Source organism: Paenibacillus tundrae, assembly GCF_030812775.1.
In the GTDB taxonomy this organism is placed as follows: domain Bacteria; phylum Bacillota; class Bacilli; order Paenibacillales; family Paenibacillaceae; genus Paenibacillus; species Paenibacillus tundrae_A.
On record NZ_JAUSTI010000003.1, the window covers coordinates 115,344 to 173,014 of the forward strand.

The following is a 57,671-nucleotide window of genomic DNA, read 5'->3' on the forward strand; positions in this document are numbered from 1 at the left end:
ATGACTGATCAAATTAAAATTGCTGTGCTTGCTGATACTGAACATGTAAGTGAGTTATTTAATCAATATCGTATGTTCTATAATCAACCTTCAGATCTAGAAGGGGCGGGGCAATATATAAAGAATCGGATCCGGCATAATGAATCGATTATCCTAGTAGCTGAAAGGGTCATTGAATCGGAAGAGCTTGGCCAAAATACAGAAGTAGACAATAGAAACAATCGGGGATTAATGGGGTTTGTGCAGTTGTATCCAAGCTTCAGTTCGGTATCGATGGGCTGCATCTGGGTGCTGAATGATCTATATGTTCTGCCTGAGTATCGTCAGCAAGGGATTGCCCGCAAGTTGCTACAGGCTTCCAGAGCACTCGCGAAGGAAAGGGGCATTATTCGGTTGTCTCTGTCCACTGCGATCAGCAATAAGCAGGCTCAAGCGTTATATGAGTCTGAAGGATATGCAGTAGACACCAATTTCCTGTATTATGATCTTAATGTATAAGAGATAAAGGATGTGCTTGTGCGTCACAAGGAACAAGGGAGGACTACATAACCATGATGCAGTGGATCGCCATGATAACAATGCTGATTGATCACATAGGTGCCGTTTTTTATCCACAAGTGGAGGAACTGCGAGTGATCGGACGCATCGCATTTCCAATCTATGCTTTTGCCGTGTATGTTGGCTATAAGCACACACGAAATATGAAGAAATACATAATGCGATTATTCTGGATCGCGGTCATTTCACAGATTCCTTTTATGGCAGCATTTAACCACCTCTCACTAAATGTCGTATGGACGTTATTGTCTGGATTGTTGGTATTGCTGGCGCTGGATCGTTTACCCGTCCGCTTGTTGAGTATCCCGATTGTTATAGGTGCAGGATGGATTATGGAGATTACGCATATGGACTATGGGATGTACGGGCTGATTCTCGTTCTATTATTCCGGTACTTCCAAGGTGCAATTTTGGTTGTTGGACATTTCTTGTTAACGGCAGTCTATATCACGCTCTATAGCAGTTCAGTGCAGATGTACAGTGTTATTGCTACCGTTGGTATTGCTATTGCCCAATATTATGGCGCAGGCTTTCGCTTAAAGGGGCCGAGATGGATATGGCGTTATTTCTATCCGGCTCATCTAGCCATCATTGCCCTTATTCGCTGGATATAACATGTTGGAATAATATAAGAGGCCCCTGTTCCGTTAGTGGAACAGGGGCCTCTTATGAAAGGATAAAATACGGAATAGATCTACTCCAATGTTGGAGAAGTGCCAAAAGTTGGCTTGATTGCTGCAGGGAAGTATCCAATCGCAACTGCATGCTCAAGCATGTTCAAAATAAAACGATCATCGGCTTTAGGGCAAGAAATGCCTGCAGATTCTACATAAGCCGTTGTAACAGGAGAGGCATATACGTACGCTGAATCCTTGGCACCGTCCCCTTCAAGCTGAGCGATAGCCAGTTGAAGCGCCTCAGCATCTTTACTAATGCTAGCATCAAACAACCATTGTGTATATTCGGCAAAAGGAACCGTCTCAACTTCATAACCAGCGCGATTGATTGAATGGATCAATTCATCATAACGAATTGACTCTGGATTACAGATGTGGAACACACGGCCAGCAGTGTCTTCGCGTAATGCCAGATGTACAATCGCTTCGCTTGCGTAATCAATTGGAGTGAAGTCCACCATCCAATCCGCAGCAGGAGCTTTGCCAAGCAACAACATCGCTTTAATCATGCGGTAGAAGGCATTGCTGTCAATATTGGACTGGAAACGTCCTGTTTCCGAATGGCATGTCAGGTTTCCAGCTCGATAGATACTTACGGGTACGCCTTCCTCTGCTGCCATCATAAGCACTTTTTCAGCTTCAAGTTTACTGTCAGAGTACACGTTCTCCACATGCAAATCGGCTGGGAAATGATCATATTGTAATGAAGATTCCCATTGTCCGCTAAGTGCTAGATCTTCTGGGATTCCCATCGTGGACACATGATGGAAGGAGGCACCTGGTTTGCTGCGAATTAGATCCAACAGTGCTACAGTTCCTTCTACATTCGTTTTCGCGAATTGAGCTGCATCCCCGAAGTGTCGCACATCTGCCGCACAGTGTATCACGCGATCAATTGTAGCTTGTACATAAGTCTTTTGTTCACCAGTCAACCCAAGGTTCGGCTGCTCTAGATCTCCTTCAATGATCTCAACGCGAGATTGCAATTGAAGCGCCACTTCATTTCCGAAATACCCCTGCATCACATTGCTCAATCGTTGCATAGCTGTAGTTCCATCCGATGGACGACGAACCAATGTGTAAATTTTCGTATCAGAGTGCAGGATTAATTGCTGAAGCACATGAGAGCCTAAGTAACCTGTAGCACCTGTTAGGAGAACATGTTCTGGCTTGAGAATTTCCGGGTATCCGATCTGTGTAGCAAGCTCAACAGGATGCTCGGATAGTTGGGTGATCAGACCACTTGTACCGGATGAAGCCGAGTCTGACTGTTCTGTCGCTAGCGCTAATTTCTCCACTCGACGTGCCAATGCGCGAATCGTTTTCTCCGAAAAAAAGTCTGCAATCTTCAATAGTGGATAGTGAGGCTTCAGTAGAACAAGCACATGAATGACCCGTAGAGAGTCTCCACCGATGGTGAAGAAACTATCTTCGACACCGAAGTCGTCGTGTTGAAGGATCTCTTTCCAGGCGTTCAGAATAATGGTTTCAGTTTCAGTTGCAGGCAGTACACGTTCCGCACGATTCTCATGACGTTCTTCATGAGGGAGAGCAACCATCGCTTTGCGATTGATTTTACCTGTTGGCGCAATCGGCATCTCATCCAATTGGCAGATCCATTTTGGCACAAAATACGAAGGGAGTTTCACAGCAAGCTGCGCTTTGAGCTCTTCAACGGACAATGTGCTGCCATCCACGGAGGTAAAGTAACCGACGAGCATATTTTGTCCATCTGATTCTTTTTTTGGGATTACAGCGACATCTTGTATCTGCTCTAAACGTGCAAAATGATCCTCGATTTCGCCAATCTCAATCCGATGACCACGAATTTTCAACTGCGAATCACTACGTCCCACATATTCTATTAATCCATTGTCTAGCAATTTAGCAATATCACCAGATTTATAGATTTTCTCACCCATCGCAAACGGATTCTCAATAAAGGCTTGAGCAGTACGTTCTGGTTGATTCAGATATCCCTTCGCCAGAGCGGGCGTGGAGATGTAGACCTCACCAGGGACTCCAACCGGGCAGAGCTGCTGCTCTTCATTCACGATGTAAACTTTGTAGTTATGAATTGGCTTACCAATTGGCATATTAACGACATGGTCAGGAACTTGCTCGCTGATTCGATGAGTCGTCGTTGCTACTGTACATTCAGTAGGACCATATACATTGACGATGTCAATCTGGTTGCCAAATTTACGTTGGAATGCACGGACTTGTTCACCATATAGTGCTTCGCCCGCAACGGTAATTATTTTGACTTTAGCCAGCTTATGGAAACCTTCATCGGACAGATAGGAGGCAAGCTGGTTGAAGAAGATCGTAGGTAGAATCGTAATAATCGTTGTGCCTGTACGTTCGATTGCAGCTGCAAAATCCTCAACGGATACTCGTTCTTCCGCAGATAGAAGGTAAAGCTCAGCACCGTAGAACAGGGCACCAATCGTATCCCATACGGAGGCATCGAAGCTATATGTAGCAAACTGGGTCAGCACATCGCTAGGCATAATATCACAATCTCGCTGAACGACACTACCAAGGTTTGTCACACCGCGATGAGCCACGAGCGCACCTTTGGGTTTACCTGTAGAGCCCGAAGTATAGATGATATAGGCTAAGTCATCCGGCTGAACATCGAGATTAGGGTTGCTTGCTGCAAATCCCGCCAGACGACCATCTACTGATAAAATTTGACGCACGGTTGTGATGCCCGAGAATAGACGTGAAGCTTCAGTAAAGGAAGAATCTTTCGTTAGGACAAAGGATGATGCTGTATCTTCTACGATGTAGCTATTGCGTTCTTGTGGGTGCTCAGGATCAACAGGAACATACACACCCCCGGCTTTGAGAATACCCAGAATGGAGATGATCGTCTCTAAGCTTCTCTCCATGAAGATGCTGACAAATTCCCCTTTTTGTAAACCGTTCGATAGAAGAACTCGAGCCACCTGATTAGAACGCTCATTCAATTCTCGATACGTATATTTCCCTGAAAGTGACGTGATTGCAGGTGAGTTAGGATACTCGGCCGCAACAGCTTCGAACCAACCATGAATCGTTTGATGTTCAGGCTCTAGAACGGCAGTATCGTTCAGCTCACGGTACAACAGTCGATCAGAAGAGGATAAAATATCAACGGAGCCAATAGATTTGTCCGTATTGCGAATCATAGCGAGTAGCAGTGTCTCAAAATACTCCGCATATCTCATGATGGTTGCCTCATTTAGCAACGAAGCATCATAGAACGAATCAAGGATAAACTGGCCGCGATCATTGCGGATGTTCCAGTTTAATATTTGCGGAGCTTGAGGCAATTGCACACTGTTGTGCATAAAAATCGTTTCAGGGTATGCCCCAGGATGAGTGGTATTGTTGTTCAGAAGTTGCTCCGAAATTTGTTCAATCAATTCCCCGAAGGTCATCTTCCCATGGATCTGCATTATCACGTTAGCAGCCGCATGCTCAGGAGCCAGTGTACCTATGGCTAGCTCCTGTTCGCCTGAAAGTCGGAATAACAAGGCGGCGTACGTGGATAAGAGAGCAGGGTAAGTCGATGCTGAGCCGAATTTTTGTGTAAGTTCATGACTCAAGGCAGGCTGTAAAGGAATATGAGTTGATTCATAAACGAATGATTGCTGACGACGTCCGAAATCCAGCGGAATCTGAAGTACCGGCAATTCAGTTTCCATAATATGAGCTGATGAAGAATGATTATCAATCACTTCAGTTGTTCCTCCTTGTCCAATTCAAAAATATAAAGTTCCTGTATTCTTAGCCTTTGCTTACATTAAAGTGAGAAATTAATTCTTGCAGCTCCTCCGACATGCTGCTCAGTCGGTTGGAAGAATCTACAAGCGTAATCAGTGAACCTTTTTGTTCATCAACCGAAGAAGAGATCCGTTCACTGCTATCAGCAGTCTTACTTACGCTGGATGATAGATCATCAGCCGTTGCAGTCATTTCTTCAGTACCCGCAGATATCTCTTGCGTAGCGCTGGACACTTCCTGTATCTGGTTGGAAACTTTCTTAGCTGCTTCCAGGATGTCTTCGAACAATTGACCCGTTTGATCAGCTACATCAAGGCCTGTATCAACCTCGGCTGTACCTTGTTCCATTGCACGAACGGCTTGTTTGATTTCGGTTTGAATTTCTTCAATTAACACAGAGATCTGTCTAGTTGATTCTTCAGACTGTTCAGCAAGTTTACGAACTTCGCCCGCTACAACGGCGAAACCACGACCTTCCTCCCCGACACGTGCTGCCTCAATGGACGCATTCAGTGCGAGCAAGTTGGTTTGACTGGAAATACCAGAGATGATATTGAGGATATCTCCGATTTCTTGCGAACGACTTTCAAGTACATTAATAGCCGATGCTGTATTTTTAACGGATTCTGTAATCAGAGTCATTTGTTCAGAGACCTGACGAACGACTGTGTTACCTTGCTGGGAACGACGCTCCATCTCATAGGCTTCATCAGCTACATTAGCTGAACTACTAGCAATCGTTTGAATCACTGTAGCCATCTCTGCCATTGCACGTGCACTGTCAATCGTTGCTTGTTCTTGTGCACGAATATTAGATGCGATCTGAGATACATTGATGTTAATCGTATCGGCATGATCACTGTTTTTCTCCGAGACTTCATAGAGTTCTTTGGCAGACTGGTTTACCTCGTGAGAAGTCATCTGTACTTTGACGATTGTGTCATTAATTTTGCGAACCATGGTATTGAACTTCTCGTTAACAAGTCCGAGATCGTCTTTACCTGTCGGAATGTTGACATTCAAATTACCCCGGCTAACGTCATCAATTCCTTTGATTAAGTGACGAATAGGGGATAGTGTGTTTTTGACAACAAGATATTGAATGATTAGGAATAGAAGTAAAAAGGCCACCAAAATGATGATACCGTTTTTGAGCAGTGAGCTCAGTCCGGCAGGTACAGCAGATGCATCCGCATCAATCGCGAAATAGGAGAAGATTTTGCCGTTGCTATCCTTGATTGGATAAGCGATGGTAGTCCATGTTCCAAAGTCATCTTTATAAAATGTAGTAAAGGTTGGGCGATCTGTATTTAACATTTCTTTCAATGCATTTGCTACCACAACCGGTTGCTCATACATATCGCCAATATTTACGTTATCGCTTTGAAAAGCTTCTCTGAGATTAGTTGGCATCGCGACTAGGGATGTATTACGCTGATTTTCCCCATCAAGTTCAACGCCGAAAATATAGGCTTGGGCAATATTGGGATAGTACTCTTGCATTTCATCAAAGTAAGCTCGCAGTTTAGCTTGTACTGTTCCGTCATAGCTACCTTCCGCAATGGCTGCCTCGACCTCTGATGGATTAATTCCATCAGCCCATTTCTGTGTAATTACTGCAACTTGCCCATGCAATTGATCCACAAGCACTGTCTTTTGGAAGTAATAGCTGCTGGCAATTAATGCCACTCCAATAATGACGATGTTGGTGAATGAAAGTAATAGATTTTTCGAGAAAAAAGACATGCTTTTCCAACTAAATGATTTCACAAAACTCCACTCCTGATCTTTGTTTGATTAACAACCCTTGGTTTCTTGCATGATTTCAGCCGACTAGGCCATTGGTAGATCCCCTCCAACGTTATGTATGCGACCATGGTCTTGGGTTTTTTGGTCATAAATGCGAATTTTTAGTACCCATGATCCATAGGTGTCTAATTATTAAAACACATCTACCTATAATATGTCGTATAAAATGTCGTCAAATTGAATAGTTTTGTTAAAACTTTTTTAATATTCTACATATTTATGGACATGGCAATAGATACATAGGTATAAAGGACTAAAACCTCGGAATAATTCCCATTTTTTAGTTCCATTATGTATTCTATAACAATAATAGATAAAAAACATCATGTAAGTATGAAAAAACATGCTAAATATCTGATTTGGGAAGTCTACCTTGCATTGATCAGGTGGGAGGGATTGTACACGATCCGTTTTTGGTTTGCTTACAAGGATGGATATACATCGGAAGCGGTTTTATCTATAATAAATACAGTATGCATTTCTCAAATTCATAAACAGGCGGGGGTTTATTCTAGATGAATCTGAAACAAATTGCAGCAGAGCGGGCGGCAGAATACATTCAAGATGGAATGAAGGTGGGGCTAGGTACAGGCTCTACAGCTTACTATGCGATTTGCAAGTTAGGTGAGCGTGTACGTGATGGCTTGCAAATTCAAGCTGTAGCCACGTCTGAGGCATCGGACAAGCTCGCTAGAGAATGGGGCATTCCAATCATTCCCTTCGATCAGATCGGACGACTGGATATTACGATTGATGGCGCCGACGAGGTTGATCCAGATTTTAATCTCATTAAAGGGGGCGGCGGTGCACTCTTGCGTGAAAAGATTGTTGCAGCGAACAGCGATCAACTTATTGTTGTAGCTGATGGCAGTAAAGCAGTAGACAAGCTAGGCCGATTCCCATTGCCGGTAGAGGTTGTTCCTTTTGCTTCTGAATGGACGTTCAAGGCTTTAGAAAGTATGGGCTGTTCTCCAGAATGGCGTATGAATGGTGACGAGCGTTATCTGACAGACAATGGGAATCTGATTGCTGACTGTCGGATGGAAGCGATTGAACAGGCTCCCGAATTGAACATTCAGTTAAATATGCTTCCAGGTGTAGTGGATAACGGCTTATTCATTAATATGGCGAATATCGTCATTTTAGCGAAGGAAGATGGTAGTATTGATGAACTCCATCGTTCCAATTAAGGAATGAGTGAGGGGGGAATTCAAATGAAGGAAAATCCGATATTTGAAGGTGACCTTGTACTTCGGTGCATAGAAGAGGCAGATCTACCGGAGCTTTATCAACTTATATATAGTGAAGAAGTTCCGGAATGGAAGCAATGGGATGCTCCTTATTATCCGCTTGAGCATGAGAGCTATACTCAGTACAGTCAAGGTATAATGAAGTGGATCGAAGCATCAGAGTCCAGTTCTGATCCAATCTCCATGCGAATCGTTGAAGTAAATGGTCAGATTATTGGCACAATCTCATACTATTGGGAGCATCAACCATCGTTATGGCTTGAGATGGGAATTGTTCTGTATCGTTCTACGACGTGGAGTAAGGGTGTTGGTACCCGTGCACTTCAGCTCTGGTCAAGCCATTTGTTTAACCATTTGCCGATTGCAAGAGTCGGATTAACGACTTGGTCAGGTAATGAACGAATGATGCGAGCAGCGACCAAGGCGGGATTGCAGGTTGAAGGAAGAATGCGTAAATGCCGTATTGTGGAGGGGAAGCACTACGATTCTATTCGTATGGGAATGCTGCGTGAGGAGTGGGAACAGCTGTCTTCTCCCCGTCTATAGGACGAAATGAAATGTAAACAATTGATGGAGGATTATAGAAATGCCGAACATAGAGGACAATCGGGAACTTTCTTTACAACTATTTGTAGTTCTCGTCCGAGCATACAATTCCGTTACATCCAAATCCAATCGGGATATTCAGAGTCATGGGCTAAATACAACCGAATTTGGCGTTCTTGACCTGTTATATCACAAAGGCCCCCAGGCTCTGCAGAAAATTGGGGAGAAGGTTCTAATGTCTAGCGGTAATATCACATACGTTGTCGATAAATTGCAAAATAAAAATCTTCTGGTTCGCAGAGCTTCCAAAGAGGATCGACGTGTAATTTATGCAGAACTTACAGAAGAGGGACAGCAACTCTTCACACAAATTTTTCCTCAGCATCACCAAGTTATTATTGATACAGTAGACGGATTGGAGCCATCAGAGAAAGCGGCGGCCATTCGACTGCTGAAGAAGCTGGGACTTGCTGCAGAAGGTAAAACCGACTTGCGTTCATAAACGTAAGTCGGTTTTTTCGTGAGCGATATATGAGGCACACACTAGCTAAATGACTTGCAGTATTCTTCATAATATAGGAAAATTGTCACCAAGTGACGATCTAACACTAATTATTATCTATTGAATTCATGTACAATAGAGAACGTTCCCAATCAAGCGCTGATCGATATCAACCAATTATAGAGTCGTGTTCCACTTCAACTATTCCTAGTACGGATAACCCAATGTTGAACACTCTCTTAGGCGGTATTTTAGCAGTTGGATTGAGATGAAATCGCTGCAAGAAGGGGGATAAGCAATATGACACATCAAGAGGCTGGTGAGCAACTGTTACAGTCAGCGGGTGAACTAGCTGATAAAGTTACAGACAAGCAATATTTGCTGCAGCCGGATCTGATGCAACGCTTTGGCGAAAATGGGCGTATGCGAACGAAACAGGATTCACAGTATAGCTTAAATTATCTAGCGGAGAGTGTACTCGTTAAGAGTCCCAATCTATTTACTCATTACATCTCATGGTTAAAAACGTTGTTAGCTGGATACCATGTTTCCTCCGAAGATTTAGCAGTTAATCTGAAATTGATTAGAGAAACGCTGGAGGAAGAGTTCGATAACACGTCCAAGGATCTTGTGCTTGAATATTTGGAGATGGGTTTACATCAGATTCATCAGCGGGAATCTACACGGGGATATATTTATGATTCTCTCCCATATGGTAAGGCTGCGCAGGCGTATTTAAGTGCTTTGCTTGATGGCAAACGCAGAGAAGCTTATCACATCATTGAAACGGAGCTTGAGAACGGAGCAAGCATACGTGATATATATCAATACATTTTTCAACCTGTTCAGTATGAGATCGGACGATTATGGCAAATAAGCCAGATCAGTGTGGCTCAAGAACATTTCTGTACTGCTGCAACTCAAGCGTGTATATCCTTACTCTATCCACGTTGGTTAGTTGAAGCAGGTCATGGGAAGAGGTTAGTAGCAGCATGTGTAGGTAGTGAGCAACACGAGATTGGCTTACGCATGCTTACCGATGTTTTTGAAATGGAAGGCTGGGATACGTATTATCTCGGAGCAAACGTTCCGAATGGTAGTTTAGTAGAAGCGATTCAGCGGCACAAAGGTGACGTGGTTGCTATTTCAGTTACAATGACGTATCATCTCCATCTTGCCAAAGAGTTAATTCAGATGATTCGTAGTAACCCTGCCACTGCACATGTGAAGATTTTGGTCGGGGGATATCCATTTAATATTGATGAAGATCTTTGGAAAACAATTGGAGCCGACGGATATGCTCAGGGAGCAGATGAAGCCGTTGCGGTGGCGGAGACTCTACTAAAGAACGGGACGATTACGGATCACATAGAAATGATGAGTGATTAGGAGAGGGGTGATGTGATGTCCCATGAGAATGAGACGAATGAAAAGCTACGAAGAACGATTGAACAGCTATCGGATCAGATTATTCGTAGTAAGGAAGATGAGGAGCGTGTACTTGGCGAATTCTCACAGATGAACAATGAACTGGTTACCTTGCAGCGCAAGCTTGCAAAGAATAACGTCAGCTTGGAAGCGGCACGCGAAGAGGCTGTTGCAGCGGGGGAAGCTAAGAGTTCATTTATTGCCGTAATTAGTCACGATTTTCGAACTCCGTTAAATGGAATACTTGGTATGGCTGAGCTATTGCAATTATCTCCTTTGTCCGAGGAACAGCGTAATTCCGTAGATGTCATTCAGGAAGCTGCCAAACTGCTGCTTAAGCTAATTCAGGACCTACTGGACATGTCCAAGTTAGAAGCAAAACAGTTGAAACTTGAAATTGGAGAAGTTGACTTACAATCTATTCTTAAATATATCATGCGTTTACTCGAGCCGAAGATTCAAAAAAATGGAAATGAGTTAATCATTGATTGTGATCCAAGAATTTCTTCTATTTTACAAGGAGATTCGACACGAATTACGCAGGTGCTCATTAATCTAATTCAGAATGCGAATAAGTTCACACTACAGGGTTCGGTGTGTATTCGAGTGAAGCTGATTAATGATAATGAGCGTGCTCAGCGGATTCGATTTGAAGTGGAGGATACGGGGATCGGCATTGCCGAACAAGATCTGCAAAATCTGTTTAGACCCTACGCTCAGACAGAACGAGGACGGGCGAAAGAATACGAAGGCACAGGGCTGGGGCTGTCCATCTGTAAGTCTTTGGTTTTGCTAATGGATGGAGATATCGGTGTGCATAGTATTGAAGGGAAAGGGTCTACCTTTTGGTTTGAGCTATTGTTGGAGAAGGCAGCTGCCAATCAAGCAGACGCGCCTCTAGATAATACTTCCTCCGATAGTCAATCCTTAGAAACGGTACCTGAGCCATCGCTGCCTATTCTCTTAGCAGATGATAACGTCATTAACCGTCAAGTCGTGCTGATGCAACTCAAAAAACTGGGGATTACTGAGGTCGATTCTGTCACCAATGGTGAGGAAGCTGTGGCTGCCTACCTTAGCAAGAAATATAGTTTAATTCTGATGGATAATATGATGCCGATCATGGATGGCCTTGAAGCAACGCGCAAAATTCGATCTATGGAACAGGATGAAATGCGGCATGCAATTCCGATCATTGCAATGACAGGTAATGTGTTGGACGGAGAAAGGGACAAGTGTCTTGCTGCCGGAATGAACGACTTTATTGGTAAACCATTTACTCTTGAAGCATTAGGCAATGTTATTCAGAAATGGCAGAACACATCGGAGCATCATGAAATACTAAATATGAGTATTGTGAATGAGATCGCGGAATTAAATAGTGAAGGTGACCAGACACTGCTGGAGATGCTGCTAGACATGTATCGGTCGGAGACGCCAGGCAAAATTGAGGTGCTGCGTAGACATATCGTTTCGGGTGATCATCTGGCTGCCGCAGAGGTGGCTCATGATCTGAAATCTGGAAGTCTCAGCTTAGGAATTGAGTACTGTTCCACCCTCTTTGCACGTATTGAGCAATTAGCGAAGCAAGGTGAGACGATTCAGGCAGAACCGCTACTCGATCAATTAATGCCAGCATATCAAGAAGCGTGCTTTGCACTAGAAAAAGTCATCTAAAGGGTTTGTAGTCTTGGCGGAAGTCGGGACTGCAAACCTGTTTTTGCGCCTAACTTCGTGTATAGGTACGATGTAGGTCGCTATCGATGGAGAGAAGGAGAGGCCATGTTGACACTATATTTTGGAATAGCTATCTTAGTTATAATTCTGCTCTTGCTCATTGCAACCTGGGTAGGGGGACTATACTTCTTCAAAACAGCAATTAGGCGCACGCCCAAATCGTTCCTGGTGGATAATCCGAATTTAATGCCTGAACCTGACAATGAATTGATTAGTAGTGCGGCTGATCTAAAGTGGTTGGATCAACAGCATGGAGTAAAGGTACGTATACATTCTCATGATGGACTCCAGTTACATGGGACCTGGCTTCCTTCAGCCACCGGATCACGCCAAACGGTAATTTTGGCTCATGGATATTCAGGAAGAGGGAGAGAGATGGCTGGCTTTGCACGTTTTTATGCCGAGCAGCGAGGGTATAACGTACTTATGCCTGATGATCGAGCTCATGGTGAAAGTGAAGGGAATATGATTGGTTTTGGCTGGTTGGATCGGTTGGACTACATACAGTGGATAGATTGGGTTATTACGAAGATTGGGACCAAAGCAGAGATTGTATTACATGGCATATCAATGGGGGGAGCCACTGTGCTCATGACAGGCGGAGAGCAGCTCCCAGCACAAGTGAAATCCATTATATCAGACTGTGCTTATACTTCGGTTCAAGAAGAGCTTACCTTCCAGCTTAAGCAGCTTTACAAATTGCCGCCATTCCCCTTTATTCCTCTGACCAGTCTCATATCCAAATGGAAGGCCGGTTATTCCTTTACTGAAGCGTCTGCTCTAAAACAGCTTGCCCGAGTAAAGGTGCCGGTTTTATTTATACACGGAGAAGTAGATACGTTTGTGCCCACAGAGATGGTATACCGACTTCATGACGCATGTCCAACGGAGAAGCAGCTACTGACGATTCCGGGTGCAGGACACGGAACAGCCTTCCAGGTGGATCGTTCCAGCTATGTAGCTGCTCTTCATACGTTCTTAGATCAAACGATTGAACGCTCCGTTCCTGAAGGGAAGTAAACACATTGAAAGGAGGTGTGCGACATGTCGCGTATCAGTAGAGTTTGTTCTTATTGTGAGAAACCGATGGGAGCAGATGAATTCAAGTGTAAATCCTGCGGCAATCTGGTGGCTACCAAAACAGCGCAGCCTGAGCGAACACATATGGCGGAGGATTATAGCCCCATACTGGATCGTTTTGCTATCGTGCTACTCGTCGTCATAACGATTTTCTTTCCTCCAATCGCCATGATCATAGGTGGGGTTATGTTGTTTAATGACCATCCGTATAAGAAGGACACAGGTAAACTGCTTGTTACAAGTGCTATGGTTCTAATGATCGTTTTTATATTTATTTTTATTGGAACTGGAACACTGACTATCAGCTTATAACTTGAACTTTGCATGGGTAACGACTACAATACGATAACGGATACAAGCAAGATACAGGAGGAATGAACGTTGTTAATTAATCTGAAATCGCGAATTCAGGAGCCTGAGGTGCAAGAACTGTTGGCCTATTCGGTCTTTCCTGAACCTGAACATTTGAATCAAGCCATTCAACAATATACAGAGAGCGATGAATTGCATCTTGAAGGGTATGAAGGCGAGGGACAGCTCATTGGCTTACTTGGTTATATTCATACAGGAGCAGATGAAGTGACGATTAAGCATATTGCGGTATTGCCTGAAAATCGCTTCAAAAATTATGGACGTGGAATGATCGCACAGCTTCTGGAGAAACATAATCCGGATCGTTTGATTGCAGAAACGGATCAGGAGGCTGTCGAGTTCTATCGGAATTGTGGATTTGTCGTGTACAGCCTTGGCGAGTTATATCCAGGCGTTGAGCGCTACCGCTGCGTATTGGAGAAGGATGAAAACACGGAAGATTAATCGGTTAAGAATATGGAGTATGAATTTGAATACAAATAAATAAAACATGAAGCAGAACGTTTGGATTTAGTGAGAACTAAGCCAGATGTCCTGCTTCTTTTTTTGTTTAGATTGCAGCGGATAGGAAAAAAAGTATTGATTTAAAATATAGTTTCAGTATAGAATATTTTCGTGAATGAATAGTTTCATAAGTGAACTACTTTTTGAGAGAGGAGAATCATACAATATGAAATCACTAGACGCTAAAAGTCTGGTTAACCGATACTTGGATGCCTCGTTTTTGGTAACCAAACGTTTCGATACACGAATTCGTGAACGCGTGGGTCAGACGATGACGACGGATCAATTTATTGCATTACGACTGATTAATGAGAAGGAACAATGTACTCCTTCCGATCTAGCAGAGTTACTCTGCGTGGGCAAGAGTAGCATTACGGCACTGGTCAATAAACTGGTCGATCGAGATCTCGTAGATCGAGCTGGGGATGAGCGTGATCGTAGAGTAGTCTACCTGACGTTAACGGACAACGGGCGAAAGGCATACCGAGAGATGGAGCAGGAGATACAGCAGCTTCTTGAGCCTTACTTGATCCACTTCAAGCCGGAAGATGTTCATACTTTTATTGAATCATTTGAGAAGCTCGCAGCTTTGTTAACACATGAGGGAGGACCGGATCAGAAATGAGAACGATTTTGAAAGCAAGATGGTGGTTGATGGGGCTGTGGATCGTCATTGCCGCAGTATTGATGCTTACTGCTCCCAATATGGGAGAGTTAATTCGAGAAAAGGGTCAATTTTCCGTACCGGAAGGTTACTCTTCAACGAATGCAGCCGCCATTCTAAATGAAGCTGCCGCGCAAAAAGGCGAGCAGCAGGGTAGCCAGATAGCTCTTGTTTTTTATAACCCAGACGGCCTAGGTGAGTCGGGAAAACAAGAAGCAGAGAAGGCTATTCAGCAATTGAAGGCTAAGCAGGATCAACTGGGTATTCTGTCTATACTGGAACCTTTTTCGGAGCCTGAGTTAGCTGAACAAATGATCTCTGAAGATGGCAAGACGATCTTGACGTCTCTTTCGATCAACCAGGGAGAACGTACTACGAAAGAGATGCGTGATGACCTGAATGAAGTTTTAGATTCGGTCAACGTAGAGCATTACATAACCGGTAAAGGGTTAATTGATGAAGATACGATTGAAAGCTCCCAGGAGGGGCTTAAGAAGTCGGAATACATTACAGTTGTATTTATACTGTTAATCTTGTTCCTTGTATTCCGTTCATTTGTAGCACCATTCGTTCCACTGCTTACTGTGGGAATTAGTTATATTGTATCGCAGCAAATCGTTGCCTTCCTCGTGGACGCGGTGGATTTCCCAATTTCTACGTTTACACAGATCTTTATGGTGGCAGTCATGTTCGGTATTGGTACGGATTATTGTATCCTGCTGATTAGCCGCTTCAAGGAAGAGCTAGCGCATCACGAGAATACATGGGATGCAATCATCGCGACGTATCGCACAGCTGGGAAAACGGTATTTTTCTCCGCTTTAGCCGTTTTGGTTGGTTTTATTGCCATTGGTTTTGCGCAGTTTATGCTGTATCGCTCGGCTGTTGCAGTTGCTGTGGGTATAGCAGTGATGATGCTCGCCTTGGTCACGATTGTTCCATTTTTCATGGCTGTACTCGGCAAAAAGCTATTCTGGCCTTCTAAAGGTTCACTAGAGCATGCTGAGAGCCGGATCTATGGAGTGGCAGGTCGTTTCTCTCTGAAACGTCCGTGGGCAGCCTTGTTAATTGTAGCAGCCGTTTGTGTACCATTACTAAGCACATACGATGGTAAATTATCGTTTAATAGTTTAGATGAGATTGGTGAGAAATACGATTCAGTTAAAGCGTTCAATATTATATCCGACAGCTTTGGTCCAGGAGAATCTCTACCAGGTCAGGTCGTTATTCAGAACGATGAGACTATGGACAATGCCAAATATATGGCTGTTGCTGAGAAGATTAGCCGTGAGGTTGAGAAGGTTCCGGGCATCTCTGGCGTCCGTAGTATGACACGGCCAACAGGTGAAGAGATCAAAGATTTTGAAGTGACTGAGCAAGTGGGTACTCTCTCCGATGGATTAGGTGAGGGCAAGACAGGTTTGGACAAAATTCGGGATGGCTTGAGTGAAGCCAGCAGCCAGCTAAGCCAAAATGAACCACAGTTAAAAGAAGCAGCTGATGGTGCAGGAGAACTGACCAAAGGCACTACACAGCTGCAGTCGGGAATCACGCAATTAACCGAAGGGCTTCGTCAAATTGAAAAAGGAATTCGGGATGGCTCGGCAGGAGCAGGAGATCTGAAAGCTGGGCTTCAACAAGCGAAGTCAAGCGCTGATCAACTGGCACAAGCGAACAACCAGTTATTACAGGCATACCGTCAAGCAGGAGCAGGGGTTTCGGCTCTTGGTGAAGGTGTTGGTGAAATTGTACAGCAGCTCACCGGCGTTTCAACTGCGCTAACTCAACTAAATGAATCCTTCGCAACATTGGAAGAGCGCTATCCTGAACTGCAGACCGATGCGGACTATCAGCGGGTGAAGGGAACCCTTGGGGAAACCGGAACAGGTACTGCACAATTAGCGCAAGGTCTAGGACAAATTCAGACGAACCTGGGTGAAGCAGCCGCAGGGATTAACCAGGCGAATGAAGGCTTTGCAGCGGCGTCATCTGGGCAAAAGGCACTTGCAGACGGATTGAGCCAGATTGTAACGGGCATCGGTCAACTGGAGACAGGTTTGACGCAGGCGGCTAACGGGCAAGGCAAAGTCATTAATGAAATTCCTGCTATTCAAAACGGGCTAGGGCAGCTCCAGGGTGGTCAGGAGAAAATACAACAAGGATTTACCGATCTGAGCGGTCAATTGACGCAATTAACAGACGGTCTCAATCAGAGCGTGGATGGCATCAAACAGGTATCTGGTGGTCTGGAATCAGCACAAGACTATCTGATACAGTTGCAAAATTCACCTGATTCGGATCTGGCCGGTTGGTATGTACCTGATGAAGCATTGACCAGTGAGGAATTCAAGCAGGTGTTTGATACGTATCTGTCCACAGATCGGAAAACGATGACGATCGATGTCATTTTCGCCGAAAATCCATACGGAACAGAAGCGATTGATCGTGTACCAGATATTGAAGCAGCGGTTCATCGTGCCGTGCAAGGAAGTGCGCTTGAAAAAGCAGATATTGCTGTAGGCGGGGTAACGAGTACCTTTGCTGACTTGCAGGAAATATCCAATAACGATTATAAACGCACTGTTACGCTGATGCTTGTAGGTACATTTATTATTCTTGTGTTGTTGTTACGTTCTGTCATTATGCCATTATATTTGATCGTATCATTGCTTCTGGCGTACTTCACATCGATGGCGATCACAGAAACCGTATTTGTTAACATCCTTGGATTCTCAGGCATTAGCTGGGTAACGCCGTTCTTCGGCTTTGTTATGCTCATTGCTCTCGGCGTGGATTACAGCATATTCTTGATGGATCGTTTCAATGAGAACAAGGGCATGAAGGTACAGGATGCAATGCTCTATGCTATGAAAAACATGGGGACGGTTATTCTGTCTGCCGCGGTCATTCTAAGCGGAACCTTTGCTGCAATGTATCCATCAGGAGTGCTATCCATGATGCAGATTGCTACTGTAGTTCTCAGTGGATTAGTGTTGTACTCCTTGTTATTCTTACCGTTCTTCGTACCAGTCATGGTGAAGATGTTTGGTCGTGCCAATTGGTGGCCATTCCCGAACAAGCAGCAGGAGGAATCCGTTGATTCTAATCGCACGCTTGGCATGTGAGTGAGGAAAATACCGAGTAAGTAACAAATAAGTCATTGCAATAACGCCGTCAGAGGTTTCTGACGGTGTTATTTGCTTATTAGGAAATAGTTTCCTCTATATTATTTAATTGAACAATCCGAGGATAACCTTGACAGAGAGATTGTTCTGTCCTTGGAGTGGTAGGGTGAATATTATCAACTCATTTTATAGGCTAAATAAAGGTGAATGCCCAAGGACACTGTCCCGCGCTATGTGTTTCGATTCCTCATACACTATAGCAATGAGTGAGTTATGAGCATGTAGAGAGGAGCGATGGTGATGGTATATCGATATGCGGCGATCGGGGACTCATTAACCGTAGGTACAGGAGCACTGCTAGGCACGGGATTTGTTCCTTTGTATCGCAGAATGGCAGAGATCAACGTTCGAACTTTTGTATCCATGGATAACATGGGTGTGAACGGGCTAACCTCGGGAGAACTATTACAGATGGTGTCCTCGCATAATAGGGTGCGTCAATCGCTTCGAGAAGCAGATATCATCACAATATCCATTGGGGGTAATGATCTCATTCGAACATTCAAAGCAAGTAATGGCGTTCCGGGTACAAGCAAGATGACTCAGGTGCTGGGAGATACACGCAATCATGTTTCGCAGATTATGAAGCAGATCCGCCAGTTGAAGGGCAATAGTGTCTACATGGTGCGAACGATTGGATTGTACAACCCGTTCCCCCAAGCGGCAGAGGCGGCATACTGGGTACAACAATATAATTCCTTCTTGAATGGTGCGGGATCAAGGTACTATGCATGCGCGCAGGTGTATGACCGGTTTGTGGGACATGAACGTGAATTATTATTCTGGGATCGGGTACACCCCAATGCTAGAGGATATCGTGTCATTGCTGATCAGTTAAACCGAACAGGCTATATTCCTTTTTCCTAAGGATGGTACACTTTTGGGGATGATGGCGAAGTCTTTCAATCACTAGACCCGCTTACCTGCTTCCGTTAAGATGAGAATATATAAGTATTCTCTGCCTTAGGAGGAGTATCTTAAGTTTGAACAGGTCAGTTGATAATGAAAGGTAAAGGAGTTTTTTTTGTGCACAACATTCATTTACGTCCTTCAGATGATCCAGAACAACAGCTAATTCAGCGTGTGCTGTCCACATATACAATGGAGCCAAGTTGGGAAGCAGAGCGTGGAAGTGGGGGAATGAACAATTCTACGTATATCGTACAAATGAACGGCGAACGTTATGTGCTTCGGCAATATGAAACGCATAATGATCAAGCCAAGATTAGGTTTGAGCATGAGGTGCTGCTAACCTTGGGACGTTCCAATTTTGCGATCAATGTGCCATCCCCTGTCGAAATAACGATCGATGAGCATACAAAAACCTATTTGCCCATTCAGGACTTGACTGGCAAGCATAAGATCGTAGCTTTATTTCGATATTGTGCAGGAAGTAACCCAGTGTGGAATACCCCTGAGCAACTATTCGAACTGGGCAGTGCTGCTGGAGCATTATCTTCGGCAATGTCAAAACTGGATATCATACTCAAGCCTGCTTATCCGCCATATTATCAGATTCAAGATGCCTACCCACTGTGCACTCCACATAAATTAATGCAGCTATGTCAGACACCACCTCCAGAACTTCATGCTTGTGGGGATGATATGCAAGAGTTAGCTAGGGTATTACCGGCTCTATTTGAAGCGTTGAATGGAATGGAGCATTTGCCACACCAACTGGTTCATGGTGATCTGAATGCATCGAATGTACTTACTAATGAACAGGGACAGATCTGTGCCATACTTGATTTTGAATTTGCTACATGGGATTTGCGAGTGATGGAGCTCGCTGTTCCAATGTCAGACCTGTTAACACAAGATCAGGATGAAGAATGGATGTGGCTTGCACTGGAGGCGATGATTCAGGGATTCTGTGAGAATGTTACTTTGCAGCCTACTGAACGAGAAGCCATACCGCAGCTTATATTGCTACGAAGTCTAGATGTTGTGATGCATTTTCTTAGTCGCATGTTTGAAGGTACGGATGAACCTGCCGTAGCTGTGCAGCAGATCCAGAAGCTGAAGGAACGTGCAGATTGGATGGCTCTCCATGAGGGGCGTTTGCGTGAACTACTAGTACAAGCGATATAATGGTGGTTTGCTAGTGAGGGGATAAAATTTTACGTTGTTGACGCCTGGAATTAAAAAGAAGTGCACGGTACGATGCCACTGGCAAAGCTCCGTGCACTTACAATTTATAGACATATATTTGCTGTAAACACTGTAGCAGGCATAGACAAGCAGGCTACAGTCCTCGTTTGCGGAACCAGCTTCGCACAGCCCAGCGACGTTCCTGACGTTTCTTGTACTTAGGAAGCGAACGGTACACATTCAAGGATTGTTCATAAGCTTGCTTTGCATCCGCGTTTCTTCCAAGGGAGCGATATACCGAGCCGAGTAGGTAATAAGCTTCGCTTGATGATGAATGGATCTCTTGGAACTGGTTCACGTAATGCAAAGATTTAGTCTGATCTTGATCCTTGAAGCTGCTAGCAAGCGTAAGATAAGGACGACCATACTTCACCCTTGGATTAATATCTAATGCCTGCAAGATATGTTGTTCTCCTTCTTGGATTTTCCCAAGATGCAACTCGGTTGTACCTAGTGCTTCCCAGTATTCAGCCGAATGTTCATAAGGGCGCTCAATCTCCAGTAATATGGCATTTGCTTCCTCATAACGTTTGCGTTCAATTAATAGGCGAGCCAGATCCAGCTTGGAGGAAACCTCGTTGGGATTCATGGCGATCTGCTGGCGTAATCGTGAAATACTACGTAACCGCTTGAGTGGCTTCATGAAGCTAGGGAATACTCCCACGTAACGACGATCCAAGAAATACAAAATAAGAAGAAGGATGAGGATAGCTACGATGGGATTACCTACAATCTGCCAGAGTAAGCCAAAAATCAGAAATTTGATCAGCACGATAAGGTCAACTCCGTTTGTAATGTAATCGTATATACGCATAGAAGGGAGTTCCACAACGTCCGGAGGACGTATAGGATTACCTCCAAACCATCTTTGGCTTGATCCAAAGATGATGTCTGCCCCTTATCATACCATACGAGGTGTATGGAAGAATATGTTACACTTCAAAAATGAGTCACCCTAAAAGGATGAAAAAACATAGGTCTTAGAGTCATCTGCTAACTACTCATCGTTCTCCGATAGGCTGCTGGGGTGGTTCCCGTAAGCTTCTTAAACTGACGATAAAAATGAGGTAGGCTCTCGAATCCACAGGCATCCGCGATAGAGGCCATTGTTGCATCACCTTTGAGCAGATGCTCCTTAGCCATAATAACCCGACGTGCAAGTGCATAGTCGGTTAGTGTCATGCCCGTATATCTCTTGAAGGCACGGCTGAAATGGGCAGGTGAAACTGCAGCTTGTTGCGCGAGCTCTGGCAGAGATAAGCCGTTACGAAGTTTATCGTCGATACTGCTTAGAGTCGCAGATAACCACCTTGGTCCAGGTACCGGGCGAGGGGGATTCTCGGGATCTGTGGCATCAAGCCTTTCTAGAGTGATCAACAATAGTTGAAATCTGAGCAACGCGGCATGTGCGCTAAGATGATTGTTCAGTTCAAACTCATGTTGAATATCTTCAATTAATGCAGCGACTGTGGAACGTTCGGCTGAGGATAGATGACGTTTATACACTCGACGTTTACGACAACGTTCAAATAGGGCTAGTAATGCGGATGAACTGACACCAGCCGCAGACGCTAATAAACCTGGGCTGAAGAACAGCGCGGAAGAGGTGACGGGGTTCTTTTCATCAGGTAAGGCTCGATGCACCGTGTTTCCCGGAATAATGAAGAGATCCCCCTCAGTCATATCCTCAAGCCCCATGTCGATAAAAATAGTTCCTTGACCACGATATACATAGATAAGCTCATGCCAATCGTGAAGATGATCGGGCAATTCGTTCTGGGGTGATTTGGTATCTGCATACACCAATCGAAATGGGATGCCTGATTCTGCCTGAATGGTTGTACGAACAGGTGAACGATTCATGCTGTCTCCTTTCCAATCATTACTCAGCTATCCAGAGGAGAATATGATCATGAAAGAGTATATTTACCGCATTATAAGCAATTTAATTTCCTTTTATTGATGATACAATGAATTTAAAGCGTTTTCAACGGATGCGATAAGATCGTATTACCCTCCGCTGAAGATAAATAAATAATGAGGTGAGTGCTCATGTCGGCTAGCACCAAACGTCCAAGATTAAAGTTAAATTTGTTAGGTAATGATGGACAACGGAAGTGCAAGGAAATCATTGAACGCCCTGTCAAAGTTCTACAAATTGGTGAAGGCAACTTCCTCAGAGGATTCGCTGACTGGATGCTTCACGAGAGTGCTAGACAAGGCAAATTTCATGGCAGCATCGTGGTGACGCAGCCTCGCCCTGGAGGGAAAGCGAAGTTAGAGCAGATCAGAGAGCAAGACGGATTGTACACGATGATTACGCGCGGGTTGTCCGATGGTAAACCTGTGGAGCGCACAGAGCTAATCTCCATATTTTCCCGCTGCATGAATCCATATGAAGAATGGCAGGATTTCTTAGAGCTAGCGGAGCTGCCATCGCTTGAGTTTGTTATTTCCAACACGACCGAGTCAGGTCTGAAATATATATCTTCGGAATATGTAGAAGGGGAGCCGGTTCAATCCTTCCCAGGCAAACTGACGGTGTTTCTCCATAGAAGGTTTGAACGTTTTGCAGGAGACTCAACTAGAGGATTAATTCATCTTCCTTGTGAACTTCTCGAAGGTAATGGAGATGTGTTACGTAGCTGCGTCCTCCGTCACAGTGAGGATTTTGGTTATTCAGATGCTTTTCGCACCTGGATTAAGGAGCATAATTTATTCTTAAACAACCTGGTGGATCGAATTGTTACAGGAGCCCCAACACAGGACGAAGCAGATGCGTTGACGAATCGCTGGGGATATGAGGATCAGCTAATTAATACAGCAGAGCCTTATCATTTTTGGGCGATCCAAGGGGATGAAGCGTTGGACAAGAAGCTGCCCCTGAAGCAAGCAGGATTAAATGTACATTGGGTGAAGGATCTGAAGCCGTTTCAGCTTCGTAAAGTACGTATTCTAAACGGTGCACACACACTTATGTCCTCTTTAGGTATTCTTCAGGGCAAGCAGCATGTGCGGGAGACGATGGAAGACCCACAATTCGGATCATTCATCAGGGAAGCTGTGCATGAAGAGATTATCCCTGCATTAAATATGCCAGATCTCAATTTAGGATCATATGCAGAAGAAATATTTGAACGATTCCTCAATCCATACATTGATCATAAATTACAGGATATTGCGTTAAACACCATTGGTAAGTTCAAGGTTCGTGTTCTGCCAACACTGCTCTCTTACGAACAAAATGAAGGCAACTGGCCGTCCCGTTTGTTGCGTGGATTTGCAGGGCTGTTATATTTGTACCGCCCAGTGAGTACGCCGGAGGGGTATCAGACACAACGCTTGAACGGAGAGTCATTTATCTTACGAGATGACTCTCAGGTGCTATCCCTCTTAGCTGGGTACTGGGAAGACTACGATACGTTGAATAGCAATGAGCAGCAATTAGATCGTATTATTGGTTCCGTATTATCCGATGTATCCATCTGGGGCGAAAACTTGGATGAACGTGAAGGGCTGCGAGAAGCGCTCGTACACGAAATTTCGCTGCTGAAAGGTGAGAGTCTATGAATACAACAAGTACAGTGCAGGACTGGATTGCAATCCATCCTCAGGATGATGTCATTATAACGCTACGCGAATACACAAAAGGCGAAACGATTGTATTGCCTGATGATGTTTCTTTTGCTCTGCTAGATGATGTGCCCAAAGGTCATAAGATTGCGGTGCATCATATCGAAGCTGGCGAAGATGTGATGAAATATGGGTTCTCCATTGGTGTAGCGAAGGAACAAATTGCGCAGGGAAGCTGGATTCACAGCCATAATCTAAAAACCGGTCTGCATGGATTGCTCGATTATGAGTATAATCCAGGACTCGCTTCTAAGACAGAGATGCCTCCCGAACATCTGCGTTCGTTCGATGGTTATCTTCGTCCTAATGGTGAAGCAGGCATACGTAATGAAATTTGGATCGTAAATACTGTTGGCTGCATCAATAAAGTGTGTGAAGCATTAGCACGAATGGGTCAGTCCCAGTTCGGCAATCGTGTAGACGGTGTATTCCATTTTCCTCATCCGTTTGGATGCTCTCAGCTCGGCGATGACTTGAAATATACACAGCAATTGCTTGCTTCGTTGGTTGAACATCCGAATGCAGGCGGAGTGCTGGTCATTGGTCTTGGCTGTGAGAACAATCAGGTAGACCAGTTCCGTGAATGCATTGCGCCTGAATATCAGGGCAAGGTTCGTTTTCTCAAAGCTCAAGAAACAGACGACGAGTTGGAGGAAGGACTACGCCTGATGGAGGAACTGGTAGAAGGTGCTGAACAAGAAAAGCGCCAGCCGCTCCCACTTAGCAAGCTCAAAATTGGTTTAAAGTGTGGGGGATCTGATGGATTATCAGGCATTACGGCCAACCCACTTGTCGGCTCAGTAGCTGATATGCTTGTCGCGGCAGGGGGGACAGCGATTCTGACAGAGGTGCCAGAAATGTTTGGTGCAGAGACGATATTAATGAATCGTGCTGCTAATGAGCAAGTATTTGAGGACTTGGTCGATCTAGTTAATGGTTTTAAGCAATACTTTGTTAATCATGGTCAGAATATATATGAGAATCCTTCACCAGGTAATAAGGCTGGTGGCATCACGACATTAGAAGAAAAGTCACTTGGATGCACACAGAAGGGCGGCCGCTCTGAGGTTGTTGATGTGTTGCGTTATGGTAAACGTGTAACAAAAACCGGATTAAATATAGTAGAGGCACCAGGCAATGATCTCGTGTCGGTAACAGCGCTTTCTGCTGCTGGTGCTCATATCGTGCTGTTCACGACAGGACGAGGAACACCGTTTGGTGGGCCTGTACCTACTGTCAAAATTGCGACTCAATCTGAACTAGCGAACCGTAAAAAGCATTGGATTGACTTTAACGCAGGCCAACTGCTTGAAGGGCAGACAATGGATGATGTGAAGATTCAACTGTTCAGTCAATTGATCGACATCGCTTCTGGACGGAGTCAGACGCTGAGCGAGCAACATGGTTTTCGAGAGATTGCCATATTTAAGGATGGGGTAATCTTATAGTTGAAAGAATAACATTCATTAAAGTAGGATCGTTCCCATGAGCTTATACTTTCGATATGTCTTGCGCAATCCCAGTTACCCACTTTGTGCGGTAACTGGGATTTATTTGTCTCCATTTTAATGAATACCTAACGCTTTTTTTATCTTGGATAGAGCGATTGGGGGAGTGTGCGGTTCAAGCTTGCTTACGAGTAATGTCTGAGCTTCGGCAATGCTACCACCGAATGGCTGTACGCCATGAGAATTCATCCAGTGTCCTGTAGTTTCATAGGCTGAGCTGTTCCAAGCCACTTTGCCTTCTTCGAGTCCTTCCGTACGCGGCGATTCCCTCTTCGGCGAAGCGTGTGCGCCAGAGCCACGGGTCAAGTGCGTTATCCTTATGCCAATTCTCTTGTGGGGTTAGTGAAGAGAGTGAAGGATACTCGGGGAATAAAGGTGCTAGTGGGAGTATGCCTATGGTTTGGATGCGCTGAACCGCTTCTTCATAAGTTGTGATAGGGTCGTTAATCATGAAGTGAAATCCTCCTTTTATCGTTGATTTAGTATAGTTCAACAGCGGTTGGAAGAACATGCATATAATTGAAATACGTCTGCAGCATGCTGGCGTATTTCGTTCCGAAGCTCTTCAGGCTCTACGACCTCTGCTCCCTTACCTAATCGATAAAAGAAACGTACGATCCATGACCAATCTTCGGATGGACAGAGAAAAGACAGTTCCCATAGACCAGGGCTGACCTCGGTCATCTCTTCTCCAATATGCTCGTCTTGCTGTGCTTCAACCATTGCTGAATGGTTCAATAGCGCTTTCACTCGAATTAAAGAAGACTCAGCCCAGCCTTCATAAGGTACGGAGGACTTAGAAGGCTCAAAGTGCATGATATGTTCATTATGTTCATGAATTCGATGATTTAGCTGGTTCAGCATAATGTCGATTCTAGCCATAACATCCTCTGGAATAATACCTCTGATCTTGTCCATGACAGTCCAACGTGAATCCTGAAAGGGTGTATGCACATGGTGACTTATCCCCTCAAGTGCGAAAATAATCGTTGCAGCTTCGACAGGATCTAATTGCAGCGGAGGTAACACATACCCCTCCATGAGCTGAAAGCCACCACCCGGGCCGGATATGGCGATGATCGGAACATTCATCTCTGACAGGGACTGGATGTCCCGTAAAATGGTACGCCGTGACACTTCAAATTTGTCAGCCAATGAGCGTGCCGTTTCGTGACCGTGCTGCAGAGCCATAACAATGGCGGCTAGCCGGTTTATTTTATTCATGTCAGTCACTCCGTTTCAAAGGTAGAGCTTCATAGAATGTGTGTATCGTCCAATTCGAGCTATAATGCACTATTTCCTTCTATACAATGATACGAAAAAACCGTACCCGGCATAGCCGGATACGGGAAGTAGCAGTTCCTGAACTCCGCAGAGAACAGAAGAATATTGCAGATAGCATCGTGATTTTACGATAAAATAGTAGAACTACAGATCAAGAGGTGACAGTTTGTATCGAATAAATTCTTTTGGAAAGATCTTGTTCGATATGATTTTTCTTCGATAAGTTCTTATGAATTACTTTCGAGCAGTTGAACGCCACGTCCCTCAATTTCAACGTTGCCTGTCAGCTCACGATCTGTCAAGAGCTCGCGGAGCTTGGTTGCACCCAAATCATAGGATTGAGTTGAAGCATTGTGGTTCATAACAAATAGGTATTGCTTACCATCTTTGGTGCGTGCGCTAACCTCAACACCTTCCGGAGTTTCCAGTAGGGCATGAATGTTTTTGTCAGCCGCCAGTTGTCCAAGCAGACCATCTAGGAAGCGCTCTTCTGGATCAGAGGCAACATACCACGCTTCCCCTTTACCGAATTTGTTGCGGGTCACGACAGGCATGCCTTGGTAGAAATCTTCTCCATACTCCGCGATGACCTCTGCACCTTCACTGTGCAAGAGATCACATAACATACCGCACTGATAATCCCCTTGCAGATCACCATAGGCTTTTTTGAGCACAATGCTGTTTTTTTGCTCAGGCAATAAAGCATCGATCTCTTCGACCCAAATGCCTAACAACTTGCGAAGCTCTCCAGGATAGCCACCAGTAGTCACCAAATCGCTCTCATTAACAATACCACTGAAGAAGGTTGTCAGGAATGTGCCACCTGCTTCAACGAATTTCTCCAGTTTGTCAGCGAAGCCAGGCTTCACCATGTATAGGACTGGAGCAAGAACGATGTCATATTTACTTAGATCGGTATCCACGCTAACGATATCCACCTGAATATTGCGGCGGAAGAACGCAGCATAGTATTTGTGAATTTGATCTACATAGCTCAGAGCAACTGTAGGGCCACTTGATTTTTCAATCGCCCACCAGTTGTCCCAGTCGAATACAATGGCTACTTTGGATTCAACAGTAGCATCCAATGTTTTGTCGCCAAGTAATTGTAATTCTTTACCGAGCTCAGCAACTTCACGGAATACACGTGTATGCTCATGTCCTACATGCTCAATGACCGCACCATGATACTTCTCACAGGCACCAATGGAGCGACGAAGCTGGAAGAACATGATGGTGTCTGCACCATGTGCAACGGATTGATAACTCCACAGGCGCATTACGCCAGGACGTTTCAGTGAGTTGTAGGGTTGCCAGTTCTGTTGGCTTGGTGTTTGCTCCATTAGCATAAATGGTTGACCGTCCTTCAGTCCTCGCATGAGGTCATGCGCCATTGCGGTGAAACTGAATGGCGTCGCAAGCCCAGGATAGCTGTCCCAAGATACGATATCCATATATTTCGCCCATTTGAAATAGTCCAGTTGTTTGAAAAATCCCATTAGATTCGTAGTTACAACAGAATCCGGGATGTGTTTTTTGATTGCATCATATTCTAGGCGATAACAATCCAGCATGCTGTCAGAGTTGAAACGGGAGTAGTCCAGCGAGATGCCTTGGAATGTAGAATTGTTGTTACCCCAGTGCTCACTTAGGTTACTTGGAAGCACAATCTCGTCCCAATCATAGAAGGTATGTCCCCAGAAGTTGGTATTCCATGCTTTGTTCACTTGATCTAGTGTTTGATAACGTTCTTTCAGATACACACGGAACGCTTTCTCACAGTTGTCACAGTAACAGTCTCCGCCGTATTCGTTGGAGATGTGCCATACCAGAACAGCAGGATGATCCTTGTAACGTTCAGCAAGCTTATCAGCGATTTTCTCTGAATATTTGCGATAGGTCGGACTGTTTGGGCAAGAGTTATGACGGCCACCGAACTTACGTTTACGTCCGTCAGCATCTACACGGAGCACATCCGGATATTTTTTGGCCATCCAAGCTGGATGAGCTGCTGTACTTGTAGCGAGGCATACGTAGACACCGCTTTCATACAAACTATTAATTAATTGGTCAAGACCTTCAAAATTATAAGTAACCTCATCAGGCTGAATTAATGCCCAAGAGAATACGTTGATGGTTGCCATATCAATGCCCGCTAATTTGAACATTCTCAGGTCTTCAAGATGGGTTTCGTGATCCCACTGTTCAGGGTTGTAGTCTCCACCATAGAACATTTTGGGCAATTTGTGACTAATCAATGTGTTCACCTCTTGTATAAGAATAATTGTATAATATATGATTCATATAACATTTAAAATATAAGAAAAGTAATGACGCATATAAGAATATGGAAATGATACAATTGCAATGATGAGGAGAGAAGTATGTGATCATATCAGCTCAGCATGAACGTTACTTTATGACTTCAAGGGATCAGACTCTTCCGCTTTACATCGAGAGCATTGGTTATAATGGGAACCAAGAGAGCGTGAAAAGACCCGCCGGATACCCCTGTTATCACTGGTTGCAGACGGTTAAGGGAGCTGGAGAGTTCAAATTTGCCGGTTCAACCTTAATCTTGGGGGAGTCATCCGGCATATTAATGCCGCCAAACGTGCCTCATGAATACTTGCGCTCCCAAGGCGATTGGGAGACCTTGTATATTACATTTGCTGGGTCGCAATGTTCTGCGATTACGGAGGGGCTTGGTTTGGGAGAGGCGGCTATCTATCAATGGGAAATAGATAGTCCGCCAGAGCATTACGGTAGACAAGTGCTTGGTTCAATAGGAAGTGATCAGGATTTATCTGGACTAGAGGCTTCTGCGGATATGTATCGATTTTTGATTCTATTGAAAAAACATGGCATGAAAGGCAGTCGCTCATCGATCTCACATGCAGTTGAGAGACTCGCCCCGTTAATAGCCTATATGGAGCGGCATTATGCTGATCCAGATATTGGACTGGAAGAGATGGCAGCGATCCTTGGAATCACACCTAGACATCTGAATACTCTATTTAAGCAATCCTTCGGTATGACGGCGTACAGCTATTTTATTCTTTTGCGTGTTCGCAAATCGAAAGAGTTCATGACTGGAGATCGTATGCTAACGATTAAAGAAACGGCTGCCAGGGTTGGTTTCCGTGACGCAAGCCATTTTGTCGCTACATTTCGTCGTATTGAACATGTAACGCCTGAACAATTTCGAACATTATACTAACCTTTATATCTACAATTATGCCAAATCTCACTATGCATGTGGACATAATTCATGTAACCTATAACCACATGACTAGGGAGTTTTGAGACAAGCCCTTAATAATGATGCTGTACAGATATTGATGCTCGAAGCAGGTTGCCGTTATGATGGTATCAATTCCAAAAGTAGTCAGCCTGTGCAAAGGAATGAAACCGTTGTACGGAGAGAAAGGATGAGTTCAATTGACATCAATTATTCCATTATGGGATCACGCTGCACCTTATGCAGCAATTGGGCATGAGGATGAAATGCCTCATTTGATTCCTTTTATTCAACCGGGTTCCGAGAGCGCTATCATTATATGCCCAGGAGGCGGATATGGCTTTCTAGCCGACCATGAAGGCGCTCCAATTGCTGAATTGTTGAATCGTGCGGGCATTAGTGCGTTTGTGCTCAAATATCGCGTGGCACCACATCAGCAACCTGCACCCCTAACAGACGGTCAACGGGCTATCCGATATGTTCGTGCCCACGCAGAAGATTTCGGTATTAACCCTTCTAAAATTGCCGTGCTTGGTTTCTCGGCTGGCGGTCATCTGACAGCTATGCTGGGAACGGTATACGATGAAGGGCAACCCGCGCATGCTGATCCAATTGAACGTGTGAGTTCACGCCCGGATCGAATTATTCTGTGTTATCCGGTCATCACGATGGAATCTTATGGACATGCTGGTTCTCGGGAAAATCTATTAGGTCCTGAGGCTTCAGACGAACTAGTTATAGCGTATAGTGCGGAAAAGCAAGTGAAGGCGGATGCACCTGAAGCATTCATCTGGCATACAAGCGATGATGGAGCGGTTCCTGTCCAAAATAGTTTGCGTTACGCTCTTGCACTAGGCGCACATGGTATTCCGTATGATTTGCACGTGTTTGAGAAGGGCTCTCATGGTTTAGGGCTTGCAGAGGACAATCTGGCTGTAAGCGCTTGGTCTGGACTATGTCTAACCTGGTTGAAAAATCAAGGCTGGTAAATGCTGAGAGTTGAATCTCATCACTATCCTTAACATGCTTCATCATGCCTGAATGCAGAGGAGAAATTGATCATGAAATTTCAAAAAAATGATAAAGTCCTTTTTATCGGAGATTCGATTACAGATTGCGGCCGTGAACATCCTGTCGGAGAAGGAAGCAATGGTCTAGGACACGGTTACGTTGCCCAAGTGTATGCTCTGCTTCGTTCCATATATCCTGAGTTGATGTTACGTGTGCAAAATGTGGGTAATGGTGGGAATACGATTCGTGATCTGAAGCAACGCTGGGATCGGGACGTTCTTGATCTTAAACCAGACTGGTTGACCATCATGATCGGAATTAATGATGTATGGCGTCAATTTGACAATCCATTAGCAACAGACTCACATGTATTCCTTGAGGAATATGAGACCACACTGCGAGAGTTGGTTGCATCGGTTCGTCCAAGTTTAAAAGGTCTTGTGCTTATGACGCCTTATTATTTGGAAGCGAATCCAGAAGATCCAATGCGTGCCACGATGGACATTTATGGTGAAGCTGTACGCAGAGTTGCTGCGGAATTCGATGCAATCTACGTAGACACACAGGCTGCTTTTGCTCCATTCTGGGATCATTATTATACTGCGGTTCTGACGTATGACCGGGTACATCCAGATGCAACAGGTCATATGGTGTTGACGAAGGCGTTTCTAGATGCGGTTGGATTCGAATGGTCAGGTGGAACCAAGTAACGGACAGATTTATTTGTGCAAAAGTTTGCTATATTTCTTTCTTCTCGGCACGGGAACCTGGACTTAAACATGCGCTTATAGAAAGGATGCGATGAAATGAGTAGCTTGAACATTGCGGTACATAGTCATGCGTTGTTGGGAGAAGGTCCAAGCTGGGACGCTGAACAAGGTCGCTTGTTATGGGTCGATATCGAAGGCTTCAAGGTACATGTCTTTGATCCGACTACAGGTAGTGATCAGGCTTATGATGTGGGCGAACATGTAGGAGCCGTTGTTCCTTATCGTAGAGATGAAGTCATCGTGGCTTTGCGAACTGGATTTCATGCCTTTCATCTGGGGACAGGACAACTTCAACGTATCGAAGAAGATCCGGAACACGGCATCGAAACGAACCGTTTCAATGATGGTAAGTGTGATGCCCGTGGAAGATTCTGGGCAGGGACGATGGGGATGGGCAATGGCGATCGAGAAACGGGAGCCTTATATTGTTTAGAGGAAGGTAAGCCAGTTAGAAAAATGGTCGATCATATCTCCACCTCTAATGGTCTGGGCTGGAGTGTGGATCATCGTTCAATGTATTATATAGACACACCTACAAGATCCATAGATCGGTTCGACTATAATTTGGAAGAGGGTACCATCGCCAATCGTACTTCAATTATCTCCATTCCTGAGGAAATGGGTTATCCTGATGGCATGTCAGTAGATGCAGAAGGGATGTTATGGGTCGCGCATTGGGGCGGAGGACGTATTACACGTTGGAACCCTGATACAGCTGAACTGCTTGAACAGATCGTGGTGCCTGCTGATCAGGTGACCTCGTGTTGTTTTGGCGGTATAGACTTGGAAGATCTCTTCATTACGACTGCAAGAATTGGTATCTCCGATGAGCGACTCTTGGAAACCCCAGATGCAGGCTCTGTATTTGTCATTAAGCCAGGAGTGAAGGGGCAGAAAACCAATCGTTATGGCAGCTCCAGTCGTCTAACTAACGAGTAGTGGAGTTGATTGAACAGTAAATTGGCCTATACCTGTTTTTGGATGGATGACTTAGCCATCGATCTCAGCATCATATAGAATATTTTTATCGCATATAAGTAAGACCTTCTTAGGTTAGCCAGTGACTACTGGTTAGCCTTTTTGTTGTATTTTGATACGACAAAAAATTCACCGAAAAAATGAGTGTATGACAAGAATTGGAGCAGGAATTTTATTTTTGCCAACGAATGTTATTTATTGATAATATTTTACATCATTTAAGTCGGTAATGGCGTGCAAGAGAGGTTGTAAATGGTAGGTCTTTAGTTGTTTTTGTAAGCGCTTAATCAAGAGGAAGGAGAGGAGGTGGGGCTTGTTCCAATATGAGGGCATAGGGCTAGAAATACGATATGCTTACGCATTAAGTCATCCTGAGACAGCAGGATTGAACCGGATGTAATGAACATATTGAAGAGGAGGCGAAGTTAAATGAAAACGTTTTTGGGGAAATTGCGGGTGATCAGCCTAACGCTTGTTGTGGCTACAGCATCTTTAGGAATACTGGTAGGTACAACGGAAGCTGCACCATCGGAGCCCTATCAGTGGAAAAGTGTAGTGACAGGTGCGGGTGGTGGCTTTGTTCCCGGGATTATTTTCAATGAATCTGAGAAAGACCTAATCTACGCTCGTACGGATATTGGAGGAGCCTATCGATGGAATCCGTCCAATGAGAGCTGGATTCCGCTGACTGATTTTGTCGGCTGGGACGACTGGAACAAAAATGGGGTAGATGCTCTTGCAACAGATCCAATTGATCCTGATCGGGTATATATGGCTGTTGGAACGTACACCAATTCATGGGATCAAAATAACGGTTCCATCCTCCGATCGACGGATCGAGGTGATACTTGGCAGACAACGACTCTCCCATTCAAGGTTGGCGGTAATATGCCAGGACGTTCGATGGGAGAACGGCTGGTCATTGATCCGAATGATAATCGTATTTTGTACTTTGGTGCGCGAAGCGGCAACGGGCTCTGGAAAAGCACAGATTATGGAGTAACCTGGAGCAAAGTGACGAGCTTTCCGAATCCAGGAACCTACGTACAAGATCCTAGCAACGATTACACCAGTGATATTGTCGGTCTAGCATGGATCACTTTTGATAAAACGACCGGTTCATCAGGACAAGCTACACAGACAATCTACGTAGGTGTGGCTGACCAAAACCAAAGTATCTATCGCAGCACGGATGCAGGTACGACCTGGACGGCGGTTCCAGGCCAACCGACAGGCTTCTTGCCACACCATGGTGTGCTGGATTCGGATGGTAGCCTCTATATCTCATATAGCGACGGAGTAGGTCCGTATGATGGCGAGAAAGGCGACGTGTGGAAGTTTAATACCACAACAGGTGCATGGATCAACATCAGTCCGGTGCCAAGCAGCAGCTCAGATAATTATTTTGGGTATGGTGGACTCACAGTAGATGCACAAAACCCTGGCACGTTAATGGTTGCTACCCTGAACTCATGGTGGCCTGATGCCAATTTGTTTCGCAGTAAGGATGGGGGGAATACCTGGACACGAATCTGGGAATTCGACGGTTATCCCAACCGTAAAATGCGTTATACACAAGACATATCAGCAGCCCCGTGGTTAACATTCGGCGTCAATCCCGCTCCACCGGAAGTGTCTCCTAAGCTTGGATGGATGATCGGTGACCTGGAGATTGACCCCTTTGATTCGGATCGTATGATGTATGGAACGGGTGCAACGATATATGGAAGTGATAATCTAACGAATTGGGATAAAGATACGAAAATTGATATTTCCGTGAAAGCCAAAGGTTTGGAGGAAATAGCTGTACTGGATTTAATCAGTCCACCTAGTGGAGCACATCTAATCAGCGGCGTGGGGGATGTTGCAGGGTTCCGTCATGATGATCTGGATCAAGCCCCTGCAACAATTTTTACGAACCCCAATTATGCTTCAACAGAAAGTCTTGATTTTGCGGAGCTAAGTCCAGGAACGATGGTACGCGTAGGTAAAGCTGATTACAGTGCAGATCCAAATGCCAGATCAATCGGTTTATCTAGCGATGGTGGAACGACGTGGTATAAAGCCAATGCTGAGCCTGCTGGCACAGCAGGGGGTGGCACTGTAGCGATCTCTGCAGATGGAAATCGTCTGGTCTGGAGCACGCCAGATAAAGGTGTGTACTACTCTGCGACGAGTGGTAACTCATGGATCGCAAGCTCTGGCATACCTGCACAGGCTAAAGTCATATCCGACCGTGTTAATCCAAATAAGTTTTATGCATTTGCTGCGGGCAAAATCTACGTAAGTGTCAATGGTGGAGTATCGTTTACGACTTCGGCAGCAACTGGCCTTCCTGTGGATGGTAATTCAGATCTGGATGCCGTTCCAGGCATTGAGGGAGAAATCTGGTTTGCGGGTGGTAATGAGGAAAGTGGCCCTTATGGACTATGGCGTTCTACAGATTCGGGAGCTAGCTTTAGCAAATTGTCTAATGTGGAGGAAGCTGATAGCATTGGTTTCGGTAAAGCAGCTCCCGGACAGGATGTCGTTGCTCTGTACACAATCGCCCAAATTGATGGTACACGTGGCTTCTTCCGTTCAGATGACGGCGGTGCAAGCTGGGTACGCATTAACGATGACCAGCACCAGTATGCTCGTGTAACCACCATTACTGGAGATCCTCGAATTTACGGAAGAGTGTATTTGGGAACCAATGGACGTGGCATCCTATACGCTGATCCAGTTGGTGGGAACAATGGTGGAGGAGGAAATCCTCCTGTATCGAATTCTTCTATTCATCCGTCGACAGCTGAATTTGATCTGGCTACAGAACATCAGGCTGATATTTCGATTAACTTGACACTAAACGGAAATACGTTAAGTTCGATCCGTGTAGGCAACAGTACACTGACCGAAGGTACAGATTATACCGTTTTAGGCAGCCAAGTGATTTTAAGCAAAACGTATCTAGCCACACTACCTGTGGGCAAGACCACATTCCGTTTTGTGTTTAGTGCAGGTAACGATAGCAATTTGAATCTGAATGTTAAAAAAACAACGACACCTCATCCAGAGCCAACGGGTACTGTGCGAATCGAAATGTATAATGCGTCAACAGCCGCAATGGGCAGTTCGATTATTCCTAAGTTTAAGTTAACCAATACAGGTACCACAGCGCTTAATCTGGAAGATGTAAAGATCCGTTATTATTACACCATTAACGGTAATGAACCACAGAACTTTTTCTGTGATTGGGCAACCGTTGGTGGCGCGAATGTGACGGGTACCTTCAGTGCCCTTCCAACACCGGTAACCGGAGCCGATCATGTTCTTGAAATCGGATTTACGAGTACAGCAGGTACACTTGCTCCGGGTCAAAGTACAGAAATTCAAACACGCTTCTCCAAACACAATTGGACTAATTACACGCAGACCGATGACTATTCCTTCGCTAGTAGCCACTCCACATATGAGGATTGGTCTAAAGTAACTGGTTATATTGCTGGAAATCTGCAATGGGGGATTGAACCTTAGTAGGTAATCAAGGTAATATAAGAAGTCCTGAGACGCCAAAATGTTTCAACTTGGCCGGGGCTTCTTTTTTTGTCGAAAAATAGTGTAATATAGGTATATACTATAGGGATCTCTGGTACTTTTGACCTCAGAGGCAAAGGAGAATTATGGAAGCTTCATAGGATATAAAAAGAGGTGTAAATACACTGATTTTTGTGTAACCGCTAACACGTAACTGCGGCATACACGATATGAATAAGGTATAATTTGTAGAGATATAGAGGGAACACTAGATAAGGGGGTCGCGATCATGAACCGGTTGTGTAAGGTATTGATTGTTGACGATGAATTTCTTGTAAGACAAGGGATTAAGCATCATATGAATTGGGAGGCCGAAGGCTTTCAGATCGTAGGCGAAGCCTCCAATGGTGAAGAAGGACTTGAGCAGGTTCGTATGCTGAATCCGGATATTGTTATTACCGACATTGTGATGCCTGTCATGGATGGTGAGATGTTTGTTCGTACATTAAAAGCACGTCATCCACAGATCGAAGTAATCGTACTTAGCAGCTTTAGTGAATTTGAATATGTTCGCTCGACCCTTCAGCATGGAGCGGCAGATTATATTTTGAAACCTAAATTGGATACGAATGAATTGTTAGAGGTGCTTCAGCGCACGGCGGGCAAAATTCCCGAATTGCAGTTTGAACCTTCGCATGATGGTTGGCGTCTTGGACAATTAATGGAGAAAATGCTCTCAGGCTTCACGCTCAGTGAGGATGAAGAGATGGATGTCGTCCAAGAGACGTTTCCGCACACGTGCTTCCGTCTGCTCGTGTTCCGACTTAAGGATTCCACTACGAAGCAGCATACGCTTATAGACAAAGAACAGATGACACTAGCGTTGAAGAGACATCTGCCAGATGTAGAGTGCGCGCTTGTACCAGCTGAAGGTGAGCTGCCAGTTGTACTACTTAATGTTGATCCTGTGAAGGATGATTGGATAGTTGACCGGATCAAACATCTAGCTGTTGACCATGAAGCAGGGGAACCCGGTTCTTCTTGGGCGCTGAGCGATAGCTTTAGTTCTTTTGAAGCGATGGGTGAAGTGTATCGGAATCATCTGGTCAAACTGATGGAGTATCGTTTTTATTTTGAGGATCGTCCTCTCTTGGTGTACAGTGAGCTTCCACCTCTGCATCCAGCTGGTTATCAGTTTAATGTGAATATGTTCTTACAGCATATTAAACGCAATCGCACAGAGGCAGCGAGAGAATATTTGCAGGATCATGCGAAGACTCTTGGTAGAGACTATATTGCAGATGTGTTTGGCATTAAGTCTTTCCTCGGTAATCTCATCTTCAACGTGACGATCACTCTCTCAGATATGGATGTTCAATCCAGCGCGTTAGAAGAGAGCAAGTACACATATTTCAAAAATGTAGACGGGTCAACCACGCTTCGTGAAGCGATAGATGTACTGGATTCATTCATGAGAGAAGTGCAAGCTTGTACTTCTGGTGAAGGTAGTCGTAGAAGTGATCCCAACATGAAGATGTTGTTGGAATATATGCATGAGCATTTTGACCGGCCCCTTGGGCTTGCTGACGTAGCGAAGCATTTTCATTTTAATCCATCGTACTTATCCAGTTATTTCTCTTCTCACAAAAAAGAAGGTTTTAACGAATATCTGAACAAAATTCGAATTGAAAAGGCAGAGGAGCTTCTACGATCAGATGACGTGACTATCTCTGAGATCAGCAGCATGGTAGGTTATTCGGATCATAGTTACTTTTGCAAAGTGTTTAAAAAATTTACCGGACTATCACCAAGCCGATACCGGCGCAAATTCTGGGCTTAAAGTCAGAAGGATTAGATCATGAAGAAATGGATGAATCGTTTATCGAGCCTGGGATTATTCCCTAAATTATTTCTAGTAATGGTCGTCAGCATCGTTCTGGTCTCTGTGCTTATTCTGTGGACGACCATTCATATGTCAACCAACTTATTTACAGATACGTTTAGCATCACGAACTCGAAGGTGCTTAGTCAGATTAAAACGAATTTTGAATCCTTTAATGATGCGATTGCGGCTGTAGCCAATAATGTAACGCAAAGTGGGGCGATCCGAGGATTCTTGTCCGAGGGAGATGGAGATTCCATCTCCATGGCCAAATCGTTCTATAATATGCGGGAGATCATGAATCGTGTTCAATCTATAACGGAGTCATACGAAGTGGGGATTACAATCATAGGCATTAATGGGCGCAGTTATTCCACCAATCGTGCTCATCTCCAGATGTCAGTGGATGAATTGAAGCAGGAGCCGATTACTGTGAAAGCAGCAGAAGCACCAAGTCGCCTTATTTTTGATGATTTTCTCAATGACACGGATTATGGCAAACAACAGATGATCGCTGCTACAAAGGCACTGACAGATCGAACGCGGAGTCGGATCTACGGAACGGTGTATGTCACTATGAGGGAAGATGCGTTCCGGCAGTTCTATGCCAGCTTTACAAGTCGAGGTAATGATGTCGTCATCATGAACGAAAAAGGCGAGATCGTGTCTTCTAATCGGGAGGATTGGATCGGAACAACACAGCAGGAGTTGCTGTCTTACGCTCAGGAGATGAACGGAAGTTCCTCCAAAAACATTAATGCACGTGTAATGGGACAGGATAGCATCATTTTGTCCGAGTATCTGCCTTTCTATCGATTCTACCTGGTTAATGTGGTGGATAAAGATCTCGCTATGGGTCAACTCATCGATATGAAGACCGTAGCTCTTATCTGTGCTGCTATTGTAGTAGGTGCCTTAATTCTGGTATTCCTGATTACAAGTCAGATTACCAAGTCTCTGCGTAGATTGGTGAAGCAGATGTCCAACATTACGAAGAGTGATCTCGACAACTATATCCCGGTAAGTGGTAGTTACGAGAGCAAGCAACTAGGTCATGCGTATAACTACATGCTTGATGAACTCCATGATTACGTGGATCAGTTAGTACAGACACAACGAGATCAGCGTAATGCAGAACTTGCGGCCTTACAGAGCCAGATTAACCCACACTTCTTGTACAACACACTCGCTTCTGTCAAAGTCCTAGTGCAGCAGGGCAATAAGGATCGCGCAGCAGAAACGATTAATGCACTTATTGGACTGCTACAGAATACGATCAGCGATGTAAGTGAGACGGTCACAGTCGAACAAGAAGTGGAGAATCTGAAGAACTACGTCTTCATCAATCACGTTAGATATGGAGGGCGGATCAAAGCAGCCTTCTATGTGGCTCCTGATTGTAATCACTATCATGTACCTAAGCTCGTCATTCAGCCTTTTATCGAGAATGCCTTTTTCCATGGATTTATCAAGAAGGAAACAGGTACAATTCATGTCCTGGTCTCTAGAGCAGGCGAATCACTTATCTGCGAAATTATGGACAATGGTGACGGGATCGAAGGGCTTAATATGGGCGAGACGTTACCTAACCCGAAAAATAACCGTCAACTATTCAGTGGTATTGGTATTCGTAATGTACACGACCGGATCGAGCTATTATATGGGGCACCCTATGGTGTCACGATTATGAGTAATGTGGGAGAAGGAACACGAGTTACCGTTACTCTTCCTTTGATTACGAACTGAATAAATGGCGTTTAATCAATAGAATCATTGCTATCTCGCAGTGTTGTCTGAAGCCCCTCGTTCTCTGGAAGCGTTAGAGAATGAGGGGCTTTTATATGCTTTATTTAAAATGAAAATACACATTTGTAATATATCTAGATTGAAAAATTACAAAATCAAAAGAAATTACAAAAAACTAAATTTAGTGCAAGCGGTTTCTGTAAAGGTTTTCATTGTGGTAATAAGATGACAAATCCGTACAAAATTATTACTAACGAATGAAGATATGGGAATGATAAGATGAATACATCGGAAGCAACCGCTTTCAGAAAACGCAAACAAATTTACACACAAAGAGGTCGAAGGGGAGTTGAATGATTTGAAAAAAATGTGGGTATTGATGCTCGCTACAGTATTGTTATTGTCCGCATGTTCATCCGGCGGTGACGGAGGTTCTGCAGCTGGTGGTGGTGACGAGAAAGCAAACGAAATCACAATTTGGGCTTGGGACAAAGCATTTAACGTTGCAGCAATGGAAACTGCAAAAGAAGCATATGCAAAAGAAAATCCTGATTTGAAAGTAAATATCATTGAGTACGCGCAAGCGGACATCATTCAAAAGCTGAACACTGGACTTAACTCCGGGACAAGCAGCGGTCTTCCAAACATCGTTCTGATTGAAGACTACCGTGCGCAAAGCTTCCTGAATGCATACCCTGATGCGTTCAAAGATTTGTCTTCCAACATCACAGCTTCCGATTTTGCAGATTACAAACTCGGACCAACAGCTTTTGATGGCAAACAATACGGAGTTCCATTTGACTCTGGTGTTGCAGGTCTTTACTACAGAACAGACTTGCTTGAGCAAGCAGGTTACCAAGCTGCTGACTTGCAAGACATCACTTGGGATGACTACATCGAAATTGGTAAAGCTGTAAAAGAAAAAACAGGTAAAGAACTTCTTTCTCTTGATCCAAATGACCTCGGAATCATTCGTATGATGATTCAAACAGCAGGCAAATGGTATTCAGCAGAAGATGGTAAAACACCTGACCTGGCAAACAATGCTGCTCTGAAAGAAGCTTTCACGACTTACAAAGCGATGATGGATGCAAACATTGTTAAATTGCACTCTGACTGGAGCCAATTCATTGCAAACATGAATAATGGTAGCGTAGCTTCAGTTCCTACTGGTAACTGGATTTCACCATCTATCCGTCAAGAAGCTTCCCAATCTGGCCAATGGGCTGTAGCTCCTATGCCGAAAATGGCTGGTCAACCAAACTCTGTACACGCAACAAACTTGGGTGGTAGCTCATGGTATGTAATGGACGTTCCTGGTGCAGATCAAGCAGCTGACTTTGTGGCAAAAACATTTGGTTCTGACAAACAATTGTATCAAGATTTGTTGAACAACATCGGTGCAATCGGTACGTACAAACCAGCAGTTGATGGCGATGCTTATGCTAAAGCAGATGAGTTCTTCAGTGGACAAAAAATCTTCACTGATTTCGCTAAATGGACTACAGAAATTCCAAGCGTAAACTATGGTATCAACACTTATGCAATCGAAGATATCCTGGTTGTTGAAATGCAAAACTTCCTGAACGGCAAAGCGATTGACGACGTTCTGGCGGATGCACAAAAACAAGCTGAAGCACAATTTAACTAAGATATCCAAGGTAACTTATAGAACCCAATGAAACATCGGAGCCATCTCCCATGTCCGGCACAAGTTGAACTGAACCGGACACGGCGAGAGGCTCTGTGGGTTCTACCCATGTTCCATGGAGAGAGAGGAGCCATACTGTGAAAGCCATGAATACAGGAGACAGTCTCCAAAAGAAAAATAATTTGACTGGATGGGCTTTTGTTTTGCTGGCTGTTGTCGGAATTGTTGCATTTTACTTCTATCCGATGGTCCAAGCGCTGCTCTTATCTTTCAAGTCTGGTGTAGGAGCCAATCTTGAATTTACGGGCCTTTCTAACTACAAAAGATTGTTCATTGATACAACGTTCCGTACAGCATTATTCAATACGTTCATTTACTTGATTATTCAAGTTCCTGTAATGATTATTCTCGGTTTGTTTATTTCCGTATTGCTGAATGACAGCACATTGCGCTTCCGGAGCTTCTTCCGTACAGCGATTTTCTTGCCTTGTGTAACTTCACTTGTAGCTTACTCTGTTGTATTCAAATATTTGTTTGCTCCAGACGGTATGGTTAACCAAGCATTAATGGGCTTGCACATTATTGGCGATCCTATTCAATGGATTACAGACCCGTTCTGGGCTAAAATTACGATCATAATCGCCGTTACTTGGCGTTGGACCGGATATAATATGATTTTCTATCTGTCATCTTTGCAAAACATCGATCAATCGATCTATGAAGCAGCAAGAATTGACGGAGCTAATGCATTCACTCAATTCTTCAAAATTACTGTCCCTTTGCTTAAACCGATTATCCTCTTCACATCGATCACATCAACGATTGGTACACTGCAAATCTTCGATGAGATTATGAATATTACCAAAGGTGGTCCAGGTAATGCGACCATGTCGATCTCACAATATATCTACAACCTTTCGTTCAAATATTCACCAGACTTCGGTTATGCAGCTACAGTTTCGTATTCCATCGTAATTTTGATCATTATTTTGTCCATTATCCAGTTTAAAGTGGCAGGTGATAATAAAAATGGCTAAAGCTAAAGCAAAACGGATTTTCACATACGTGTTCTTATCCATCGTCGCCTTTGTATCCATTTTCCCATTTTTCTGGATGCTGGTCAGTGCAACAAATGCATCAGTTGATGTAACGAAGGGTAGATTGCTGCCAGGTTCAGCTTTCCTTGATAACTTCAGCAAATTGCTTGATTCGACAAATCTAGTGCAGGCTTTGGGGAACTCAGCTCTGATTTCAATCATCTCCACTGTGCTTGCATTGCTAATCGGCTCCATGGCTGGTTATGGTTTCGAAGTATATCGCACGAAGTCCCGTGATATCGTGTTTAATATTCTATTGTTGTCCATGATGATTCCATTTGCAGCGATCATGGTACCACTATATCGTATGTTCGCAACGATCTCTGGAGTTACTCCAGTTATCGGAATTAACACGATGGCAGCTGTTATCCTGCCAACGATTGCAACAGCGTTCCTGATCTTCTTCTTCCGTCAGAACACCAAAATGTTCCCGAAAGATCTGCTGGAAGCTGGTCGTATTGATGGTCTGAGTGAACTTGGGATCTTCCTGAAGATCTACATGCCAACAATGAAAACAACATATGCAGCAGCTGCAATCATTACGTTCATGAGCAGCTGGAATAACTATCTGTGGCCGCTCATTGTGTTACAGACACCTGATCAACAGACCATTCCATTGCTGATCTCCAACCTCGGTGCAGGTTATGCTCCTGATTACGGAGTAATCATGACAGCGATTGTTATCGCAACACTGCCTACAGCAATCGTATTCTTCATTATGCAGAAACATTTTGTTGCAGGTATGGTTGGTTCCGTTAAATAATGAAAACAGCATAAGCTGTCCAATATGGACAGAGTGCAAGAAGAGGGAAGAGGACGCCAGAGATGGCGTGCCTCTGTCTTTCTGTTTGTTTATGGAAATAGTTGTGTTGAGAGTATATAAAACAAGCAAATTTTCGTTCTAAAGGGAGAGAGAGCCGATGAAAGCAACACAAGCAGATATCAATTGGTTGGGAGACGTTAGTGTATTTGAGGTGAACCGTCTTCATGCATACTCTGATCACCGGTACTATAGAACAATGGAAGAAGCTGTTACTTCAGGTCAAATGAACATGCGTTATGATCTGAACGGAACCTGGAAATTTAACTATGCGGTTCGTCCAGACAGCCGTCCTGAGTTTTTCTACAAGTCCGACTTCTCCAGTGAGGGTTGGGATGATATTGAAGTTCCAGGCCATATTCAGCTTCAAGGATACGGTCAGATGCAATATGTAAATACTCAGTATCCATGGGATGGATTGAATGAACTGCGTCCACCAGCATTGCCACTAGACAAAAATCCAGTCGGAAGTTATATTCGTTCATTCCACCTGCCAACAGGCTGGCAGAACAACCCTGTATATATTTCGTTCCAAGGTGTAGAGTCTGCATTCTATGTGTGGCTTAACGGGCAATTCGTAGGATACGGTGAGGATAGCTTTACACCATCAGACTTCGATCTTACACCATTCCTTCAGGACGGTGAGAACAAGCTAGCGGTTGAAGTTTACCAACGTAGTACAGGTAGCTGGCTGGAGGATCAAGACTTCTGGCGTTTCTCCGGTATCTTCAGAGATGTGTATCTGTACACCGTACCTGCTGCTCATGTTCGCGATGTACATGTTCGCACCGATCTGGACAAAACGTACACCAATGGTACGTTGCAGGTTAATCTGAAGCTTGAAGGTCAAGCGGCTGCAGGAGCTAAGATTGAAGCTGAACTCCGTGATGCAGAAGGAAACACAGTCAAAACGTTCGCATCCGATGTGAAAGACGGGCTGGTTAGCCTTCGTGAAGAGATCGGTAAAGTGAACCTGTGGAGTGCAGAGATTCCGTACTTGTACCGTCTCTATATTCGTGTATATGATGCCAATGGAGCACTGGTTGAAGTCGTTCCTCAGGCTGTTGGATTCCGTACATTTGAAATGATTGACAAAGTGATGCACATCAATGGTAAACGCATCGTGTTCAAAGGTGTGAATCGCCATGAGTTCAACCCGCGTCGTGGACGTGCTGTGACGAAGGAAGATATGTTATGGGATGTTCGTACGATTAAACAGAACAATATGAATGCTGTACGTACATCACACTATCCGAACCAAAGTCTGTGGTATGAGCTGTGTGATGAATACGGACTGTATGTTATTGATGAAATGAACTTGGAGACACACGGTTCTTGGCAGAAACTTGGTGCGGTTGAGCCTTCTTGGGTTATTCCAGGTGACAAACCAGAGTGGCATGATATCGTTATGGATCGCGCAATCTCCATGGTTGAACGAGATAAAAACCATCCGTCGATTATTATCTGGTCTTGCGGTAACGAATCCCATGGTGGTGAAGTGATCTATAAAGTATCCCAATACTTTAAATCTGCTGACCCAACACGTCTGGTTCATTATGAAGGTGTCTTCCATGATCGTCGCTTCAACGATACAAGTGATATGGAATCACGCATGTATGCGAAGCCGGCTGACATTGAGGAGTTCCTTAACGCTAACCCAGACAAGCCGTATATTAGCTGTGAGTATATGCATGCTATGGGTAACTCCATTGGTGGTATGCATAAATACACCGAGCTAGAAGACAAGTATCCAATGTACCAAGGTGGCTTCATCTGGGATTACATTGATCAATCCGTATATAAGAAAGATCGTTATGGTAAAGAATTCCTTGCTTACGGTGGAGATTTCGGAGATCGTCCTTCAGACTATTCCTTCTGTGGCAACGGCATTGTACATGCAGACCGTAAAGTGACTGCTAAAATGCAGGAGGTTAAATTCCTGTATCAAAACATTAAGCTCTTCCCAGATCGTAATGCGGTTAAAATTGTGAATGATAATCTGTTCGCAGATACATCTGCACTTGAACTGGTTTACAGCTTGGAGCGCGAAGGTCATGAAGTCGTTCGTGGTACGTTAGATGTGAATGTTCAACCGCAAAGTGAGACGGTGGTGAACCTTCCAATTGATGTGGAAGGACTATCCGCGGCTGAATATGCTGTGAATACAGCATTCGTTCTGAAATCTGCTACATTGTGGGCAGACCAAGGAGAAGAGGTTGCATTCGGACAATTTATTTTCCAACAAGAGAATAGCTCAAATGAGACTACTTCCGTTGATGCAAATCAAGTTCATGAGATTCGTGTGGTAGAAGGCGATGTTCACATCGGGGTACGTGTTGGACAGACACATGTCTTGTTCTCCAAAGCTTTTGGAACACTCGTATCACTTCAATTCTCAGGACGTGAAACGATTGCTCAACCTCCACTGCCATTGTTCTGGCGTGCAACGACAGACAATGACAAAGGAACAGCAATGGGCTTCGAGCTTGGCGCATGGTATGCAGCAAGTTTGATGCCAAGATGTGTAGAGTGGAAAGCAGAACAGCAATCCAACGCGTACCGTATTGAATTCACTTATAAGCTGAACATCTCCGCTGATGTGCAAGTGAAGGTTGCTTATACCGTACGTAATGATGGAAGTGTGCATGTGCATAACACATACAAAGGAACAGCGGGATTGCCTGAGCTTCCAATCCATGCACTGTCCTTCAAAACATCACCAGAATTCAGCAATGTCGAGTGGCTCGCACTCGGACCAGAAGAGAACTATGCTGACCGTGCTTTCGGCGCGCGTCTGGGTATCCATGCAAGTACTGTTGCGGATACAGTTGCTCCTTACCTTGTTCCACAGGAGTCCGGTAATCGTACAGGCGTACGCTGGGCAAAAGTAACGGATCATGCGGGACGTGGATTCAAAATCGAAGCAGCTTCTGCTCCGGTTGAACTCAACGTTTCTCCATATACAGCATTTGAGTTGGAAAATGCACAACACGCGTATGAGTTGCCTCCTGTGCACTATACTGTCGTGACTGTTGCTGGTAAACAAATGGGTGTCGGCGGTGACGATAGCTGGGGAGCACCGGTTCATCCAGAGTACCGAATTGCATCCAATGGTGAATTGGAATTCGAATTCGTAATTCGTTCACTTTAATCAAAATAAGTAGTAAAGAGGTCTCCATCCGATGGAGGCCTCTTTCTTTAGGTGTAGGCTAAGGCGGACGAACATTTTTCCATTGAAACCGTATCCAGACAAACTCGTATTAAATTAGATAGTAGACATCGCATAATGGGGGGGATCACATGATGAGTAGAAAAGCGAAAACGGGAGTATGGGTTACTTCTTTAGCTGTACTAGGTATTATCGTGGGGTGCTTCATATGGTATTTCAATACCGCTTCTGGAGAACGTGCACTCAAAACGATGAGATCGAATAATGCGGGTGGTCTTGAACGTGTAGTGAAAGTGTACAGCGATTCGGGTGAGTTGATCCATACGTACGAGGGCAAAATCGATCTACAAGATACGGAGTATGGCAATAAAGTATTATTTGATCTGGATGGTAAACGTATTGTTATCTATAATGCGACGGTAATCAGTGAGGAGAAGTGATGTAATTATTAATGTAACGGATGTAATCCCTTCTTCTGAGAGGAGGCATGGGTGTGAACACAGGAATAGTGCTGCTTACGATACTAGGCATGATTGCCTTTTACGGTCTGATTGGATATTTTCTGATCGGATATGTGGCTAGGAAAATCTGGAGGCACTCTTTAGATCGTTATCAAATTATACAGATTCTCCTTGTTCTATCCATCGTATTTGTCATTGTGCAAGCCATTCGATATCAAAGTTGGGCTTTGGCCTTACCTATAACAGGTATTCTGGTGCCTATGATTAGTATGATGACAACGTATAGGAGAAAACAAGCAAAAAAGAATATGGAATAAACATAAACGTCAAAGCAGATGGTAGAATTTTTATTTTATTGGTAAGATAGGGGGAATAGATGCGGAATAAGGCGGGAACTAAGAAATGTATCTTTTGTCTGGAATCATCGTATTGTTAGGTGGAATAACGATGTTGGTCTTGTGCTGTGTGCTGGTATACTTCTTCATATCTCTTGTTTCTCGCAAAGGCTTTAAGCGGGTGCTGCAAAAACATGAAATTATCGAAATCATGGTATGGACGGGGTTGATTCTCCTGTCGTTGCTGTTGATTGTACAACAATTATGGTTTGTGCTCACACCTGTCGTGATTTTGATGGTAGCAATGCGTAACTTACAGCGTAATAATCTTAAATTCAAAGCTATGCTTGGCGAAGACAAGTAGATAGGACTCCATTTACACAAGACACACAGCAGATTAACAAGTGAAGGTTGACTAAATGATCTATATTAGTCGGCCTTTTTTTGATATGGAACTAGGTAAGTAGACTCCTAAAATTGAAATGATAAGGGTTTACATAATTTATGGAATATTGATCTGGAGGGTATTATGCAATTTGAACCAATCTACACGCATGGAAAATTAACGATACCAAAGATCGAGCTCAATCTGGAAAACAATCCATTGGTTGGTGTTATAACCGACTTGAAACGAAAGCAACTTTTGATGGATCAATTGGTCGATCATACGCAGTATCATTTATTTCGAGTACAACAGGGCGAATACATGAATCTGAGGGTAGAAGAGCTAATTACGTTTCTAATCCGGGTAACGGAAAGGACGGATCGTGTTGCTACTTTAATCAATTATTTTGGCTTAAATGAAGAGCGGAAAGTGAAGATTAAGAATCTAAACTCATCCAGAAGGATGTATGTGACATTGCTGCGCGTATTTTTTGCACATCAGCCTACGCTAGTATTAGAAGAACCTTACTTTTATCTGGAAGAGGAAGATCGTCGTCATTTCAAGCGCATTTTAGATGATCTTGCAAAAGAGAAGCAAATATTGATTCTGACATCCAATCTAGAGGATGCCATGATCTCCTGTGATTCGATCTATCGTCTGAACGAAGCGGGATTTCATCCACTGGACATTCGTGATACAGAAGTGGATGAACAGGGGGCACAGGAACCAGATCCCTCGAACATCACTCTGCAGAAAATTTATACGAAAAAGAATGACAAAGTTATCTTATTTAACCCGCCTGAAATCGATTATATAGAAAGTCTGAATGGTTCGATTCTTGTCCATGTTGGTGGAGAAGGTTTTGTCTGTGCTCTGACGTTAAGCGAGCTTGAGCAGCGATTGTTGAATTTCGGATTTTTTAGATGTCATCGTTCCTACATCGTGAACCTACAAAAAGTTAGAGAGATTATTACCTGGACGAAGAATAGCTATAGCTTGAGATTAAATACAGGCGAAGATGCGGTAGTCCCATTATCTCGTTCCAAATTACAAGAATTAAAAGCACATCTCAGTATTTGATTTCCGGGGAAATAAAGAATCCATTTAGCCCATATGGGTACCATTCAGAAGCGAACAGCTACATTTCAGCGAGTTTTGATGGTCGATGGCATGTAATCTTTATATGCTGAAGACATCAACATTGAGGAAGTGATCTGAATGGACATAATTCAAGTCGAGCATATTCGAAAGAGTTTTGGTGATAAAGACGCATTATCAGATATTTCTTTTTCTATTCCCAAAGGTGAAATTTTTGGTTTTCTTGGCCCAAGTGGTTCAGGAAAAACAACATTAATGAAGATATTAACTGCGCAGTTAACCCCGACCAGTGGAGAGGCTAAGGTGTTTAACCAGTCGGCATCGATGATGTATCAGTCTGCTCAGAAGATGCGTTTCGGTATATTATCCGATAATAGTGGGCTATATCAGAGGTTGACAGTAGAGGAGAATCTAGAGTTATATCGTCAGTTATATGATCTCTCTCCTTCGTCGATTGAAACAGTAATGCAATTCGTGAACTTAAGTGGAGAACGCAATAAAAAGGTTCATCTCTTGTCGAAAGGAATGCGTCAGCGTGTTCTTTTGGCATGTGCGGTGATCCATGAGCCGGAATTATTATTTTTGGATGAACCTACCTCTGCTTTAGATCCAGTGAATTCTTTACATATCTATAAAGGGCTACGGTACTTAAACGAAAAAGGAACAACGATCTTTCTAACAACACATGACATGGCTGAAGCTGAATTGTTATGTGATCGTATAGCGATTTTGTATAAAGGAAAGATTCAAACCATTGGAATGCCCAAGGAGCTAAAAAAACAACATCGGGAAAACGTCATATCTGTCGATTTATTAAATGGAGAATCGTTCGAACTTCCAATGAATGCACAAACAGCTAATCTCATTGCAGATTGGATGAAACAAGCATTAATTGATCGTATAGAAACGAAAGAGCCAAGTCTTGGCGAGATCTTTATCAAACTGACAGGAAGTGAGTTACTATGAGTATCTCATTGAAACGTATTCAAGCGATATTTATCAAGGATTACAAAGAGTTTTCACGTAATTATGCAATCTCCATCACGTTGATGGTTCCCATTATGCTCGCACTGGTTTTTCGTGAGATAGGTTCATCAGCTCCAGAAGCGCTCGGTTTTCTTTTAAATATTTCGTTTGTATTAATAACATGCTTTGTTCAAGCGTGCCTGATTGCGGAAGAAAAAGAACGTAACACTTTGCGTTCGTTAATGATGACTCCGTCCACAACTACAGATATTTTAATCGGCAAAAGTGTACTCGTTTTTGTCATGTCTTTTGTTGTTCTAACTATAGCTACATTGATATTTGGTTATCAGCCAGCCAATTTCTGGGTTACTTTAGTCGCATTCATTTTATCGATTATGTTATACATAGCAATCGGAACGATATGTGGTTTGTTCTCCAGAACGTTGCTCGAAGCATCTTTATCTATCATTCCTGTCACGATTGTATTTACAGCAGCACCAGGTAGGGTGTTATTAGATGAGAGATTTGCGATGTTCAAAGTGCTGGATTACATGCCAAGTAGTCAGCTAGTACATTTATTAAGTATCTCTCCTACGGGCTATACGGTGGAAGAACTAGTGAAACCACTGATCATTATTCTACTATGGACGGTTGGTTTAACAATTGTATCTGTAATTCTATATGAGCGACGGTTAAAGGATGAGTAGATAAATAAATGCGTTTGCAGCGCTCTAATTTAACTCACGTTAATCATCATCGAATCATGTCGTTTTGCCAAGGGGGCCTGAATGTGCTAAATACCGTCGTCAAGTTGGTACAAGAGTTCAAAGACCGTGATTCCAGACATAGGCTGGAAGGCTACCGAAGCATCGTTAACTTGATTAGAGAAAAGGACTTAGAAGCCTGGGACGATGGACAGTTACAAGCTGAATTTCTTCAATTGCAAAGAAAGGCTAAATCGGGCACAGTCTTAGAGGAATTACTTGTTGATCTCTATGCATTGGTCTGTGAGGTCTCGAGGAGACAGCTTGATATGCAGCCATATGATGTGCAGATAATAGCTGCGATCGCACTACATGAGAGCGTACTGATCGAGCAGCAAACCGGGGAAGGGAAAACCTTATCTGCTGTGATGCCCGCTTGTTTGAATGCATTGACTGGTCATGGGGTTCATGTGCTGACGTTTAACGATTATTTAGCACATCGCGATGCGGAGTGGATGGGACCTATCTATCGTTTTCTAGGCTTAACAGTAAGTTCGGTTCAAGCGGGTATGAGTCTGAGCGAGAAACGTGAAGCCTATGCCAAGGATATAACGTATGTTACGGCTAAAGAAGCCGGATTTGACTACTTGCGGGATACCATTGCATTATCCAAAGACGAACTGGTTCATCGTCCTTTCCACTACGTTATTATCGATGAGGCAGATTCGTTACTACTTGATGAAGCGAGGGTTCCACTAGTTATCAGTGGCGCGTCAGATACTTCTAGCGATGACTTCACTCGATTTGCTGAAGTGGTTCGACAGCTCGCGCCATTAGAGCATTATCATTTCGACGAATTCCAACGTAACGTATATTTAAATGAAGCAGGCTCAGCAAGAGCAGAGTCATTGCTTGAATGTGGCAATTTATACGACAGCCATAACAGTCATTTGTTAACATCATTAAATTGTGCGTTACATGCCGAAACGTTGTTAAGAAGAGACGTCGATTACATTGTCAGGGATGGTGGAATAGAGCTGATTGAAGAATTTACGGGTCGTGTGGCAGAGAATCGATACTTACCTGAAGGACTGCAAACGGCACTTATGGCCAAGGAAGGACTGCAATCAAAAACTGGCGGGAAGATCCTTGGAACGATTACGATCCAACACTTTATTAGTCTGTATCCTAGAATTAGCGGAATGACGGCTACGGCGCTCGCTTCCAGCATGGAATTTAAAAGGATGTATGAACTTGAGGTTGTAGAGATCCCGTCTAACCAAACCAATAAACGAATCGATCATCCACATAGAATATACACACACCAAGAAGCCAAACTCAAAGCACTGGTGCAAGAAATTGTGACGGTTCATGCAACGGGGCGTCCAATACTTATAGGTACTTCAAGCGTTCAAGAGTCTGACAAGCTAGCGGAAGCACTAACTGTTGCGGGCGTAGATTGTCATATTTTGAATGCAAAGAATGATGCGAAAGAGGCTCAAATTATTGCCAGAGCCGGAGAAATTGCCGCTGTAACGGTGTCAACCAATATGGCAGGACGTGGTGTCGATATTCGACTTGGGGGAGGCGATCCTACTCAGATTGAAAGAGTTGTTCAATTGGGTGGACTGTATGTGATTGGAACGCACTTAAATGAAAGTGTGCGGATAGATAACCAGCTGAGAGGACGTTCTGGTCGCCAAGGAGACCCTGGGGATTCTGTTTTTTATGTAAGTTTAGAGGATGTTTTGTTAGTTCAATTCGGCATTCATGATGCGATTCGGGTGCCTAAGCAAGATGGGGTTCTTAATGCGCCGATAGTACACAACAAATTAGAGCATATTCAGCGTGTTATGATGGGGCAAAACTTCGATCTTCAGCAAGAACTGAACCATTATTCGGATATGATAGAAGATCAGAGACGAATTCTACATAAGGAAAGGTTCTCCATACTAAATGGGGATCTACCGATGAGTCCTGCGGAGCAGCGGGTTCGCCTTTTTTATATCGACGAGTTCTGGGCTGACCATCTAGCATACGCATCTTATATGCGGGAAAGCATTCATCTGGAGAGCCTTACTAATCAGAATCCAATGGATGAATTCCATAAATATATCACCGAAGCATTTGAACAAATTCCGGCTAAAATAGCTAAAGAGTCGGCGAATATGCTAGCAAGGCTCGCTGGTTCGAATGATCCAGCCAAATGGGAACAGTTCGGTCTAAAGAGTCCTACCTCCACGAATACCTATATGATCAGTGATCAGTACATGGATTACTTACAGAATCGCAGTTCATGGACTGCTGGCACTATCGTTGCTTTTTGGATCCGTAGGATGTTAAAGCCAGTATTCAGGTGGTCCAAATTTTGATCAGGTCAACAGCACACAAATAACAAAATAAAAACCTACCAGAAATCGCTCTGATAGGCTTTTATTCGGAGACCTCTTTCGAGGTCTCCTTTCATGGGAGAGGAGAAACCGGACGAAGAGCTTATGGGGAAACGTAAGTCTTCTCCGCGGTTGTCTACGACACTTGTGATGTCGATAATTATAGAATAGCCAGGAGATTTCCTTTTTATACATAATCATCAATTCATTTTTTGATATTAGGGATATTCCTTGAAGCCACTATTTTTCAAACTCATCCCGATTGTGGTACGATAGCTGTATCAATAAACTTACATAGAGAGAATAGGTGACTCATTCGTGAGAGTGGTATCTGGAAGTGCAAAAGGTAGACCGTTGAAGGCGGTTCCTGGCACAGGAACGCGGCCGACCACCGACAAGGTGAAGGAAGCGTTATTTAGTATGATAGGCCCTTATTTCGAGGGTGGAACGGCATTGGATCTGTTTGCGGGCAGTGGTGGTCTCGGAATTGAGGCGCTGAGCCGTGGCATGGACAAGGCTGTTTTTGTTGATTTGGAACCAAAAAGTATTGAAGTCATCCGTATAAATCTGACAGCAACGAAGCTGGAGAATCAGGCAGCTGTATATCGAAATGATGCAGGACGTGCGTTAAAGGCTCTTGCTAAGCGGAGCACCACATTTGATCTCGTGTTTCTTGATCCCCCTTATCGAATGAAGAACGGGGATGAACTTATGCTTACGATGCATGAACTGGAGCTGCTTGAACATGGTGCAACCATCGTGCTTGAATATGAATCTAAACATCTGTACCCTGAACAATTCGGCCCGTTCGAACAAACGCGCAAGGCATTGTACGGGGAAACTGCGGTTTCCATTTATCATTATGCACCTCATGCATCCGAAGATGGAGAATCTAGCACAGCGGAAGAGGAGGGTCTCCATGAGTGAAATGATACATCGTCAAGAACGAATTGCCGTTTATCCAGGTAGCTTCGATCCTGTAACGATGGGACATCTGGACATTATCGCAAGAGCATCGAAGCAGTTTGACCGTGTGATTGTGGCGGTGCTGAATAATATGAGCAAAAACCCACTGTTTACGGTGGAGGAGCGCAAGCAATTAATTACGGAAGTGACTCGTCATCTGCCTAATGTTGAGGTGGATAGCTTCCGCGACCTAACAGCCAATTATGTACGCCAAAAAGAAGCGCAAGTTATCGTGCGAGGTATTCGCTCGGTGACTGATTTTGAATATGAATTGCAGCTGGCTTCCACCAATAGTAAATTGAATCCAGATGCAGAGACTATTTTCATGATGACGAATCCGAAGTATTCGTATCTCAGCTCCAGTATTGTAAAAGAAATTGCTCATTACAATGGAGATGTAACGGATCTGGTCTCCCCTGAAGTGGAAGCTGCACTCCGTCAGAAAATTAGCGAGAAAAACGCCCGTTGAACAGGCGAATCAGTCCCGAAAGACTGATCATAACGACGAGCAGTAAAGCGAGACTGAACATGGCTACCGGAATAGCGTACCCAATTAACGCTAGACTTGAACTGTTGCTGAACAGGGTGAACCATGGCTGTACAGCCGGCAACCCGATGTTCGTATTGGTTTGAAAAGTAGTCCAGACCTCTGTACTGTATCGACTAAAAGGTGTCCATAGAACAAGGCTCATGACAAAAGCGATGAGTCCATGTATCAGCCGTATGGAAACAAAGTCAATCATACCCCTTGTCGCAAGCCCGACTAATTTTAGAACGGCAGAGACCTGCAAATGGGAGCATAGCCCACCCCAGCCTAATACGGCGGCAATGAGAGCGATCATGGTGACAGATGCCAGAGAGGTCTGGCTTAAGTGGTAGATTCCAAGATGAATTTCCAGCAGAGATGGCCATAAGGCAACCGAAGAACCCGGCGTGAGATATAGGCTTAGCAGTCGAATGAATACCGCAAATACAATCATAAATCCTCCGGTCATCATCAAGGTCTGCACGGCTTGGGAGACCGTGTCACCAAGTAGCTTACCGAATCCTCGTCCATCACGGCTACGAGCCTCGCGAGCGGCAAGATTCATACGCAGCCAAAGTGTGTGGCGGGGAACGGCAGACTTGGAAGATAACATGGGATGTACTTCTGCATGTGCCGGTTCTAAAGGATGTGGCGGTAAATCTGAGGCCGACCTTGTGCCAATGTTTGCTGCCCGCCCTACAGGCAATAGGCGAATACCGATCATGGCGGCGATCCATCCGCTAATCCAATGTATACCAAGTAGAAAGTATCCGGCTACAGGCTGGTGAAGAAAAGCTGTACCCAAGACGATGATAATCATCATTGGATTGGAGAAATGAGCCATGGCTGCCAAGACACCCGCCTGTTTGGCGGTTATTTGTCGATCTTGTACAAGTCGTGCGGCTGTATCGGCTCCTGCAGGGAAGCCCCCACACATGCCTACAGCTATGGCTAGTCCAGCCTGACCGGGTAACCGAAACAAACGTTGCATGAGTGGCCCTAATAGAACGCCTAGTGCATCGGTAAACCCAAATGCGGTTAGCATCTGGGAAAGCATGAGAAAGGGCAGCATGGCGGGAAAAATAATTTTCCACCAAATATCAAGCCCTTGAATGGAAGCATCAAAGGCTTCTTTGGGAGATAATACAACGGCAACAACGAGCAACATTGCTCCACTGCTTAGAAAAATGGTTCGTAACAGGCCCGAACGGGTAACCTCGGTCTGCATATTCATCAATTCACCTCATAGGATATAGCGCCGTGTTTAGACACAGGCTGCTGGATGGATGTGGACGGCCGAATGGCGTCCGTAGACGGTTCGGCCTTGACCGGATAAGCGGCTGCTCACAGCGGCCTATCCGGCCTGTACCATTGTATGCATGTGAATGAGAGTGTTAGACTTATAAATATTTAAGAAACACAAAGGACGGGGGCTCATGCGATGAATCGAATTCGGAAATCTGGAGGTTTCAAAGCGTCGATCTTTGTGATCGTGGTAGCTCTGATTCTCTATGTTGCAGTATACATGCCAACACCGTATATCATTTATCTGCCTGGCAGTGCGGATGAAATCAAACCGATGGTAACGGTCAAGGGTGGAGACAAGGAGGAAAAGGGTGTATTTATGATGACGACGGTGTCAGCTACATATGCCAACGTGTTCCTACTGGGAACGTCCTTGTTTAATCGAAATGCACAAATTGATAAAAAAGAAGATCGATTACGTGGCAAGAGTGAAGCAGAATACTCTGCAGAGCAAGTATGGTTCATGAGTGATTCTCAATCCTCTGCGATGGAAGCGGCATATGAGAAGGCCGGTATCCAATATTCCATCGTTCCTGAGCATATCTTCGTATTTGGCCTTTCACAGGATCCTAAACCGCAAGGGGACATTATGCCCGGGGATACCATTTTGGGTGTGGATGGCACAGCAACACCTGATAATACGATATTATCGGCGCAATTAAAGGGGAGAAAACCAGGGGATACGGTTGAAATGCAATTGGAGCGCGGCGGGGAAACAATTAGCCGTGAAGTTCAACTTGTCGAAGTGACGGACAACAAAACGGGGGAAAAGCGTCCAGGCTTAGGGGTAATGATTGGTACGGTTCAAAAAGTGAAACCGGAAGATCCCGATAATCAGATCACATTTACAAGTACGCAAGTAGGCGGGCCGTCTGCAGGGTTAATGTTTACATTGGAGATCTATAACCAGTTGACGTCTGGTGATCTGACCAAAGGTCATCGTATCGCAGGTACGGGTACCATTACGAAGGATGGCACGGTTGGACCAATTGGGGGCGTGATCCACAAAATTGTGGCTGCAGATCGGAAGGACGCGGAGATTTTCTTCGTACCCAAAGATAACTATAAGGAAGCCGAAGCAAAAGCAAAACAGATTGATACAAAAATGAAACTGGTTCCGGTTAGCAACATTGACGATGCACTGGCTTATCTAAAAACGTTATCTGTAAAATCTTAATTAGGGATAGAGAGTTGTTTACATGAGAGGCTATGGCATAGCCTCTTTTTTGTGTCTTGATTGGGTGAAATATCGTCCCAATGCTCAAGTTTGTACATAGGCCTGATGGTGCGGATGAGCATTTGGATGCGCCAACTTTATTATATCGTGCGCCAAGGAAGGCAAGATGTGATGTGATTCAAGTGGCGTGAATAGAAACTGATTAGGGTGTAGCGGGGATTTGAAGAAAGCGGTGTCTGATGAGTTTAGTTCTAAGCAAGGGCATACACGTAGGCATGCAGGGGGACGTCAAGGAAAAGCAGTAGGGTAGGGGTGGGGCGTAATAGGCGGTGCTCGTGCTCTTAAGTGAGTGTGAGCTTTGAAGTCGCGACTCTCAATTATGTACTAGTTCTAACGAACTCAGTCAGCGTTATTCACGGAAAAATGGCATTCAGGAGATGCTAACGAATCGTAGACACGCTAATGTACCTTTTGGACGCGAAAATGAGGTTCATTCCGTGTTATTATGCAATATAACGTTTCTCAGGTTCGTTACCATTTCCATTCGTTGTGAAATGACGGAATAAGGTCTCTCAGATTCGTTAACAGCGATGAGAAGGTGTAGGGAGAGAGGCTCCGTTCATGAATAGACTATGCCTGATCAAAAAACCTTCAATTGAGCAGAATTCACCTGCTACAGTGGAAGGTTTTTTGGCTGTTAAGCACAATATGACTCTTATTTTGACCAAGGGCTTTCAGGCATGATTATCGAACCGTTAGTTCGTGTAACAACAAAGACCTAACCAAAGTATAACGGTATATAGGAACTGGATGTG

Annotated in this window: 46 protein-coding genes; 37 read left to right on the top strand and 9 right to left on the bottom strand. The window is 44.2% G+C overall.

The annotated features are described in order from the left end of the window. Together J2T19_RS06300 and J2T19_RS06305 are read left to right on the top strand one after the other, a co-directional pair. Entirely contained in the window at window positions 1–498 is a 498-nt protein-coding gene (locus tag J2T19_RS06300) for a GNAT family N-acetyltransferase (RefSeq protein WP_307214173.1), read from the top strand. Between the two features lie 53 nt (window positions 499–551). Continuing rightward, window positions 552–1,172 carry a TraX family protein gene (locus J2T19_RS06305; RefSeq protein WP_235540746.1) on the top strand — a complete coding sequence of 207 codons (621 nt, stop codon included), beginning with the start codon at window positions 552–554 and terminating at the stop codon, window positions 1,170–1,172. 80 nt (window positions 1,173–1,252) lie between these two features. On the opposite strand, the gene J2T19_RS06310 is transcribed toward J2T19_RS06305, so the two are convergent. Both J2T19_RS06310 and J2T19_RS06315 read right to left on the bottom strand, forming a co-directional pair. Continuing rightward, a complete protein-coding gene (locus J2T19_RS06310) occupies window positions 1,253–4,930 on the bottom strand; it encodes a non-ribosomal peptide synthetase family protein (protein ID WP_307214571.1) in 3,678 nt (1,225 codons plus the stop codon). An 82-nt stretch (window positions 4,931–5,012) separates the two neighbouring features. Continuing rightward, the gene (locus J2T19_RS06315; protein ID WP_307214573.1) at window positions 5,013–6,755 is read right to left on the bottom strand and encodes a methyl-accepting chemotaxis protein; all 1,743 of its coding nucleotides are present in this window, start codon (window positions 6,753–6,755) and stop codon (window positions 5,013–5,015) included. A gap of 578 nt (window positions 6,756–7,333) precedes the next feature. Here J2T19_RS06315 and rpiA point away from each other — a divergent pair. From rpiA to J2T19_RS06375, 12 genes are all read left to right on the top strand, one after another. Continuing rightward, window positions 7,334–8,008, top strand: a complete 675-nt coding sequence (gene rpiA, locus J2T19_RS06320; RefSeq protein ID WP_307214174.1) for a ribose-5-phosphate isomerase RpiA — start codon at window positions 7,334–7,336, stop codon at window positions 8,006–8,008. A 24-nt stretch (window positions 8,009–8,032) separates the two neighbouring features. Continuing rightward, window positions 8,033–8,614: a GNAT family N-acetyltransferase gene (locus J2T19_RS06325; RefSeq protein WP_307214175.1), complete on the top strand. Its 582-nt coding sequence runs from the start codon at window positions 8,033–8,035 to the stop codon at window positions 8,612–8,614. Window positions 8,615–8,654: 40 nt separating this feature from the next. Further along, complete coding sequence (locus J2T19_RS06330; RefSeq protein ID WP_307214176.1) at window positions 8,655–9,116, top strand: MarR family winged helix-turn-helix transcriptional regulator; 462 nt, start codon at window positions 8,655–8,657, stop codon at window positions 9,114–9,116. A gap of 300 nt (window positions 9,117–9,416) precedes the next feature. Further along, window positions 9,417–10,505 (top strand): cobalamin B12-binding domain-containing protein, encoded by a 1,089-nt coding sequence (locus J2T19_RS06335; protein WP_307214177.1) that lies wholly within the window; start codon window positions 9,417–9,419, stop codon window positions 10,503–10,505. 15 nt (window positions 10,506–10,520) lie between these two features. Further along, entirely contained in the window at window positions 10,521–12,221 is a 1,701-nt protein-coding gene (locus tag J2T19_RS06340) for an ATP-binding protein (RefSeq protein WP_307214178.1), read from the top strand. Window positions 12,222–12,329: 108 nt separating this feature from the next. Next, window positions 12,330–13,301, top strand: a complete 972-nt coding sequence (locus J2T19_RS06345) for an alpha/beta hydrolase (protein ID WP_307214179.1) — start codon at window positions 12,330–12,332, stop codon at window positions 13,299–13,301. A gap of 24 nt (window positions 13,302–13,325) precedes the next feature. Further along, window positions 13,326–13,673, top strand: coding sequence for a hypothetical protein (locus J2T19_RS06350; RefSeq protein ID WP_307214180.1), 348 nt, complete (start codon window positions 13,326–13,328; stop codon window positions 13,671–13,673). Between the two features lie 69 nt (window positions 13,674–13,742). Beyond that, the gene (locus tag J2T19_RS06355; protein ID WP_307214181.1) at window positions 13,743–14,177 is read left to right on the top strand and encodes a GNAT family N-acetyltransferase; all 435 of its coding nucleotides are present in this window, start codon (window positions 13,743–13,745) and stop codon (window positions 14,175–14,177) included. A gap of 226 nt (window positions 14,178–14,403) precedes the next feature. Then, on the top strand, window positions 14,404–14,862 hold the full coding sequence (locus J2T19_RS06360; RefSeq protein ID WP_307214182.1) for a MarR family winged helix-turn-helix transcriptional regulator: 459 nt from the start codon (window positions 14,404–14,406) through the stop codon (window positions 14,860–14,862). Beyond that, window positions 14,859–18,026 (top strand): MMPL family transporter, encoded by a 3,168-nt coding sequence (locus J2T19_RS06365; protein ID WP_307214183.1) that lies wholly within the window; start codon window positions 14,859–14,861, stop codon window positions 18,024–18,026. The genes J2T19_RS06360 and J2T19_RS06365 overlap by 4 nt, the downstream gene beginning before the upstream one ends. Before the next feature lie 300 nt (window positions 18,027–18,326). After that, window positions 18,327–18,953, top strand: coding sequence for a GDSL-type esterase/lipase family protein (locus J2T19_RS06370; RefSeq protein ID WP_307214184.1), 627 nt, complete (start codon window positions 18,327–18,329; stop codon window positions 18,951–18,953). A 159-nt stretch (window positions 18,954–19,112) separates the two neighbouring features. Continuing rightward, window positions 19,113–20,177 (top strand): phosphotransferase, encoded by a 1,065-nt coding sequence (locus J2T19_RS06375; protein ID WP_307214185.1) that lies wholly within the window; start codon window positions 19,113–19,115, stop codon window positions 20,175–20,177. Window positions 20,178–20,331: 154 nt separating this feature from the next. Here the strand turns inward: J2T19_RS06375 and J2T19_RS06380 are convergent, their stop codons facing one another. Beyond that, on the bottom strand, window positions 20,332–21,009 hold the full coding sequence (locus J2T19_RS06380) for a tetratricopeptide repeat protein (RefSeq protein ID WP_307214186.1): 678 nt from the start codon (window positions 21,007–21,009) through the stop codon (window positions 20,332–20,334). 221 nt (window positions 21,010–21,230) lie between these two features. Then, window positions 21,231–22,100: an AraC family transcriptional regulator gene (locus tag J2T19_RS06385; RefSeq protein ID WP_307214187.1), complete on the bottom strand. Its 870-nt coding sequence runs from the start codon at window positions 22,098–22,100 to the stop codon at window positions 21,231–21,233. A 189-nt stretch (window positions 22,101–22,289) separates the two neighbouring features. On the opposite strand from J2T19_RS06385, the gene J2T19_RS06390 reads away from it, so the two are divergent. Continuing rightward, window positions 22,290–23,807, top strand: a complete 1,518-nt coding sequence (locus J2T19_RS06390; protein WP_307214188.1) for a tagaturonate reductase — start codon at window positions 22,290–22,292, stop codon at window positions 23,805–23,807. Next, entirely contained in the window at window positions 23,804–25,318 is a 1,515-nt protein-coding gene (locus J2T19_RS06395; RefSeq protein WP_307214189.1) for a UxaA family hydrolase, read from the top strand. Before J2T19_RS06390 ends, J2T19_RS06395 begins: the two co-directional genes overlap by 4 nt. Window positions 25,319–25,435: 117 nt before the next feature. On the opposite strand, the gene J2T19_RS06400 is transcribed toward J2T19_RS06395, so the two are convergent. The 4 genes from J2T19_RS06400 to J2T19_RS06415 form a co-directional block, all read right to left on the bottom strand. Beyond that, a complete protein-coding gene (locus J2T19_RS06400; RefSeq protein ID WP_307214190.1) occupies window positions 25,436–25,609 on the bottom strand; it encodes an AlkZ-related protein in 174 nt (57 codons plus the stop codon). Continuing rightward, on the bottom strand, window positions 25,584–25,829 hold the full coding sequence (locus J2T19_RS06405) for an AlkZ-related protein (RefSeq protein ID WP_307214191.1): 246 nt from the start codon (window positions 25,827–25,829) through the stop codon (window positions 25,584–25,586). The genes J2T19_RS06400 and J2T19_RS06405 overlap by 26 nt, the downstream gene beginning before the upstream one ends. A 38-nt stretch (window positions 25,830–25,867) precedes the next feature. Continuing rightward, on the bottom strand, window positions 25,868–26,602 hold the full coding sequence (locus tag J2T19_RS06410) for a helix-turn-helix transcriptional regulator (RefSeq protein WP_307214192.1): 735 nt from the start codon (window positions 26,600–26,602) through the stop codon (window positions 25,868–25,870). Window positions 26,603–26,889: 287 nt separating this feature from the next. Then, window positions 26,890–28,920 (bottom strand): beta-galactosidase, encoded by a 2,031-nt coding sequence (locus J2T19_RS06415; protein ID WP_307214193.1) that lies wholly within the window; start codon window positions 28,918–28,920, stop codon window positions 26,890–26,892. A 128-nt stretch (window positions 28,921–29,048) separates the two neighbouring features. Here J2T19_RS06415 and J2T19_RS06420 point away from each other — a divergent pair, with 128 nt between their 5' ends. The 20 genes from J2T19_RS06420 (at window position 29,049) to coaD (ending at window position 54,317) form a co-directional block, all read left to right on the top strand. After that, complete coding sequence (locus tag J2T19_RS06420) at window positions 29,049–29,882, top strand: AraC family transcriptional regulator (RefSeq protein WP_307214194.1); 834 nt, start codon at window positions 29,049–29,051, stop codon at window positions 29,880–29,882. A 221-nt stretch (window positions 29,883–30,103) separates the two neighbouring features. After that, window positions 30,104–30,892, top strand: a complete 789-nt coding sequence (locus J2T19_RS06425) for an alpha/beta hydrolase (protein ID WP_307214195.1) — start codon at window positions 30,104–30,106, stop codon at window positions 30,890–30,892. Window positions 30,893–30,964: 72 nt separating this feature from the next. Beyond that, window positions 30,965–31,624 (top strand): SGNH/GDSL hydrolase family protein, encoded by a 660-nt coding sequence (locus tag J2T19_RS06430; RefSeq protein WP_307214196.1) that lies wholly within the window; start codon window positions 30,965–30,967, stop codon window positions 31,622–31,624. Window positions 31,625–31,720: 96 nt separating this feature from the next. Continuing rightward, complete coding sequence (locus J2T19_RS06435) at window positions 31,721–32,623, top strand: SMP-30/gluconolactonase/LRE family protein (protein ID WP_307214197.1); 903 nt, start codon at window positions 31,721–31,723, stop codon at window positions 32,621–32,623. Between the two features lie 468 nt (window positions 32,624–33,091). Beyond that, entirely contained in the window at window positions 33,092–36,178 is a 3,087-nt protein-coding gene (locus J2T19_RS06440) for a cellulose binding domain-containing protein (protein ID WP_307214198.1), read from the top strand. 289 nt (window positions 36,179–36,467) lie between these two features. Further along, window positions 36,468–38,018, top strand: a complete 1,551-nt coding sequence (locus tag J2T19_RS06445) for a response regulator transcription factor (RefSeq protein WP_307214199.1) — start codon at window positions 36,468–36,470, stop codon at window positions 38,016–38,018. A gap of 18 nt (window positions 38,019–38,036) precedes the next feature. After that, window positions 38,037–39,806 carry a sensor histidine kinase gene (locus tag J2T19_RS06450; protein ID WP_307214200.1) on the top strand — a complete coding sequence of 590 codons (1,770 nt, stop codon included), beginning with the start codon at window positions 38,037–38,039 and terminating at the stop codon, window positions 39,804–39,806. Window positions 39,807–40,164: 358 nt separating this feature from the next. Beyond that, window positions 40,165–41,457 (top strand): ABC transporter substrate-binding protein, encoded by a 1,293-nt coding sequence (locus tag J2T19_RS06455; RefSeq protein WP_307214201.1) that lies wholly within the window; start codon window positions 40,165–40,167, stop codon window positions 41,455–41,457. A gap of 146 nt (window positions 41,458–41,603) precedes the next feature. Further along, window positions 41,604–42,494 carry a carbohydrate ABC transporter permease gene (locus J2T19_RS06460; protein ID WP_056701149.1) on the top strand — a complete coding sequence of 297 codons (891 nt, stop codon included), beginning with the start codon at window positions 41,604–41,606 and terminating at the stop codon, window positions 42,492–42,494. Beyond that, window positions 42,487–43,317 carry a carbohydrate ABC transporter permease gene (locus tag J2T19_RS06465; protein WP_145046219.1) on the top strand — a complete coding sequence of 277 codons (831 nt, stop codon included), beginning with the start codon at window positions 42,487–42,489 and terminating at the stop codon, window positions 43,315–43,317. Before J2T19_RS06460 ends, J2T19_RS06465 begins: the two co-directional genes overlap by 8 nt. Before the next feature lie 157 nt (window positions 43,318–43,474). Continuing rightward, window positions 43,475–46,525, top strand: a complete 3,051-nt coding sequence (gene lacZ, locus J2T19_RS06470) for a beta-galactosidase, LacZ type (RefSeq protein WP_307214202.1) — start codon at window positions 43,475–43,477, stop codon at window positions 46,523–46,525. Between the two features lie 152 nt (window positions 46,526–46,677). Beyond that, window positions 46,678–46,983 (top strand): hypothetical protein, encoded by a 306-nt coding sequence (locus J2T19_RS06475; RefSeq protein ID WP_128101358.1) that lies wholly within the window; start codon window positions 46,678–46,680, stop codon window positions 46,981–46,983. A 53-nt stretch (window positions 46,984–47,036) separates the two neighbouring features. Further along, the gene (locus J2T19_RS06480) at window positions 47,037–47,321 is read left to right on the top strand and encodes a hypothetical protein (RefSeq protein ID WP_307214203.1); all 285 of its coding nucleotides are present in this window, start codon (window positions 47,037–47,039) and stop codon (window positions 47,319–47,321) included. 85 nt (window positions 47,322–47,406) lie between these two features. Then, the gene (locus J2T19_RS06485) at window positions 47,407–47,703 is read left to right on the top strand and encodes a hypothetical protein (protein WP_307214204.1); all 297 of its coding nucleotides are present in this window, start codon (window positions 47,407–47,409) and stop codon (window positions 47,701–47,703) included. Window positions 47,704–47,868: 165 nt separating this feature from the next. Next, window positions 47,869–48,804: a LytTR family transcriptional regulator DNA-binding domain-containing protein gene (locus J2T19_RS06490; RefSeq protein ID WP_307214205.1), complete on the top strand. Its 936-nt coding sequence runs from the start codon at window positions 47,869–47,871 to the stop codon at window positions 48,802–48,804. A 138-nt stretch (window positions 48,805–48,942) separates the two neighbouring features. Further along, window positions 48,943–49,788: an ABC transporter ATP-binding protein gene (locus tag J2T19_RS06495; RefSeq protein WP_307214206.1), complete on the top strand. Its 846-nt coding sequence runs from the start codon at window positions 48,943–48,945 to the stop codon at window positions 49,786–49,788. Continuing rightward, window positions 49,785–50,495, top strand: coding sequence for an ABC transporter permease (locus tag J2T19_RS06500; protein ID WP_307214207.1), 711 nt, complete (start codon window positions 49,785–49,787; stop codon window positions 50,493–50,495). The genes J2T19_RS06495 and J2T19_RS06500 overlap by 4 nt, the downstream gene beginning before the upstream one ends. Window positions 50,496–50,578: 83 nt before the next feature. Beyond that, on the top strand, window positions 50,579–52,864 hold the full coding sequence (locus J2T19_RS06505) for a preprotein translocase subunit SecA (RefSeq protein ID WP_307214208.1): 2,286 nt from the start codon (window positions 50,579–50,581) through the stop codon (window positions 52,862–52,864). 336 nt (window positions 52,865–53,200) lie between these two features. Beyond that, window positions 53,201–53,809, top strand: a complete 609-nt coding sequence (gene rsmD / locus J2T19_RS06510; protein ID WP_307214209.1) for a 16S rRNA (guanine(966)-N(2))-methyltransferase RsmD — start codon at window positions 53,201–53,203, stop codon at window positions 53,807–53,809. A 1-nt stretch (window position 53,810) separates the two neighbouring features. Next, entirely contained in the window at window positions 53,811–54,317 is a 507-nt protein-coding gene (gene coaD / locus J2T19_RS06515; protein ID WP_056701152.1) for a pantetheine-phosphate adenylyltransferase, read from the top strand. Here coaD and J2T19_RS06520 read toward each other — a convergent pair. Next, window positions 54,295–55,608, bottom strand: coding sequence for a nucleoside recognition domain-containing protein (locus tag J2T19_RS06520; RefSeq protein WP_307214210.1), 1,314 nt, complete (start codon window positions 55,606–55,608; stop codon window positions 54,295–54,297). The genes coaD and J2T19_RS06520 overlap by 23 nt on opposite strands. 207 nt (window positions 55,609–55,815) lie before the next feature. On the opposite strand from J2T19_RS06520, the gene J2T19_RS06525 reads away from it, so the two are divergent. Further along, window positions 55,816–56,856 carry a SepM family pheromone-processing serine protease gene (locus tag J2T19_RS06525; RefSeq protein ID WP_307214211.1) on the top strand — a complete coding sequence of 347 codons (1,041 nt, stop codon included), beginning with the start codon at window positions 55,816–55,818 and terminating at the stop codon, window positions 56,854–56,856. Window positions 56,857–57,671 lie beyond the last annotated feature (815 nt).

Coding starts and splice junctions, on each gene's coding strand:
- J2T19_RS06340 (WP_307214178.1), top strand. CDS start 10,521: ATGTCCCATGAGAATGAGACGAATGAAAAGCTACGAAGAACGATTGAA.
- J2T19_RS06325 (WP_307214175.1), top strand. CDS start 8,033: ATGAAGGAAAATCCGATATTTGAAGGTGACCTTGTACTTCGGTGCATA.
- J2T19_RS06330 (WP_307214176.1), top strand. CDS start 8,655: ATGCCGAACATAGAGGACAATCGGGAACTTTCTTTACAACTATTTGTA.
- J2T19_RS06490 (WP_307214205.1), top strand. CDS start 47,869: ATGCAATTTGAACCAATCTACACGCATGGAAAATTAACGATACCAAAG.
- J2T19_RS06410 (WP_307214192.1), bottom strand. CDS start 26,602: ATGAATAAAATAAACCGGCTAGCCGCCATTGTTATGGCTCTGCAGCAC.
- J2T19_RS06385 (WP_307214187.1), bottom strand. CDS start 22,100: ATGAATCGTTCACCTGTTCGTACAACCATTCAGGCAGAATCAGGCATC.
- J2T19_RS06435 (WP_307214197.1), top strand. CDS start 31,721: ATGAGTAGCTTGAACATTGCGGTACATAGTCATGCGTTGTTGGGAGAA.
- coaD (WP_056701152.1), top strand. CDS start 53,811: ATGATACATCGTCAAGAACGAATTGCCGTTTATCCAGGTAGCTTCGAT.
- rpiA (WP_307214174.1), top strand. CDS start 7,334: ATGAATCTGAAACAAATTGCAGCAGAGCGGGCGGCAGAATACATTCAA.
- J2T19_RS06460 (WP_056701149.1), top strand. CDS start 41,604: ATGAATACAGGAGACAGTCTCCAAAAGAAAAATAATTTGACTGGATGG.
- J2T19_RS06360 (WP_307214182.1), top strand. CDS start 14,404: ATGAAATCACTAGACGCTAAAAGTCTGGTTAACCGATACTTGGATGCC.
- J2T19_RS06365 (WP_307214183.1), top strand. CDS start 14,859: ATGAGAACGATTTTGAAAGCAAGATGGTGGTTGATGGGGCTGTGGATC.
- J2T19_RS06500 (WP_307214207.1), top strand. CDS start 49,785: ATGAGTATCTCATTGAAACGTATTCAAGCGATATTTATCAAGGATTAC.
- lacZ (WP_307214202.1), top strand. CDS start 43,475: ATGAAAGCAACACAAGCAGATATCAATTGGTTGGGAGACGTTAGTGTA.
- J2T19_RS06475 (WP_128101358.1), top strand. CDS start 46,678: ATGAGTAGAAAAGCGAAAACGGGAGTATGGGTTACTTCTTTAGCTGTA.
- J2T19_RS06520 (WP_307214210.1), bottom strand. CDS start 55,608: ATGAATATGCAGACCGAGGTTACCCGTTCGGGCCTGTTACGAACCATT.
- J2T19_RS06525 (WP_307214211.1), top strand. CDS start 55,816: ATGAATCGAATTCGGAAATCTGGAGGTTTCAAAGCGTCGATCTTTGTG.
- J2T19_RS06445 (WP_307214199.1), top strand. CDS start 36,468: ATGAACCGGTTGTGTAAGGTATTGATTGTTGACGATGAATTTCTTGTA.
- J2T19_RS06405 (WP_307214191.1), bottom strand. CDS start 25,829: ATGATTAACGACCCTATCACAACTTATGAAGAAGCGGTTCAGCGCATC.
- J2T19_RS06300 (WP_307214173.1), top strand. CDS start 1: ATGACTGATCAAATTAAAATTGCTGTGCTTGCTGATACTGAACATGTA.
- J2T19_RS06395 (WP_307214189.1), top strand. CDS start 23,804: ATGAATACAACAAGTACAGTGCAGGACTGGATTGCAATCCATCCTCAG.
- J2T19_RS06370 (WP_307214184.1), top strand. CDS start 18,327: ATGGTATATCGATATGCGGCGATCGGGGACTCATTAACCGTAGGTACA.
- J2T19_RS06350 (WP_307214180.1), top strand. CDS start 13,326: ATGTCGCGTATCAGTAGAGTTTGTTCTTATTGTGAGAAACCGATGGGA.
- J2T19_RS06485 (WP_307214204.1), top strand. CDS start 47,407: ATGTATCTTTTGTCTGGAATCATCGTATTGTTAGGTGGAATAACGATG.
- J2T19_RS06315 (WP_307214573.1), bottom strand. CDS start 6,755: ATGTCTTTTTTCTCGAAAAATCTATTACTTTCATTCACCAACATCGTC.
- J2T19_RS06310 (WP_307214571.1), bottom strand. CDS start 4,930: ATGGAAACTGAATTGCCGGTACTTCAGATTCCGCTGGATTTCGGACGT.
- J2T19_RS06430 (WP_307214196.1), top strand. CDS start 30,965: ATGAAATTTCAAAAAAATGATAAAGTCCTTTTTATCGGAGATTCGATT.
- J2T19_RS06465 (WP_145046219.1), top strand. CDS start 42,487: ATGGCTAAAGCTAAAGCAAAACGGATTTTCACATACGTGTTCTTATCC.
- J2T19_RS06335 (WP_307214177.1), top strand. CDS start 9,417: ATGACACATCAAGAGGCTGGTGAGCAACTGTTACAGTCAGCGGGTGAA.
- J2T19_RS06450 (WP_307214200.1), top strand. CDS start 38,037: ATGAAGAAATGGATGAATCGTTTATCGAGCCTGGGATTATTCCCTAAA.
- J2T19_RS06495 (WP_307214206.1), top strand. CDS start 48,943: ATGGACATAATTCAAGTCGAGCATATTCGAAAGAGTTTTGGTGATAAA.
- J2T19_RS06390 (WP_307214188.1), top strand. CDS start 22,290: ATGTCGGCTAGCACCAAACGTCCAAGATTAAAGTTAAATTTGTTAGGT.
- J2T19_RS06305 (WP_235540746.1), top strand. CDS start 552: ATGATGCAGTGGATCGCCATGATAACAATGCTGATTGATCACATAGGT.
- J2T19_RS06440 (WP_307214198.1), top strand. CDS start 33,092: ATGAAAACGTTTTTGGGGAAATTGCGGGTGATCAGCCTAACGCTTGTT.